The organism is Pantoea sp. PA1 (assembly GCF_056856975.1).
Genome location: NZ_JBXGEE010000001.1, coordinates 276082 through 332767 on the forward strand (window position 1 = coordinate 276082; position 56686 = coordinate 332767).

A 56686-nucleotide genomic window follows, 5' to 3' on the forward strand; every position below is an offset into this window, starting at 1 on the left:
CGGCGACCGGCAGCGCGTCGGTTTTCCAGATTAACGATCCCCAGCCCAGACAGGCAATTTTCATTCTCTTCTCCCGTGTTTGCGTCGCCACCTTCGCGACACGTCAGAGTTAAAGCGTAGTCCGTTACGCTTAATCGTTACAGGGATCACCTTTTTTAGTGCGGTAAAGCGGCCTTAAAGATGGCATGATCTGCCCCGCAGTCACTCTGCACAACCTGACGGTTATTTCAGCAATCTGTGCGCGTTTATCGGTGCGGCTTGAACTTTTATCGTCAGGTAGTGTAAAAAGTGGCGCACGCAAACGATTACCTGTGCATGTGTGTTGGCAGCATCACGCGCGCAGGTTCCGCTGCGACCGGACCGGAAAGCAGGGGACGACACCTCTTTCAGCGGTCCAGGGTACTGGCGCTTTTAACACGGAATATCTGATGAAAACCACGCAAACTGGCACGCTGGGCGCGCTTGAAAGTGACGTCGATACGGGATGGCGTAAAACCGACACCATGTGGATGCTGGGTTTATACGGCACTGCGATTGGCGCGGGCGTCCTGTTCCTGCCGATTAATGCGGGCGTTGGCGGCCTCATCCCGCTGATCATTATGGCGATACTGGCGTTTCCGCTGACCTTTTATGCGCACCGCGCGCTGACCCGCTTTGTCCTCTCCGGCAAAAATCCGGCCGGTGATATCACCGAGGTTGTTGAGGAGCATTTCGGCGTCGGGGCGGGCAAGCTGATTACGCTGCTCTATTTCTTCGCCATCTACCCGATTCTGCTGATGTACAGCGTTGCGATTACCAATACGGTCGAGAGTCTGATGGTGAATCAGCTGGGGCTGGTGCCACCGCCGCGCGCGCTGCTGTCGCTGCTGCTGATTGTCGGGCTGATGACCATTGTGCGCTTTGGCGAGAAGATGATTGTCAAAGCGATGAGCGTGCTGGTCTACCCCTTTGTCGCGGTGCTGATGCTGATGGCCTGCTATCTGATCCCACACTGGCACGGCGCGGCGCTCTCCACGCTGACCGTTCAGCCCGCAGGCAGCAGCCTGTGGATGACGCTGTGGCTGGCGATCCCGGTGATGGTCTTCTCCTTTAACCACTCTCCCATTATCTCCTCCTTTGCGCTGGCGAAGCGCGAAGAGTATGGCGACGCCGCTGAGAAAAAGTGCTCGCGCATTCTGGCCTGCTCACACCTGATGATGGTGGTGACAGTGATGTTCTTTGTCTTCAGCTGCGTGCTGAGCCTGTCGCCTCAGGATCTGCATGCGGCCAAGGCGCAGAACATCACGATTCTCTCCTATCTGGCGAACCACTTTCAGGTGCCGATGATTGCCTGGCTGGGCCCGCTGATCGCGGTGGTGGCGATCACCAAATCGTTCCTGGGTCACTACCTTGGCGCGCGCGAAGGGTTCAACGGCATGGTTAATAAAGCGCTGCGCAGTCGCGGTAAAGCGATCGCGCCGGCCAGACTGAATCGCCTGACGTCACTCTTTATGCTGCTGACGACCTGGCTGGTGGCAACGCTGGACCCGAATATTCTCGGCATGATTGAGACGCTGGGCGGGCCGGTTATTGCCATGATCCTGTTCCTGATGCCGATGTATGCCATTCAGAAAGTCCCGGCAATGCGTCAGTACAGCGGAAAAATCAGCAACCTGTTTGTGGTGCTGATCGGAGTGATTGCCATCTCCGCTATTTTCTATTCGCTGGTGAAGTAATCCTGCCCACGGCAGGTGCCTCCTCCGGGAGGCACCTGCCGTTCCCCCTGTCATACACGCCTCCCGCGCTTCCGAATCTGGCTCATCCCCTCACTCCTGCCCGACTGAAGTATCTGGTTAGCAATGGTTACAGTTGTTACAGAGTGACATGGTAGAGTTAACGCGAATAATTATTATTCCTTTAAAGGACAGGATGAACATGAAGATCGGGATGGCTGCTGCCACCACACTTTTGCTGTCGACCGCCTGCGCGGCCACCACTTATCCGGTCACCGTGACCGATATGGATGGACAGAAAATTACGCTGCAGAAAGAGCCTCAGCATGTGATTCTGCAGGATGGCCGCGACGTCATGACGCTGGCACTGCTGGATCGACAGAATCCGTTTCAGCGGGTCGTGGCCTGGAACAATCTGCCGAAAAAGCAGGACACGCAGACCTGGGATCTGCTGAAGCAGCGCTGGCCTCAGGCGACCTCAATTGTGGATATGGGCTTTAACGATCAGGGCCAGGTCAACCTGGAGAGCGTGCTGGCGAAGCAGCCCGATCTGATGATTGCGCAGCTGCGCGCCAAACCCGCGCTGACACAATCAGGCGTGCTGGCCACCCTGAAAAATCTGCACATCCCGGTACTCTTTCTCGATGATGAGCTGCATCCGAAAGAGAATACCCTGAAAAGCGTGAGCGTGCTCGGCACGGTGCTGAACCGTGAAGCTGAAGCAAAAGACTACGCCGATTTTTATCAGCAGCGCTGGCAGGCGCTTCAGGAGAAAATCGCCCAGGTTCCGCACAAGCCGACGGTTTTTGTTGAGCCGATTGCCGGTAACAGCGACAACTGCTGCTTTACCCACGGACACAACGGCTGGGGCGCGCTGGTGGAGGCGGTCGGCGGCAAAAATATTGGCTCTGCACTGCTGCCCGGCAGTTCCGGCTTTGTTTCGCTGGAGAAGATCATTGCCATGAAGCCGGATGTCTACATCATGACCGGCTCAAAGCGGCCGAACAGCAATGTGCTGCCGTTTGGTTATGGCGCGAATCAGACCGAGGTGACCGCGACCTTTAAGCGCTTACAGAGCCGCACGGGGCTGGCGCAGATCGCCCCGGTCAGAGAGCAGCGCGTCTATGGCGTTTACCATCACTTCTACAATCATCCCTACAACATTATCGGGATGGAGATTCTGGCGAAAGATCTCTATCCGCAACAGTTCCGTGACCTCGACCCCACAGCGGATTACCACCACATCGTGACGCACTTTACGGGATTACCTGACGCGCCCGTGATCCTCAGTACGCCATAACCGGCCCCTGTCAGGGTGCGGTTTCGTACCCTGACACACGTTTTCGCTGGCAGCGGCGATCGGCGTTTTGTCTGATGCGCCGGTCAGCCAGCGGGCAGGGCGGTCTTTAGTGTTAAGAAAGTGATAATTACGCGTAATGGTCTGTAAATTGGCGGTTTTTAAGAATTATACAGATGTTGCCATACAGGATTATTGCCATGATGCCGATCAACGGTGCCTGACAGCCGTTATTTTCGGAGGCAGTACCATGAAAAAAACAACATTAACGCTTATCGCTTCACTTTTGACATGCAGCACGCTCTTTTCTCAGACCACGCTGGCAGACGATCGCGGCGCTCCGCACCGCCCGCCGGTGCCGCATCAGAATGATGGCCCTGGCCCGGATGCGTGGGGGCCCGGCCCGCATCCGGATCGTGACCGCGACGACCGCCATCGTCATGAGGAGCGGGAACGCCATGAGATTGAACATGCGCGTCATGATGACGAGCGCTTCCGTCACGACAGAGGGCGATATGAGCCGCGCGACGCATTCGCCTGGCAGGGACATGAGTTTCGCCGTGGCCATGCGATCCCGCGAGCCTATTGTGACGACCGTTACCGCGTTGACGACTGGGATGCGCGCGGACTGCCTGAACCGCCGCAGGGGGAACACTGGGCAGACATCAACGGCAACTATGTGCTGATTGCGGCGGCAACCGGCATTATCACCTCACTGCTGCTGAACAACGCACTGAATTGAACCCACGGGATGGCGGCGGCCATCCCGCTTTCTTTCCGTTTTGCGCCGCCAGCGTCTATCCTGAGACTCCACACTGACATTCTCCCTGTGTAAGGAGTCATGATGACGACGGTTAAGATGGTTGCGGTTGATATGGATGGCACTTTTCTGGACGACAATAAGCAGTACAATCGATCCCGGTTTCTCGCCTGCTACCAGCAACTCACCGCCCGCGACATCAAATTTGTCGTGGCCAGCGGTAATCAGTACTACCAGCTCAAATCCTTTTTTCCGGAGGTCGCCAGCGATATCGCCTTTGTGGCGGAAAACGGCGCATGGATTATCGACCGTGATGAGGAGCTGTTCTGCGGCGCCTTTGACCGCCGCGATGTCGAAGCGGTCATCAACACCCTGCAAAACGGCAACTATCCCGGCCTGCGTTATCTGCTGTGTGGACGCGAAAGTGCGTACTACTTTGACGGCATGGAAGAGAGCTGGCTGAAAAAGATGCGTCACTACTGTCATCGCCTGAAGCCGATTCAGCATCTGGATGAGGTGCAGCATGATCGGTTGTTCAAGTTCGCACTGAATCTCTCTGACGACGCTATCGAGCCGCTGATGGCGGATATCGAGCGGCTGCATCATGGTCGTGTGGCCGCAACCTCAAGCGGACACGGCTCCGTTGACCTGATTGTGCCGGGCAATCATAAAGCGCATGGCCTGGATCTGCTCGCCACGCGCTGGGGCATCACACACGACCAGGTGCTGGCGTTTGGTGATGGCGGCAACGATCTGGAGATGCTTAAGCAGTCTGGTTTCAGTTTTGCCATGGCCAACGCGCCGCAGCGGGTGAAGCAGGCAGCACGCTATGCTGCCCCTGCTAATAACGAAGAGGGCGTGCTGCAGGTGATTGAGCAGATGCTGGCCGGTGAGGGGCCATTCGCAAATCTGTCCGCGTAACGGGCAGACGCGGTTTTCGGAAGGGCAGAGGCGGGTCATCTGGCCCGCCTCTCTTCACGCCGTGATGCGCCAGGCCTGGGCGATCATCGTCTCCATCTGTTCGCGGCTGTAATTCACCAGCGAATTTTTGCTGTTGGCGCGCGCCAGAATCCACTTCAACTCTTCGCCCGTCAGCGTGGGCCCCCCCTGCCAGAACGGCAGAATCGCCTGCTGCTGCAGCCACGTTTTGAGGAACTGCGCGGGTGAGTCGGTGGCTTCACTGAAAAGCTGCCCATGTAACGCTGACATCAGTGTCTGCTGCAGCGGATGATCGCTGTCGGCCAGCAGATCCAGAAAGGGGAACAACAGCCGCCCGCACACTTCGCCGTGGTGAAACGGTTTTATCGCGCCCAGTTCGCCTGCAATACCGTGGATGACCCCCAGACCGGCGCTGCTCAGCGCAACTCCTCCCAGCCACGATGCCATCATCATCGACTCTCTTGCCGCATCGCCCGCACTCTCTTCACTGTTCAGCGCCGGCCAGGCCTGGATAAACTGACGCAGGCCGGTCACGGCCAGCTGTTGAGTGAAAAGATTCCCTTTCGCGGAGAGGTAGGCTTCAAACAGGTGGGTAAAGGCATCGATCCCGCAGGTCGCCAGCACGTGGTCAGGTGCCCCCTTCAGCAGATCGGGATCGAGAATAGCCACTTCCGGGACAAAAACCGGGTGGCGCAGTGAGGCTTTGATCTGAATATCGCGCTGGTCGGTCACCACCGCATTCTGCGTCACTTCACTGCCGGTCCCGGCCGTCGTCGGAATAGCAATCAGCGGTAACGTGACTGGCTGAACCGCGCTGTCGCCCACCTTTTCCAGATAGCGGGCCGTCGGCAATGGATGCTGCATCATCGCGCTGAACGCTTTAGCCGCATCCAGCACGCTGCCCCCGCCGATGGCCACCACCCGATCCACATGACCCCGCCAGCGTGCCACCCAGCCATCTATCTCAGCAGGAGAGGCTTCATGGCTGACAATTTCATAGCCGATAATCTGCGCGTTCAGGTCAGCTTTAATCCGTTCATACGCCGCGCCCTGCAGAAAGGATTGCCCGCAAAACAGCAGGGTAGGCTGTGACCGGGCGGCCAGCAGCGGCACCAGTTTATCGAGGCTGCCGCGGCCAAAGAGGGTTCGTTGATTACTGTACAGCTCACTCAGGTTCACACTCACCAGCGCATCCTTTTTACATTTCACTAAAATCTGAGTGTAACGAAAAGCGCGCCGCCGGCACTGGCAAACTTTCTGATAACGTCCCGGTAAAAAGTTGATCATCTTCGCAAAACAGAAATTCACCCCGGCGGGGTGGTGCTTTACTGCGGATGTTACCCTTAACATGTTATCGGTAACAGCGTTTGTCCGGATGTATAAAATTCTTACAGGCGCACTGTTTTGCAGCCCTCAGGGGACCATGATAACAACCGACACTGGATTCCATTCAGTGCGCAAGGTGGAGAAAACCTATGCCATTACTCTATGTGGCGATCGGCGTCGCGTTACTGCTGCTGCTGATGATTCGCTTTAAGCTTAATGGATTTATCGCGCTGATCCTGGTGGCGCTGGCTGTCGGCGTGATGCAGGGCATGCCGGTTAATAAAGTGATTACGTCTATCAAAGCGGGTGTCGGCGGCACGCTCGGCAGCCTGGCGCTGATCATGGGCTTTGGTGCCATGCTGGGTAAGCTGCTGGCCGACTGCGGCGGTGCGCAGCGTATCGCGACCACGCTGATCGAAAAATTTGGCACAAAGCACATTCAGTGGGCGCTGGTGCTGACCGGTTTTATCGTCGGATTTGCACTGTTCTATGAAGTTGGCTTTGTACTGATGCTGCCGCTGGTGTTCAGCGTGGCGGCGTCGGCGCGCGTGCCGCTGCTCTATGTCGGCGTGCCGATGGCGGCTGCACTGTCCGTTACGCATGGCTTTCTGCCACCGCATCCCGGCCCGACCGCCATCGCCACGCTGTTCAATGCTGACATGGGCAAAACGCTGCTGTTCGGCACCCTGCTGGGTATTCCTACGGTGATTCTGGCGGGTCCGGTTTACGCCCGCTTCCTGAAGGGCATCGACAAACCGATTCCGCAGGGACTCTATAACCCGAAAACGTTCACCGAAGCAGAAATGCCCAGCTTTGGGGTCAGCGTCTGGACGGCCCTGGTGCCGGTGGTGCTGATGGCCCTGCGTGCGGTGGCAGAGATGCTGTTGCCAAAAGGGCATGTGCTGCTGCCCTATGCCGAGTTCTTTGGCGACCCGGTCATGGCCACCCTGATTGCCGTACTGATTGCCATCTTCACGTTTGGCCTCAACCGCGGCCGCTCAATGGAACAGGTAATGGATACCCTGACCGACTCGATCAAAATCATCGCTATGATGTTGCTGATCATCGGTGGCGGCGGGGCCTTTAAGCAGGTACTGGTCGACAGCGGCGTGGATAAATATATCGCCAGCATGATGCACTCGACTCAGCTGTCACCCATCTTTATGGCCTGGTCTATTGCGGCGGTGCTGCGTATCGCGCTGGGTTCGGCAACGGTGGCGGCGATTACCGCAGGTGGCATTGTGGCCCCGCTGATTGTCACCAGTGGTGCTAGCCCGGAACTGATGGTGATCGCCGTAGGGTCCGGCAGCGTCATCTTCTCTCACGTTAACGACCCTGGCTTCTGGCTGTTCAAGGAGTATTTCAACCTGACGATAGGTGAGACCATTCGCTCCTGGTCGGCGCTGGAAACCATTATCTCCGTGTGCGGCCTGGTGGGCTGTCTGCTGCTCTCCTGGGTAATCTGATCCCCTGCCGCTGGCACCGCCTGCCAGCGGCCCTCTGCTGGCTCTCTGAAGATTATGGTGCTCATAAAGAGGGCCGCGCTATGCGGCCCATGGGTGATAACAGTTAACGCTGCCCGCTTAATGAGGCGCTTCAAAACCGGCTTTCACCATCTGTTCCCGAAGCGCACGCGCAATTTCGCGGTTGCCGCCAGTGACGGGATAGATGACATTATTCACCACATCATCAAGGTAGTGCTCTTCAAACTCCTGCATCGTGAGCTGAGTGCCACCCTCATCGTTGATGGCGAAAGAACCTTTGATGTGGTTACCGCTGTTTTTAGCCTTGAGGCTGTAGCGGCCCATACTGGTATTAATCGTGCTCATACGATCTCCTCACAACTCATGTCAATCTCCTCACTATTGAGATTGAGATCTGCCTTGCCGCCTGAATTTTAGCCAGGAGTCGTCTGTAAAACGAAGAAAGAGGGCGGGTAAAAGACGGGGTTGCGATCGCACTCTCAGAATGCAAATAAAAGCAAAAGTTGATGAACCTGTAACCGGTTAACGACTTAGTGAAGCGGCAGAGCCTGGTTTTCTGACTATACTGCTTACAGGAAACCTGTTTAACCAGCGAGGGAAAAGGAAATGAAAATTATTCTGTGGATTATCGCGATCATTTTTATCGTGGGCTTACTGACCCTGACAGGGGTGTTCAAACTGATTTTCTGATTTCTGTTAAAGATTCTGCGACAGCGGGCACCTAATCAGGTGCCCGAAACGTTTTCTGGCTGGCCAACAGACACTGTGTAATCGGGTCCATTGGCGTATTCGGCAGTAGATCCCGCGAGCCCAGCTGTTTTCGACAGCATGCGCAACAGGCACCATGAAAGGTGCGCTGGCCCTCTTTGTAATCAGCAAAAACGAACCGGGCGCTTCCACACTGACTACAACGTATTTTCATCACCATCCTGCGTATGACCTCCTTTGGACTGACACTGTGCTGCTCGCGTTCCCTGACCGGTTAAGCAGACTTAATCTATTGCTATGCAATATTATTCCGCACTGCGATGAGAAAAGTAGTGTCTTATGAGCATGAATGTTTGCTGCCAAATGCGAATCCGGCCTGTAAAAACCACTTCATTGATCATGATCAAAGATTGTCATCTATTGGCTAAAACGCCCGCAGATGGCCTGTCCTGGCGCGGATAAACGGCACGGCAGGCTCAATTTTGTCGGAAAGAAAGGCAAACTGGCGGTGAACTAATCGCAATTTTTTTGCATTAAGTGATTTTTTATCGTGTCATGGCTTTCAGCCGCCTGAAAATTGCACCAGCGTCAGACGCCTGGCTGACCCGGCAGAGAAAAAAAAGGGCGTTTTTACGCGCCATATCGTCAGAGAGAACAGGAACGGGTCTCAATAAGATTTTTCTTTTTCAGCCACAGCGCCTGTTAAGTTGAAATTCAAAAAAGGCATGACTTTCCAGCGTGTTAGCGCGAAGAAGAGGAAAGGCGTTCGCTAGCTGCTGAAACCGATTTCGCAAGTCGGAAAGCAGGAAAGTGTGATGGATGCACAGAAAGTCGATATTTATCACTTTTTCATCAAATCGTGCTGGACAAATCCCTCCGCAATTGCTGTACTAGATGCCGACACAGTTTAGTGTCCATTTTTCATGTAAAGGTAATATAGATGTCTAAGATCAAAGGTAACGTTAAGTGGTTTAATGAATCTAAAGGATTCGGTTTCATTACTCCTGAAGATGGCAGCAAAGATGTATTCGTACACTTCTCTGCAATCCAGAGCAACGGCTTCAAAACTCTGGCTGAAGGTCAGCGCGTTGAGTTTGAAATCACCGACGGTGCTAAAGGCCCATCTGCTGCTAACGTTATCAGCCTGTAAGTTAACAGTCAGAATTCTAAAAACCCGCCTGATGGCGGGTTTTTTTATGCCTGTCATCTGCGCGTCATCTTCTCCTGTCTATCCTGCGCTGCTGGCTCGTCTGCCGCACAAACTGCGCGACGCTTCACAATAAATCCTCGTAACATATTTATAACAAGCTGAAGTGCCGCTTTTTTGCGGGCAACGCGTTATAACAGAGTGACAGATCCCGGTGGGTGAGGAGGCAGGATGAATATACGGCAGGCAGAGTTAAAAGACAGTTTTGCGCTGAGTGCGTTGCTCAGCGAATTAGGCTATGGCGGCACCGAAGGTTTTATTGAGCAGCGTCTGGCGCAGTTATGCAGCGATCCCAGTGAAGCACTCTTAGTGGCGGAACAGGATAACCAGGTGCTGGGGTTCCTTTCCCTGCATTTCATTCCACAGCTGGCGCTGGCCGGTGACTTTGCCCGCATCAGCTATTTCTGCATTGCCGAAGGCGAGCGCAGCAAAGGGATGGGGCAGCAGCTGCTTCAGCATGCTGAGGCGCTGGCGGCGCGTCGTGGCTGCGATCGCATGGAGGTGCATTGCCACCAGTCGCGCCTGAAAGCGAATCTCTTCTACGGACGTGAAGGCTTTGCCGAATCACCCCGTTATCATATTAAATCCCTGGCGAGTTAATTTTCAGCTGGCAGGTGAGCCTCCCGCAGGAGAGCGGCCGGTGGTCAGTGCTTTCTGCTTTCTCTGCGCCAGACAGGCAGCAGAAACGGTTGCCCTGCGCACGTCCTTCAGGAGCCCGCCTGAGCTGACAGGCTCTCTCCGGCAGACTTTCCCGGTGTGTTCAGGTTACGATGCTTCCTCAGCCCGAGCGCAGTGCAGAATGCCGCGGCGTTGATCAATGAGGGCAGTGAACAGGGACAGCCTGAGCGAATCCCTCTGACAGGGGCGCCGGAAGGCTGTTGACGGCGACAGCAGGAGAAGAACAATGATGAGAGTGGCACTGGGGCAGTTTGCCGTTGGTCGTGAATGGCAGGAAAACGCCGCTGTCTGTCTGGATCTGATGCAGCGGGCGGCGGAAGGGGGAGCCGATCTGCTGGTCCTGCCGGAAGGCGTGCTGGCGCGGGACATTACCGATCCCGATATCGTGCTGAAAGCGGCGCAGCCGCTGGATGGCCCTTTCCTGAGCCAGCTGCTGGCAGCCAGCAAAGAGCGTGCCCTGACGACGATCCTCTGTCTGCATGTTCCCGACGGCGCGCAGAAAGCGCTTAACGTGCTGGTTGCCTTCCGACAGGGTGAGATCATCGCCGTCTATGAAAAACTGCATCTCTATGATGCTTTCACGATGCAGGAGTCGCAGCGGGTCAATCCCGGCCAGGTCATTCCTCCGCTGATTGAGGTGGCCGGTATGAAGGTGGGCTTAATGACCTGCTATGACGTGCGGTTTCCGGAGATGGCACGGCGGCTGGCGCTGGACGGTGCCGACGTCCTGGTGCTGCCTGCCGCCTGGGTGAAAGGCCCGCTAAAAGAGATGCACTGGGAACTGCTGACCCGCGCCCGAGCGCTGGAGAACACCTGCTATATGGTGGCGGCGGGCGAGTGTGGTCCGCGCAATATCGGCAACAGTCTGGTGGTGGACCCGATGGGGGTCGCGGTAGCAAACGCGGCGGAAGCGCCCGCACTGCTGTTTGCCGACCTCGATCCCGAACGTCTTGTCTATGCCCGTCAGGTACTGCCGGTGCTGGAGAACCGGCGTTTTGCCCGGCCTGAACTCGACGGAGAGTGAAACATACAGAGCCTGAGCCGGATACGCTGACGGCAGGGGTGTCAGATCTTACTCTGTTACAGATTCTGCTTGTGGTGACAGGCAATCTGCGCGTAAATAACAGTCACCGTTATTCGATAAAGTTGAAAGGTTAAATATGGAAGGTATCAGTATTGCCAAGCTGCTGATTATCGGTGCGCTTATCGTACTGCTTTTTGGTACCAACAAGTTGCGCTCGCTGGGTGGCGATCTGGGCTCCGCAATCAAGGGCTTCAAGAAAGCCATGAAAGATGAAGATACCAGTGCAACCCGAAATACGGCTGAAGACGTGCCTGCAGAACGCGTCGTTCATAAAGATTAATCGGTTATTTGCAGCAAATAACTGTTACTTTTTATTTCAGGCACACATAAAAAAACCAGACTGTCAGCAGTCTGGTTTTTGTTTTTATGCAGCAGCAAAACGGGAATTACTTCACTTCCATCCCTTTCGCCTGCATATCGGCATGATAGGAAGAGCGGACAAACGGACCACATGCCGCATGCGTGAAGCCCATTGCCATCGCTTCTTCTTTCATCTCATCAAATTCGGCCGGGCTGACGTAACGCTGAACCGGCAGATGGTGACGGCTCGGCTGCAGATACTGACCCAGCGTCAGCATGGTGACGCCGTGGCGACGCAGATCGCGCATCACTTCAATGATTTCGGCATTCGTTTCGCCCAGACCCACCATCAGACCTGATTTGGTCGGGACATCCGGGTGCGCTTCTTTGAAACGCTCCAGCAGCTTCAGCGACCACTCGTAGTTAGCGCCGGGACGAACCTGACGATAGACGCGCGGTACGTTTTCCAGGTTGTGGTTGAACACATCCGGTGGCGTCGCGGTGAGGATCTCCAGCGCGCGATCCATACGGCCGCGGAAGTCCGGCACCAGCGTCTCAATTTTGATCGTCGGATTTTTTTCGCGAATCGCGCTGATGCAGTCGGCAAAATGCTGAGCGCCACCGTCACGCAAATCGTCACGGTCAACCGAGGTGATCACGACGTAACGCAGTCCCATGTCGGCGATGGTCTGCGCCAGCTTTGCGGGCTCACCGGCATCAGGCGCGTTGGGACGCCCATGGGCCACATCGCAGAACGGACAGCGGCGGGTACAGATTGCGCCTAGGATCATAAAGGTGGCGGTGCCGTGGTTAAAGCATTCGGCGAGGTTAGGGCAGGAGGCCTCTTCACAGACCGAGTGCAGCCCGTTTTTACGCATCGCCGCTTTGATGCCCTGAATACGACTGGAGTCAGCTGGCAGCTTGATTTTCATCCATTCCGGCTTACGCAACATCTCCTGCCGTTCAACAGCCACGGTTTTCACCGGGATCAGCGCCATTTTGTCTGCGTCACGATATTTGACGCCGCGTTCCATCTGAATTGGTTTACTCATAAATCAGCAGGTTCCGGTCGGATTGCGATTTGAAAGCGTTCCCATTCAAACCGGGAAGGGTGCTTTCAACTTTATTTGAAAAAAGTGCAAAAATTATATCATCTCAGGGCCCGGGAAGCAGCCACCGTCAGCGCGGAAAAGTTACATATTTGTAAATTCGCATTCAGCGCTAAGGCTGAACCGGCAGATCATCCGTGGTCCACTCAACATGGTCGTAACCGGCCAGCCGCGCAAACGCGCTGACCAGCGGTGAACGAACCTGTTCTGTCGTAACGCCCGGCCGGAAATGACTTAACTGGGTCATGCTCATGCCGGCGTAGCCGCAGGGGTTAATCCGCAGAAAGGGGGAGAGATCCATCGCTACATTCAGCGCCAGACCGTGAAACGAGCAGCCTTTGCGGATGCGTAATCCCAGTGAGCAGATCTTTTCTTCACCCACGTAGACGCCAGGGGCATCGGCACGCGCGCGGGCGCTGACGCCAGATTCCGCCAGGGTGGCAATCACCGTCTCTTCCAGAATCGTAACCAGCTGGCGGACGCCAAGCTTACGGCGTTTGACATCGATCAGGACATACATCACCTGCTGTCCCGGACCGTGATAGGTCACCTGGCCACCGCGGTCGCTCTGCACCACCGGAATCTCTCCCGGCATCAGCAGATGTTCTGCTTTTCCTGCCTGGCCCTGGGTAAAGACCGGCGGATGTTCGACCAGCCAGATTTCGTCGCGACTCTGTTCATCGCGCTGGTCGGTGTAGTGGTGCATGGCATCGGAGACAGATTGCCAGTCGCGCAGACCGGACTGACGGACGAGAAGGGTTTCAACTGACAAAACGAGAATCCGCTAAAGAAGAATCGCTGGATAATGTCGGCAAACCGTCAGGCACAGGCGCCTTGCCGACCCGTAAATTACAGCACCATCCGGACAATTTCGATCTTGCCCAGCTCTTCGTACAGGCGCTCGACCTGTTCGATGTGGGTTGCGTTGATGGTGATGTTAACCGAGTGATAGTTGCCTTTGCTGCTCGGCTTAACTTCAGGACTGTAGTCGCCGGGCGCATGACGTTGCACCACTTCAACCACTTGATCAACCAGCTCCGGTTGCGCCAGACCCATTACTTTGTAGGTAAACGGGGTAGGAAATTCGAGCAGCTCATTCAGTTTGGTTTTCATATTGACTCCGGTGCATAAAAAACAGGCTCCCGCCTGAGCGGGAGCATCATAATATCGTGTAATGGGGGCGGAAGGGTGATTTTTCAATCACCCGTCACGCTTAACCGAACCAGTGATGGAACATCAGCTTGATGTAATCAACGATACGGCCAAAGAAACCGCCTTCGGAAATTTCATTCAGTACCACCAGCGGACGCTGTTCGATGGTTTTGCCATCCAGCTGGAAGTTGATGCTGCCGACGACCTGGTTTTTCTTCAGCGGGGCATGCAGTTCTGTGTTGTTCAGCACATAGCTTGCCTTCAGATCTTTCATGCGGCCACGTGGAATGGTCAGGTAGGCATCTTTTTCCACACCCAGCTGCACGCGGTCATTATCGCCGAACCAGACCGGCTCAGAGGCGAACTCTTTACCTGCTTTCAGCGGTGCGACGGTTTCAAAGAAACGGAAGCCCCAGGTCAGCAGTTTCTTGCTCTCCGTTTCACGGCCTTTAAAGGTGTGTCCGCCCATGACGGCAGAAATCAGGCGCATCTGGCCTTCTGTCGCTGATGCCACCAGGTTAAAACCTGCCGAGTTAGTGTGACCGGTTTTGATCCCATCCACATTCAGGTTGGTATCCCACAGCAGACCGTTACGGTTCATCTGACGGATATTGTTGAAGGTGAACTCTTTCTCTTTATAGATGGCGTACTCTTCCGGCACATCGCGGATCAGCGCCTGACCGATCAGCGCCATGTCGCGCGCGGAGCTGTACTGACCCTCAGCGTCCAGACCATGCACCGTGCCGAAGTGGGTATTCTGCAGGCCAAGCGCTTTGACGTAGTTGTTCATCAGATTAACGAACGCGTCCTGGCTGCCGGCAACATAGTCAGCCATCGCTACACAGGCGTCGTTACCGGACTGCAGCACAATCCCACGGGGCAGCTGAGAAACCGGTACGCGGTCGCCTGGCTTCAGGAACATCAGCGAGGAGCCTTTAAACACCGGGTTACCGGTGGCCCAGGCATCCTGACCGATGGTGACCATATCGTCCTGATGAATTTTACCGGCTTTCACGGCCTGACCGATGACGTAGCTGGTCATCATCTTGGTCAGACTGGCAGGATCGCGGCGTGCATCGGCATTTTTCTCCGCCAGCACTTTGCCCGAGTTGTAGTCGATAAGGACATACGCTTCGGCATCAATGTCCGGTACGCCCGGAATCATGGTCTTGAGATTGACGTCATCAGCGATAGCAGCATGGCTGAGGGAGAAAGCGATCAGTGATCCCACTGTCAGGCGTTTCAGCAAACGAGAGGATTTCAGCGTGTTCATGTGTAGGACTACAACATCCGTGAGTTTGAGGTTTAAAAAAGTCACTTATCATACCCAATGCCAGGGGCGCTGGCATGGGGTGAAATGATTGGGTTGTTAGCAGACGTAACGTGCAGCGGTCTGACAAACGGATCAGCGACGCGTATTAGTAATAAATGAAGCGGTCTGGCCTTCACTGCTCAGGCGCTGTTGCAGCGCGGCGGCTTCGGCGCGGGTAGCGTACCCGCCAAGCTGCACGCGATAAACATTGTTGCCTGCGTCTTCGACTTTCCCGGGCACACCATAACGCTGGCTCAGGCTTTTCATCATCTGCTGTGCACGCGCCGGATCGTTCAGCGCGCCGACCTGCACGACATAGCCCGCTGCGGTTCCCCGGCTGGCCGCAGGCGCGGCGCTGGCGGCGGCGGGAGCAGCAACCGCTGCCGGTGCGGCAACGGCGGCAGCGGGCGGTTCACTGCCTTCCAGCACGCCGCTCGCTAAAGGCTGGGGTGCGCCAAGAAAGCCGCTGCTCTGCACCGGTGCACCCATGCTGTCACTGCTCTGCAGCGTGCTGTTACTGATGGCGTCCACATTCTGCGCAGGCGGCTGAGCAGCCGCTGCGCTGCCACCATTCATGACTGCGCCACCACTCAGGTCCGGACGGGCGGGCAGGGCGTAACTCTGTTTCGCTACGACGGTGCCGATGGTGCCGGGACCGGAGAGTGATCCGTCAGGCGCGACCTTGATAAAGTCGACCCGCACCCGCGAATTGTTCGAGATATTCAGGCGGTCACCGGCGGCGCGGGAGAGATCGATAATACGACCCGGCGTATAAGGACCGCGATCGTTCACCCGCACCACAATCTGACGACCGTTGGCGATATTGGTGACGCGCACATAGCTCGGCAGCGGCAGGGTAGGGTGGGCCGCTGTCAGCGCATCGGGATCGTAGGTTTCACCGATGGCGGTGCGGTTGCCCTGCGCTTCTTCACCGTACCAGGTGGCCAGACCGACTTCACTGAAGTTGGAGGGATCTTTAACGATGCGATAATTTTTGCCGTTGACGCTGTAATCCTGGCTGGTGCCCGGATTAACCGGCTCATAACGTGGCTCAACGCCCGGAATCTCTACCACCGGTCCATTGTATGCCGGTTGCGGCGGCGCCGTATTTTGGGGTTCCGGCGTGGTACAGGCCGCCAGAACCAGTGATGCCAGTGCAACGCCAAGCCATTCCTTACGCATCTGCAGCCTCTTAGACACTTTTAGATAACATTTTTCGGTGAGTGTGGATCGACATCACGATGCCAAATCCCGCCATAAGCACGATTAGCGCGGAGCCGCCATAACTGACCAGCGGCAGCGGTACGCCAACCACCGGTAAGATACCACTAACCATGCCAATGTTAACGAAAACATAAACGAATAAAATCAGCATTAAACCGCCCGCCATGACCCGGCCAAAGGTGGTCTGCGCCCGCGCGGCCACCACCAGTCCGCGCATGATTAGCAGCAGATACAGGGTCAGCAGCAGCAGCACGCCCACCAGGCCTAACTCTTCAGCCAGAACCGCAAAGATAAAGTCGGTGTGACGTTCCGGCAAAAACTCCAGCTGAGACTGGGTGCCCTGCAGCCAGCCTTTGCCGCGCAGTCCCCCCGAGCCAATGGCGATTTTTGACTGAATGATGTGATAGCCGGCACCCAGCGGATCCGTTTCCGGGTCGAGCAGCATCATGACGCGATCGCGCTGATAGTCGTGCATCAGGAAAAACCACAGGATCGGGATAAAGGCGGCCACCAGCAGCACCGCCACGCCAATCAGTTTCCAGCTCATCCCTGACAGGAACAGCACAAACAAACCGGAGGCGGCAATCAGGATGGAGGTACCGAGGTCGGGCTGCGCGGCCACCAGCAGGGTAGGCACGAAGATCAGCACCAGCGCAATACCGGTATTTTTCAGCGTCGGCGGGCAGACGTCACGGTTAATAAAGCGCGCGACCATCAGCGGCACCGCGATCTTGGCAATCTCCGAGGGCTGAAAACGGACAAAGCCGAGATCGAGCCAGCGCTGTGCGCCTTTACTGATCTGACCGAAGGCATCTACCGCCACCAGCAGGATCACGCAGACAATATAGAGGTAAGGTGCCCAGCCTTCATAGACACGCGGTGGAACCTGCGCCAGCACAATCATGATCACCAGACCCATCGCGATCTGACCCAGTTTACGCTCCATCATGCCCGGGTCCTGACCACTGGCACTCCAGATCACCACGGCGCTGTAGGTCAGCAGGCCGAGGATGATCAGCATAAACAGCGGATCGATGTGGATGCGCATCCAGATTGATCGTTTCTGCGGACTATCTTGCATCGACATGTTTATTCACCTTCATAACCGGGCGGCACCGGGGCGGCGTCCGGCAGGACTGTATTGTTATCACCTAACATGATGTGATCGAGAATCTGGCGCATGACGGTGCCGACAGCCGGACCGGCGCCACCGTTTTCCAGAATAATGGTCACGGCAACCCGAGGTTTGTCATAGGGAGCAAACGCGGTCATTAACTTATGGTCGCGTAATCGTTCAGCAATTCTGTGGGCGTTATAGGTTTCATTTTCTTTCAGGCCAAAGACCTGTGCCGTACCGGACTTGGCGGCGATTTTGTAGGGCGCATCCGCAAAGCTCTTGTGCGCGGTGCCGTTAGGGCGGTTTGCCACGCCATACATGCCATCTTTGGCGATTTCCCAGTAGCCGGAATGGATATCGCCAATTGGCGCGGCAGGCGGCTGGCGATAGGGCACCAGCGTCCGGCCTTCACGGGTAGCGCGCAGGATATGCGGCACACGGATGATGCCATCGTTAATCAGAATCATCATCGCTTTGTTCATCTGCAGCGGCGTGGCCGTCCAGTAGCCCTGGCCGATGCCCACCGGAATGGTGTCACCCTGATACCACGGCTTTTTGAAGCGTCTCATCTTCCAGTCACGGGTCGGCATATTGCCGGCGCTCTCCTGCGGCAGGTCGATACCGGTCCGGCTGCCGTAGCCAAACTTGTTCATCCATTCAGAGAGGCGGTCAATACCCATGTCATAGGCGACCTGATAGAAGAAGGTATCGGCAGACTCTTCCAGCGCTTTGGTGACGTTGAGACGACCATGGCCCCATTTCTTCCAGTCACGGAAACGCTTTTCGGAACCGGGAAGCTGCCACCAGCCAGGATCGAAAACACTGGTGTTGCGGTTAATCACCCCGGCACTCATGGCGGAGACGGCGACATAGGGTTTGACCGTAGAGGCGGGAGGGTAGGCAGCCTGGATCGCGCGGTTATAGAGCGGGCGGTTTTCATCTTCCAGCAGGCCGCGGTAATCCTTACTGGAAATCCCGTCGACAAATAAGTTGGCGTCGTAGCTGGGGGTGGAAACCATGGCGAGGATTTCGCCGGTGCGCGGATCGCTGACGACCACCGCTGCACGACTGCCCGCCAGCAGGGTTTCAATATATTGCTGCAGCTTGAGATCGATCGTCAGATAGATATCACGGCCCGCCTGAGGCGACTCCTCATGCAGCTGACGAATGACCCGGCCACGGTTGTTGACCTCAACCTCCTCAAAGCCGGTTTTACCGTGCAGGAGATCTTCATAATAGGCTTCGATGCCCAGCTTGCCGATATCGTGGGTCGCAGCGTAATTTGGCCAGATCCCCTCTTTATCGAGGCGGGCCACATCACGATCGTTGATTTTGGAGACGTAACCGACCACATGCGTCAGCGTGGAGCCGTATGGGTAGTAGCGGCGCTGATAGCCTTTCACTTCCACGCCGGGGAAGCGGTACTGATTGACCGCAAAACGGGCGACCTGCACCTCATTCAGCGCGGTTTTCACCGGAATGGAGGTAAAACGACGCGAGCGTTTACGCTCTTTCTGGAAGTTTTCCAGATCTTCATCCGTCAGCTCCAGGATCGGGCGCAGATTCTCCAGCGTCTGTTGCAGGTTATCGACTTTTTCCGGCACCAGTTCAGCCTGATAGATGGTGCGGTTCAGCGCCAGCGGCGTGCCGGTACGATCGTAGATAATGCCGCGGCTGGGCGCGACAGGCACCAGTTTTATGCGGTTCTGGTTGGAGCGGGTACTGTAATCATCAAAGCGAAGGATCTGCAGATGGTAAAGGTTCACCACCAGGATTGAAGAGAGCAGCAAAATACCGACGAAGGCGAAAAACGCCCGACGGACAAAGAGTTTCTGTTCGGCGCTGTAATCGCGAAAGGCGTTGCTTTGTAATTTCATCCGCTACTTGTCATGTCTGCTGTGGGCTGATCGGTCATTCACGATGATAAGGATGATTTGCCGTGATGCTCCAGGCTCGATACAGACTTTCCGCAACCAGCACGCGCACCAGCGGATGGGGCAACGTCAATGCTGACAGGGACCAGCTCTGCTCTGCCGCCGCTTTGCAGGCGGGGGCCAGGCCTTCAGGCCCGCCAATCAGCAGGCTGACATCGCGGCCATCCAGTTTCCAGCGTTCAAGCTGCTGCGCCAGCTGCGGGGTTTCCCACGGATGACCGGGAATATCCAGCGTGACGATGCGATTTCCTTTGCCGACCGCCGCTAACATCGCTTCGCCCTCTTTTTCAAGAATGCGTTTGATATCAGCATTTTTGCCGCGTTTCCCCGCGGTAACTTCAGTCAGCTCAAGTGGCATATCTTTCGGGAAGCGGCGCAGATACTCCATGAAACCGGTCTGCACCCAGTCGGGCATTTTCGTGCCGACGGCAACAAGTTGCAGTTTCACCGATTAGCTCCAGAGTTTTTCCAGCTCATACAGCTGGCGACTCTCTTCCTGCATCACGTGCACGATGACATCACCGAGATCAACCACGATCCAGTCCGCCGCGCTTTTACCTTCAATGCCTAACGGCATCAGGCCAGCTAAACGGGACTCCTGCTCAACGTGCTCTGCGATCGAGGTCACATGACGCGTAGAGGTGCCGGTGCAGATGATCATGAAATCGGTAATGCTGGATTTGCCCTGAACGTCGATGGTCACGATGTCCTGACCTTTGAGATCATCAATCTTATCAATAACGAACTCTTGGAGTGCTTTACCTTGCAAAAGGTTCCCCTCTGAATCTGATGGTATCGGGCCGGCTGCGAGCCCGGAAAGTGCAGCCAGAAAATTAAGCGGCGCAGTATAGCATGCCCGGATCAGTCGCGATATAAGCCTTCGCGGTCGATATAGTCGATCACCGCCGGGGGCAACAGGTCGTCGCAGGGCAGGTTCTGATGGCGGCGGCGGCGGATTTCGGTTGCCGAAATGTTATACAGCGGCGTGTCTGCCAGCCAGATATGGCCCGCAGGCTGCTGGTGCAGCTGCCGGATATCGCCGGCGAGGTGTTCATTGAGCCACTGCTGCATCTCTGGCGCCTCAAAGCGCGTGGCATAGCCTGGCCGCTGGCACACCAGCAGATGACAGAGTGACAGCAGATCCTGCCAGCGATGCCAGCTGGCTAAGCTCAGTAAGGAGTCCTGACCAATGATAAATCCCAGCGGCTGGGCGGCACCGCGTTCGGCGCGCCAGGCCTCCAAAGTCGTCACGGTCCAGGAGGGCGTATCGCGCGCCAGCTCACGGGTATCAATATCAAACAGCGGCAAACCGGCGATGGCACAGCGCAGCATGTCGACCCGCTGGTTCGCACTGGCTTCCGGCTGCGGGCGATGGGGAGGGACATTATTGGGCAGCAGCGTCACGCGCTGCAGACCGGTCTGCTGCGCCAGCGCTTCGACCGGGCGCAGATGGCCGAAATGAATCGGATCGAACGTGCCGCCAAACAGCGCCTGCAACTCAGACATGCGCAAAACTCGTCGGAAAAGCCCGGCTGCTGAGCAGCAGCGTCAGGGTCTGCAACTGAGGCCACACCGGCTGTCCATAATCCTGCTTCAGCGTCACCTCAATCTGACTCAGCAGATGGATCGCGCGTTGCAGACGGGCAGCGTCGAGTCGCTGCAGCGCCTCGGTGAACAGCGCGCGGCGATTCTGCCAGATCCGCTGCTGATCCATCAGCGTGCGCAACGGCTGTTGTGCCTGATGACGTTGCAGATGCAGCAGCGTCAGCATATCGCGCTGCAGCGTACGCAGCAGAATCACCACCTCGCTCTCCTCTTTCTCCAGCTGATGGAGGATATGCAGGGCGCGGCGGCTTTTGCCTGCCAGTAACGCATCCACCCAGTGGAAAGGGGTGAAGTGCGCTGCATCGCTGACCGCCTCTTCCACCCGCGGCAGCGTCAGTTTGCCGTCAGGCCACTGCAGTGAGAGCCGCTCCAGCGCCTGAGCAAGCGCCAGCAGATTGCCTTCGTAGCAGTAACAGAGCAGCTGCACGGCGGCGTCATCCACCGAAAGCTTCAGCGCTCTGGCCCGATTCACCACCCAGCGGGGCAGTTGCGCCTGCTCTGGCGTCTGGCAGGGCACCATGACCGCAGAGGCGGACAGCGCTTTAAACCAGGCGCTGTTTTCCTGCGCGCGGGTCAGTTTTGCCATCCGGCAGACCAGCAGGATATCGGCGTGCAGCAGCTGTGACAGCTTAACCAGCTGCTCAGCCATTGCGGCGTTAGGGCCATTGTCGGGGAATTGCAGCGTGAGGGTCTGACGCTGGGCAAACAGACTCAGTGACTGGCAGCTGACAAACAGGCTTTCCCAGTCGGTCTGCGCATCCAGCGTAAAACTGAAATGTTCCTGGAATCCCTGCGCGGTTGCGGCGGCGCGAATGGCGTCGGCACTCTCCTGCAACAGCAGCGGTTCGTTTCCGGTTAATAAATAACAGGCGCGCAGCCCCTCACGGAGCTGCGCGCTGAGTTGCTCAGGATAAATCCTGATCATTGCAGACTGGTGGCAGAGGAAGTGGGCGCTTCCTTTGAAACCTGGCCCGGTACCGGAATCACGGACGCCGGTAAGGTCTCTTTGTTGTTGATCTGTGCGGCATGCACGGTCAGCAGCTTACGTATCAGCTGTTCGGCCGCACGCTGACGCATCTCCTGCGTAATCAGATCCTGCTCGGCATCTTTTGCCAGCGCCGCGTTCGGGTTATCGAAGAATGAACGATAGACCGTGGTGCTGATAGGATAGATGCCTTTGCCCGGCAACAGGACCTGCGCCGTTAGCGTCATGACCAGCTGATACTCCGCAGAGGTGCCGCTGATAAAGACCGAGGCGGTGTTACGCCCCGACACCTCAGGACCCAGACGCAGCGTCGGAATATCGGTGCGGTTCTGTTTAGTGTCTTCAACAATAGTGACATCGTTGATACGCAGCTGCTGACGCACAGTACGCGCAAGGGGTCCATAAGGATCGCCGGTTGAAACAATCAGGGTTTTCAGTTCGCTGGGCACCTGTGTGGTGCCACGCGGATGAAAACCACAGCCAGCGGTGATGACCACCGCCAGCATGACAAACAGCCTGATAATCGGATGTCGCACAGTTCCTCCTGAACTTAACCTACGACCAGGTTAAGCAGTTTGCCCGGTACATAAATGACTTTACGGATAGTCACACCGTCCAGGTATTTCGCCACCAGATGCTCCTGGGCAGCGCGTGCCTGAACCTGTTCCTGTGTTGCATCGGCGGGTACGGTGATTTTGCCACGCACTTTGCCGTTGACCTGCACCACAACCAGCAGTGAATCTTCAACCATAGCGGCTTCATCCGCAACCGGCCAGGTCGCTTCATCAATGGAGCCTTCGCCACCCAGCGTCTGCCACAGAACGTAGCTGGCGTGCGGGGTAAACGGATAGAGCAGACGAACGACCGCCAGCAGCGCTTCCTGCATCAGGGCGCGATCCTGCTCGCTTTCCTGCGGCGCGCGGGCCAGTTTATTCATCAGCTCCATAATCGCCGCGATAGCGGTGTTGAAGGTCTGACGACGGCCGATATCATCGGCTACTTTGGCGATGGTTTTGTGCAGGTCGCGACGCAGCGATTTCTGCTCATCGTTCAGGCTCTCCACATCCAGTGCCACGGTCGCACCCAACTGGGTGTGCTCGTAGACCAGTTTCCAGACACGCTTCAGGAAGCGGTTTGCGCCTTCAACGCCAGACTCCTGCCACTCCAGCGTCATATCCGCCGGTGAGGCAAACATCATAAACAGACGCACGGTATCCGCGCCGTAACGCTCAACCATCAGCTGTGGGTCGATGCCGTTGTTTTTCGACTTCGACATTTTGCTCATGCCCGCGTAGATCACCTCGCGACCCTGCTTATCAACCGCCTTCACGATGCGGCCTTTCTCGTCACGCTCAACCTCAACGTCAACCGGTGAAACCCAGTTGCGTTCGCCGTTTTCGCCGAGGTAGTAGAAGGCATCAGCCAGCACCATACCCTGGCACAGCAGGCGTTTGGCCGGCTCGCTGGAGTTCACCAGGCCCGCATCACGCAGCAGCTTGTGGAAGAAGCGGAAATACATCAGGTGCATGATGGCGTGCTCGATACCGCCGACATACTGATCGACCGGCAGCCAGTAGTTCGCTGCAGCCGGGTCCAGCATACCCTCTTTGTAGTCGGCACAGGTGTAACGTGCGTAGTACCAGGAGGACTCCATGAAGGTGTCAAAGGTATCGGTTTCGCGCAGCGCAGGCTGGCCGTTTACCGTGGTTTTTGCCCACTCCGGATCCGCTTTGATCGGGCTGGTAATGCCATCCATCACCACATCTTCCGGCAGGATCACCGGCAGCTGATCTTCTGGTGCAGGCATTACGGTGCCATCTTCCAGCGTGACCATCGGGATAGGCGCACCCCAGTAGCGCTGACGGGAAACGCCCCAGTCGCGCAGACGGTAGTTCACTTTACGCACGCCCACGCCTTTGGCCGCCAGGGTATCTGCGATGGCGTTAAAACCGGCCGCATGATCCAGGCTGTTAAATTCGCCAGAGTTGAACAGGGCGCCTTTGTCGGTCATCGCCGCCGCGCTGACGTCAGGAATGCTGCCATCCAGGTTAAGGACAACCGGCTTAATGGGCAGGTCATATTTGGTGGCAAACTCCCAGTCGCGCTGGTCGTGTGCCGGAACCGCCATAACGGCACCCGTGCCATATTCCATCAGGACGAAGTTAGCGACCCAGACAGGCAGGTGTTCGCCGGTCAGCGGGTGGACAACCGAGAGGCCGGTCGCCATGCCTTTCTTCTCCATGGTCGCCATATCGGCTTCAGCCACTTTGGTGTTGCGGCATTCAGCGATAAAGTCGGCCAGCGCCGGATTGTTCACCGACGCCTGGGTCGCCAGCGGATGGCCTGCAGCCACGGCCACATAGGTGGCGCCGATAAAGGTATCCGGGCGGGTGGTATAGACAGTGACTTTCTCTTCGCTGTCAGCCACGTCGAAGGTGATTTCAACGCCTTCTGAGCGACCAATCCAGTTACGCTGCATGGTTTTGACCTGCTCAGGCCACTCGTCCAGCGTATCCAGGTCGTTCAGCAGCTCTTCCGCATAATCGGTGATTTTAATGAACCACTGCGGGATCTCTTTGCGCTCAACTTTGGTGTCGCAGCGCCAGCAGCAGCCGTCGATCACCTGCTCGTTAGCCAGTACGGTCTGATCGTTCGGGCACCAGTTCACCGCCGAGGTTTTTTTGTAGACCAGGCCTTTTTCATAAAGTTTGGTGAAGAACCACTGTTCCCAGCGGTAATACTCAGGCTGGCAGGTCGCCAGTTCACGGCTCCAGTCATAGCCAAAGCCCAGCAGTTTAAGCTGGTTCTTCATGTAGGCGATGTTGTCGTAGGTCCACGGGGCTGGCGCGGTGTTGTTCTTCACCGCTGCGCCTTCTGCAGGCAGGCCGAAAGCATCCCAGCCAATTGGCTGGAGTACGTTTTTGCCGAGCATACGCTGATAACGCGCGATTACGTCGCCGATGGTGTAGTTACGAACGTGGCCCATGTGCAGGCGCCCAGAAGGATAGGGCAACATTGAAAGGCAGTAATATTTCTCTTTACCTTCCTGCTCAGTCACTTTAAACGTTTCGTTTTCATCCCAGTGTTGCTGCACACGGGATTCAATCTCTTCCGGGCGGTATTGCTCTTGCATGGCTGCCTGTGGTCCTTTGTGAATAACATTTTTCTGGCTTTAAGATCCGCATAGCATACCCATAAGGCCGCATATCAACAACACTTCCCACTTTTGCTGGCACGATTTCTGCTGAAAGCGTCAGAACCTTCACCCTTTTGTAATTCCCTGTACAGACGACACGGCAAAAGCAACATTGCGACTAAACTTAATTCAGCGAGAGTCTGCATAAAAGGAGAACAAAATGAATAAAGTGGCTCAGGAATATCGCGAGTCGTTGGCCGTACTGACCGACCGTCTGCGTCAGGGCGATCGTAACCCGGATGCGCTGATTGACGGACGGCGAAGCCAGCTGCTGGCGCGCAACGATATGACGGAAGAGGAGATTGATCAGGTACTGCGCGCGGTCCGACGCGATCTGGAAGAGTTTGCGCGCAGCTATAGCGACGTCGAAGAACCGGTCGCGGACTCGCTCTTTATGCGCATTATCCGTGAGAGCGTCTGGAAAGAGCTGGCAGATATTACCGATAAGAGTCAGCTGGAGTGGCGAGAGGTCTTCCAGGATCTGCATCATCATGGGGTCTATCAGAGCGGGGAAGTGGTGGGGCTGGGGAATCTGGTGTGTGAAAAGTGCCAGTTTACCCGGGCAATCTACACGCCTGAAACGCTGTCACGCTGTCCGGAGTGCGGCCACGATCAGTTTCAGCGTCAGCCTTTTGAACCCTGATAGCGTCATCGCATGTGTGAGGCGGGCCACCGGTGGTGACCCGCATAATGGCCGGGATTAGTGCAGGATTTTGGCGAGGAAATCTTTGGCGCGGTCAGACTGCGGATTATTAAAGAAGTCATCTTTATTAGTGTCTTCGATAATTTTCCCTTCATCCATAAAGATGACGCGATTGGCTACCTTGCGGGCGAAGCCCATCTCATGGGTTACCACCATCATTGTCATCCCCTCCTGGGCCAGTTCGACCATGACATCCAGCACTTCATTGATCATTTCCGGGTCCAGTGCGGAGGTCGGCTCATCAAACAGCATCGCGATGGGGTCCATGCAGAGTGCCCGCGCAATCGCCACGCGCTGCTGCTGGCCCCCGGAAAGCTGACCGGGAAACTTCTCAGCATGCGCGGCCAGACCCACTCGCTTCAGCAGTTTCAGCCCCTTCTCCCGTGCTGCCGCTTTGTCTCGCTTCAGCACTTTCACCTGCGCCAGCACCAGATTGTTGATAATGCTCAGGTGAGGGAAGAGTTCGAAGTGCTGAAACACCATGCCAACCTGACTGCGAAGCTGCGCCAGGTTGGTTTTTTTGTTGTTCACCTCGGTGCCATTCACCGCAATCACACCCTGCTGGATCGGCTCAAGTCCGTTAACCGTTTTGATCAGCGTCGATTTACCGGAGCCGGACGGCCCGCACACCACCACCACTTCACCGGTTTTGACCTCGGTTGAGCAGTCGGTCAGCACCTGAAAGTGACCATACCACTTAGAAACATTTTTCAGGCTAATCATTTAAACCGTCCTTTTTCTTTTCAGATAGCTGACCAACAGCGATGCACTCAGGCTGATCACGAAGTAGACCAGACCGGCAAACAGAACCATCTCCACCTGGGTCCCGTCGCGCTCACCAATGGTGGACGCGGTGCGGAAGAAGTCCGCCAGGCTTAAGACATAGACCAGTGAGGTATCCTGGAACAGCACGATACCCTGGGTCAGTAACAGCGGAACCATGGCGCGAAACGCCTGCGGCAGGATGATCAGTCTCATCGACTGCCACGGCGTCATGCCGAGTGCCAGCGCGGCGTTACCCTGGCCGCGTGAGATACTGATGATGCCGGCGCGAATAATTTCAGAGTAGTAAGCCGCTTCAAACAGCGAGAAAGCGACCATGGCTGAAATCAGCCGGATATCGGTTTTGGGCGATAGTCCCAGCACCTGCTGCAGAAAACTCGGCACCACCAGATAGAACCAGAGCAGCACCATCACCAGCGGCACGGAGCGGAACAGGTTGACATAAATTTTGGCGAACCAGCTGATCGGCATAAAGCTCGACAAACGCATTACCGCCAGCAGGGTGCCCCACAGAATGCCGAAGACCACGGCGGTCAGGGTGATTTTAAACGTAATCACCAGGCCATTGAGCAGATAGGGCAGGCTGGGAGCAATGGAACTCCAGTCAAACTCGTACATTACTTGCCTCCCGCATTGCCTGGCAGCCGGACCTTGCGCTCGACCAGACTCATCAACAACATAATCACCAGGTTAATCGCGACGTAGGCGAGCGTAATGGCGGTAAAGGACTCATAGGCGTGGGCCGAATAGTCGAGCAGTTTGCCCGCCTGCGCGGCCATATCGACCAGACCAATGGTGGAGGCGATAGCCGAGTTCTTGACCAGGTTGAGCATTTCCGACGTCATCGGCGGGACAATCACTCGATACGCATTCGGCAGGAGCACATAGCGGTAGGTCTGCGGCAGGGTTAATCCCATCGCCAGACCCGCATTCTTCTGCCCGGTCGGCAGTGACTGAATGGCAGCACGGACCTGCTCGCAGACGCGGGCCGCGGTAAAGAGGCCAAGACAGATCATGGAGGAGAGGAAAAACTGAATGTTGGGATCCAGCTCCGACTTAAACCACATGCCGAGCTTCTCGCCCACCAGTTCAGGTGCGACCAGATACCAGAAGAAGAACTGGACGATCAGCGGGATGTTACGAAACAGTTCGACATAGCAGGTGCCAATGGTGGCCAGCAGGCGGTTAGGCACGGTGCGCAGAATGCCGAAAAATGAACCCACGAAGAAGGCAATAATCCAGGCGCAGCAGGAGACGGCAATCGTCACCTGAAAACCGGACCACAGCCAGCCAAGGTAGGTCGTGTTACCGAACGGGGCCTGTTCGAGAAAGATGCCCCAGTTCCAATCGATACCCATAACGAGCTCCGGAAAAAAAGGGTAGCGAAGCTACCCTGAAGATTGATGAACGGCGTTTTATCTTCTGACGCAGGGGAACGACCCGTGTCAGTCTGTCTGTCCATGCCGCGGTTTCAGCAATCGAGAGGGCAGCCGGGCCGCCCTTGTTATACCCGCCGTCTTTCAGGCTGCAATGTTGCTGGCTGCGTTGATTCACGCGAATCACTTACCTGCGTAAGCGCATCGGGATTCACTCTCTGGCCACCGTAATGCAACCTGAAATACATTGGGTATTTTGTTGTTAATTCAGTGCTTTATCGTTCGGCGTCTTGAACAGTGCTTTCATGTCTTCAGACAGTTCAAAGTTCATGTTCAGGTTCTTAGGCGGAATCGGCTGTTTAAACCAGGTGTCGAACCATTTTTCAGCCTGACCGGAGGTCTGGGCTTTAGCGATGGTTTCATCCACCAGGGCTTTGAACTGTGGATCATCTTTACGCAGCATGCAGCCATAGGCCTCTTTGGACTGCGGCGTGCCTATGATTTCCCAGTTGTCCGGTTTTTTCGCTTTTGCGCGTTCGCCAGCCAGCAGCGCGTCATCCATCATAAAGGCCACGGCACGACCGGTTTCCAGGGTGCGGAAAGAGTCGCCGTGATCTTTTGCGCTGATGATGCGCATATCCATTTTCTGCTCGTCATTAAGTTTATGCAGCAGCACTTCGGAGGTGGTGCCGGAGGTCACAACGACGGTTTTGCCTTTCAGGTCAGCGAAATCTTTGATTGGGCCACCTTTCTTCACCAGCAATCGGGTGCCGATGACAAAAATGGTGTCAGAGAAGGCTGCCTGTTTCTGGCGCTCAAGGTTATTGGTGGTCGAGCCACACTCATAATCGTAGGTGCCGTTCTGCAACAGCGGAATACGGTTCTGAGAGGTGATAGGGATCATCTTGACCTGCAGATCCGGCTTATTCAGTTTTGCTTTGATGGCGTCCACGATGGCGTTGGAATAGGCCTGTGAATAGCCCACCACTTTTTGCTGGTTGTCATAATAAGAAAAGGGAACTGATGATTCGCGATGCCCGACCACAATAACGCCATTGTCATTGATCTTTTTCAGGGTGCCGCTGAGATCTTCCGCCTGGGCCGCTCCCGCCGCTGCGCTGATCAGCAGAAGAGATAATGCCACTTTGCGTAGTTGCATGTTCCAACTCCTTCGTATGAAAAAGGCACAGGCTATAACCTGCGCTGATTATGATGTTGTGTCTGTTTTTTGCTGCGTCCGGGCTCTTTCTGCGCTGAAAACGGGCGCAGAAGAGTCACTAACATAGCGGATTGTTAACGCAATGAAACAAAAAAGTTTCTGTTTTGCGAGGTGATACGCACCAAAAAAAGGCAAATATCCCGCACTGCGCGGTAACGGTGCAGCGGTGCGGATGGTTTTGGTGCAACCGGCTCGCTGTCAGCGCCTGCAATCAGCCTGTTTGTGAAAAACACTGAAATATTTAGCAATCATCGTGCCAGAAAGCGGTTAAGAGCGAGAAAGGCAGCAGAGTATGCGGTCAGGAGAGTGAGTTATATCGGGGAGAAAGAAATAAAAAACGAAGCCTCAGAAGGCTGACACACCTGAAGCGGATGAATCTGGCAGTAAAGCGTCAGATGAAAGCGCAGGGAACAGGGGCTGAAGTGGAAAGCGACCCGCGCCATGGACGACGCGGGTCGGGTGTGTCAGAGAGGGCGGTTTTTGCCTGACCGTGTTTCCTGCGCTGGCTGGGGCTCACCGCTGGCCTTGCGGCATCCAGGCGGTTATCGACGGCGACGCAGCAGGGCAATTACCGCAGCCAGCAGCGTCAGAGACCACACCGGCCAGACGCCCGCTTTCGCGTAGGGCGTTTCCCCCTGGGTCGGGGTGATTTTGCTGGTCAGGACATCGCGGGTGAACTGCGGCAGAATTGACGCCACATCGCCTTTCGCATCTACCACGGCCGTGACGCCATTGTTAGTGCTGCGCAACAGCGGACGACCCAGTTCCAGCGCCCGCATCCGCGCCATCTGGAAATGCTGCCACGGGCCGATCGAGTGACCAAACCAGGCATCATTAGAAACGGTCAGCAGGAAGTTCGTATCGGGATGGAAGTTGGCCCGCACCTGTTCACCCAGCACGATCTCATAACAGATCGCCGTGGTAAGGTGATATCCCGCCACGCTGAGCTGCGGCTGGAGATAGTTGCCCCGGCTGAACGCGGACATCGGTAAATCGAAGAACGGAGCCAGCGGACGCAGCAGATCGGCCAGCGGCACAAATTCACCAAACGGCACCAGATGATTTTTCTGGTAGCGGTTGCCACTGAAGTAGTTGTACGGCGCTTTGCCGCCCAGCACGATGACCGTGTTGTAGTCGTGATAGCGGTTCTGCTCCAGCCGGGAGTCAACAATGCCGGTGACCAGCGAACTGCCGCGCTGACGCAGCTCATCATCCAGCGAACGCAGGAAGGGTTGCTGATTGCTTTCCAGATCGGTTATCGCTGACTCCGGCCAGATAATGATCGGCGCTTTGCCCATCAGCGGCTGACTGAGGCCAGTGTAAATGCGCAGCGTGTTGAGCAGCTGCTGCGGGTCCCACTTCATGGATTGCGGAATGTTGCCCTGAACCAGCGCCACCTCGACGGTGCGTTCGGGCATCGGCTCAACCCACTGGAGGTAGCGCAACGGCCACGGCAGCGCCAGCAGCAGCAGCGCGGCGATCAGACTTCTGACATTGCGCTGCTGCAGGGCATAAGCCAGCAGCCCGGCGATAACCATCAGCAGGAAGGTCAGGGTTTCAACGCCCGCCAGCGGTGCCAGACCCTTCAGCGGTCCGTCGATCTGGCTGTAACCAAACTGCAGCCACGGAAAGCCGGTCAGCACCCAGCCGCGCAGGAACTCGGTGATCTGCCACAGCGCCGGGGCGGCCAGCGCCAGTCGCCACAGCGAAGTGCGAGGCCACAGGCGGTTCAGCACACCGGCAAACAGGGCCGGATAGAGCGCCAGATAGGCGGCGAGCAGCGCCACAATAAACACGTTCACCGGGCCGGGCATACCGCCAAAGGTGGCGATGCTGACGTAAACCCAGTTGACGCCGCTGCCAAACAGGCCCAGCCCCCAGACAAAGCCGATGGCGCTGGCCTGCGGAGTGGAACGGTTAAGGGTCAGCAGCTGTAAACCGCACAGTGACAGCAGTGCGGCGGGCCAGAAATCGTAGGGGGAGAAGGCGAGGGTGCCAGACGCACCCGTTATTAAAGCCAGCAGCAGGCGAACCCGCTGACGCGGGTAAAGTGAGGCGAAAGCCATAGACTTATTCGTCTTCCAGTTGAGGTTGTGGCGCGTTTTCCGGAATAGTCACATGAACCTGGATGATGCGTCGGCTGTCCGCCATCGCCACCTTGAACTGGTAACCTTCAATCTCGATGCTTTCACCGCGCGCAGGCAGATGGCCAAAGCCCTGCATCACCAGGCCCCCGATGGTGTCGACTTCATCATCACTGAACTGCGTGCCAAACACCTCGTTGAAATCTTCAATGGCGGTCAGCGCGCGCACCGTGAAGGTATGGCGGTTGAGCTGACGGATATCACGATCTTCTTCGTCGTCATATTCATCTTCAATCTCACCGACGATCAGTTCCAGGATATCTTCAATGGTCACCAGGCCGGAGACGCCGCCAAACTCATCAATCACGATCGCCATGTGGTAACGCTGGGAGCGAAACTCTTTCAGCATCCGATCCACACGCTTACTTTCCGGCACCACCACCGCAGGACGCAGCACTTTTTCAATGCTGAAAGGTTCAGATTCGCTGCTCATAAACGGCAGTAAATCTTTCGCCATCAGGATACCTTCCACATGATCTTTATCTTCGCTGATCACCGGGAAGCGGGAGTGCGCGGAGTCGATGATGACATCCAGACACTCTTCAAGGCTCTGATTCCGTTTCAGGGTGATCATCTGCGAGCGCGGGATCATGATGTCACGCACGCGCTGCTCCGCAATATCCAGTACCCCTTCGAGCATGTCGCGGGTGTCCTGGTCAATCAGCTCTTTGTTGTTCGAGTCGCGGATCAGCTCCAGTAGCTCATCACGGTTTTTGGGTTCGCCGTGAAAAAGCTGGTTGATTAACAGGGAGAAAAATCCCTTTTTACTACTGGGTGCATCGCTGTTTTGAGAATGGTCGTCGCTCATGGCGGTTTTTAAAGATCTCTCTGGTGAGGAATGGGGGCTGTCAGCCACATGCACTGACAGCCGGATAGCCTGAATGCGGGATTCAGGCGTCTTCTTTCTCCGAAATGTACGGATCAGGGTACCCAAGAGCAAGCATTATCTCGGTCTCCAGCCCTTCCATTTCATCGGCTTCGTCGTCATCAATATGGTCATATCCCAGCAGATGCAGCGTGCCGTGCACGACCATGTGGGCCCAGTGCGCCTCCACGCTTTTACCCTGTTCAGCCGCTTCCTGCTCAACCACCTGACGGCAGATGATGAGATCGCCCAGCAGCGGCAGCTCAATACCCGGCGGGGCTTCAAACGGGAAGGAGAGCACGTTAGTCGGCTTGTCTTTACCGCGATAGGTCAGATTAAGCTCATGACTTTCGGCTTCATCAACCAGACGGACGGTGACTTCGCTGTCGGGCTGAAAAGGGGCAACCGCCGCCGTGAGCCAGCGATGAAACTGGCTTTCATCCGGCAACCCTGCGCTGTTTTCACAGGCGACCTGCAGGTCGAGAATCACTTCGCTCATTTGCTCTCCTGGGTTGCGCTCTGCGCCGCCAGCGCTTCACGTTTGCGCTCTTCAGCCTGCTGGTCACGTCGGGTCTGATCGGCCGCTTCCCAGGCTTCATAGGCGGTGACAATGCGGGCCACGACAGGATGGCGAACCACATCCTCGCTGTGGAAGAAGTTGAAGCTAATCTCCTCCACATCAGAGAGCACCTCAATGGCGTGACGCAGGCCGGACTTAACGTGGCGCGGAAGGTCAATCTGGGTCACGTCGCCGGTAATGACCGCTTTGGAGTTAAAGCCGATACGCGTCAGGAACATCTTCATCTGTTCGATGGTGGTGTTCTGGCTCTCATCAAGAATGATAAACGCATCGTTCAGGGTACGACCACGCATGTAGGCCAGCGGGGCCACTTCAATGACGTTGCGCTCCATCAGCTTTTCAACCCGCTCGAAACCGAGCATTTCAAACAGCGCATCGTAGAGCGGACGCAGATAGGGGTCGACTTTCTGGCTCAGATCGCCGGGCAGGAAGCCCAGTTTTTCACCCGCTTCTACCGCCGGGCGGGTCAGCATGATGCGACGGATCTCCTGACGCTCCAGCGCGTCCACCGCGGCGGCCACGGCCAGATAGGTTTTACCGGTACCGGCCGGGCCGATACCAAAGGTGATATCGTGGTCGAGGACATTTGCGATGTACTGCGCCTGGTTCGGCGTGCGCGGTTTGATAACGCCACGTTTGGTCTTGATGTTGACCGCTTTACCGTACTCCGGCACGCTGTCCGCGGTTTGTTCCAGCACCCGGCTCTCTTTGATGGCGAGATGAATCTGGTCCGGCTCGATATCCGGAATGTCGCCGCGCACGGGCGCCGTATCCACATAGAGCGTTTTCAGGATATCGGCGGCGGCATTGACGCACAGAGGGCGTCCAACCAGTTTAAAGACGTTGTCGCGACGATTGATCTCAATACCCAGTCGGCGCTCAAGCTGTTTCACATTGTCATCGAACGGCCCGCACAGGCTCATCAGACGACGGTTATCAGCCGGTTCAAGGGCGATTTCACGAGTTTCGATATTCAAACGAATCCTTTGGGTCACTCAGGGCCAGTTATGGGGTGTGTCTGACGCACCGTTGAGCTTAACCGGATGCACCATAACGAAATTATTTATGCCGTAACGCCTGGGCGCAAGCTTAAGGAGAGATATTTGGGCAACAGCTTCAGAAAGCAAGTGTCGCAATGTGAAACGGGCGGCAGCGCGAAGCGCGCTGCCGCACAATAAAGCCGGTATCACGGCTGGAAGAGACCCACGCCGATGTCATTCTCTTTGCGGGTGCGGGCAATCACAGACGCCGGGCTCTGGGCCATGCGCAGGCCCATCTCATCTTCGGTGCGCACCAGCCTGCCGCGCAGGGAGTTGGTGTAGACGTCGACAATTTCAACATCCACAAACCGGCCGATCATCTCAGGTGAGCCTTCAAAGTTGACCACGCGGTTATTTTCGGTGCGGCCAGAGACTTCCATGACGTTCTTGCGGGAGATGCCTTCAACCAGAATACGCTGCACGGTGCCCAGCATGCGGCGACTGATCGCCTGCGCCTGCTGGTTGATGCGATCCTGCAGGATCCACAGACGCTGCTTCTTCTCCTCCTCGCTGACATCATCCGGCAGGTCAGCGGCGGGCGTGCCGGGACGGGCTGAGTAGACAAAGCTGAAGCTGACATCGAAATTCACGTCGGCGATGAGCTTCATGGTCTGCTCGAAATCCTGCTGGGTTTCACCCGGGAAACCGATGATGAAGTCAGAGCTGATTTCAATATCGGGACGCGCCGCGCGCAGTTTGCGGATAATCGCTTTATATTCCAATGCCGTGTGAGCGCGTTTCATCAGCGTGAGAATGCGGTCTGCGCCGCTCTGCACCGGCAGATGGAGGAAGCTCACCAGCTCCGGCGTATCACGGTAGACATCGATGATGTCATCCGTGAACTCAATCGGGTGGCTGGTGGTGAAGCGGATGCGGTCAATACCGTCGATGGCGGCGACCAGGCGCAGCAGCTCAGCGAAGGTACAGGTGTCGCCATCAAAGGAAGCACCGCGCCAGGCGTTGACGTTCTGACCCAGCAGGTTCACTTCGCGCACGCCCTGCGCCGCCAGCTGAGCAATCTCCAGCAGAATGTCGTCACACGGACGGCTTACTTCCTCACCACGGGTGTAAGGCACCACGCAGAACGTACAATATTTGTTGCAGCCTTCCATGATGGAGACAAAGGCTGTCGGACCTTCTGCGCGGGGTTCCGGCAGGCGGTCAAACTTTTCGATTTCCGGGAAGCTGATGTCTACCACCGGGCTTTTACTGCCGCGCACGGTGTTGATCATCTCCGGCAGGCGGTGCAGGGTCTGCGGGCCAAATACGATGTCCACACAGGGCGCTCGCTGACGAATATGATCTCCTTCCTGTGACGCCACACAGCCGCCCACGCCAATGATCACATCCGGGTTACGCTCTTTCAGCTTTCTCCAGCGCCCCAGCTGGTGGAAAACCTTCTCCTGCGCTTTTTCGCGGATAGAGCAGGTGTTAAGCAGCAGAACATCCGCTTCTTCAGCGACCTCGGTCAGCGTATAGCCGTGCGTACTGTTCAGCAGATCAGACATCTTCGATGAATCATACTCATTCATCTGACATCCCCAGGTTTTGATATGCAGTTTTTTTGTCATCGCGCTAGCCATTGATTCAGTGCAGTGAAGTGCGGGGCGCGTATTGTAATGCTTTGATGCGGTTGTGACCAGCCTGCGGGCTTTTCTGTCAGCCCTCCGGTTTTCCGGTACACTTTGCTGTATTCAGACCCGTGTTGCGCAGGCGGACGGGATTAAGAGAAGGATAGAAGCAATGCAGGATAATCAGTTTGATGTGGTGATTGTCGGGGGAGGCATGGTGGGTGCTGCGCTGGCCTGCGGACTGACGCAGCAGCGTTTTCGCGTGGCGGTCATTGAACGCGCCGAGCCCGCCCCCTTTGATGCCGACAGCGATCCCGATCTGCGCATTTCAGCGATCGGTTCCTCCTCGGTGGCGTTACTGAAGCAGCTCAGCGTCTGGCCGCGGGTGGAAGCGATGCGAAGCGCCCCTTATCGCAGGCTGGAAACCTGGGAGTGGCAGACGGCGCAGGTGAGTTTCGATGCCGCCTCGCTGGGATTGCCGGAGCTGGGTTTCATGGTCGAGAACAGCGTTCTTCAGCGCGCGTTGTGGGAAGAGATGCAGTCGCGGAATGTGACCTGCTACTGCCCGGCCACGCTGGAAAATCTGCAGCCGGAAAACGGCGGCTGGCGCGTCGACCTGAGCGATGGCGTGACGCTGCATACCCGGCTGGTGATCGGCGCCGATGGGGCCAATTCGCAGGTGCGGCAGATGGCCGGCATCGGGATTCATGGCTGGAGCTATGCGCAGTCCTGTTTACTGATCAGCGTGACCTGTGAACATCCGGCAGGCGATGCCACCTGGCAGCACTTCACGCCTCAGGGGCCACGCGCCTTTTTGCCGCTGTATGACAACCGGGCCTCGCTGGTCTGGTATGACGCACCGGCAAGAGTCCGTCAGCTTCAGGCGATGCCGATGGCTCAGCTGGAAAAAGAGATTGCCAGTCACTTCCCGGCGCGGCTGGGACGTTTTAAAGCCCACGCGGCGGGCAGTTTCCCGCTGGTGCGCCGTCACGCGTCGCAGTATGTGCTGCCGGGGCTGGCGCTGGTTGGCGATGCGGCGCACACCATCAATCCGCTGGCCGGGCAGGGCGTCAATCTGGGCTATCGCGATATTGATGCGTTGATTGATGTGCTGGTCAGCGCGCGCGATGCGGCGGAAGAGTGGGCCTCTGAGCGGGTGCTGCAGCGTTATCACCGCAAGCGCCGCCGCGACAACATGCTGATGCAGGGGGGGATGGATCTCTTCTACTTCGCCTTCAGCAATCAGCTGGCTCCGCTGCGGTTTGCACGAAATCTCGGTTTGATCGCCGCCGAACATTCCGGGGTACTGAAGCGGCAGGTGCTGCGCTACGCGCTGGGATTGTAACAGAGAGGCGGTCTGGCTCACCGCAGGGTGGGTCAGCCGTCAGAAAGGCAGAGGACAAAAACAACAAAGCCCGCAAAAGCGGGCCTGTTGTGCAATTTGGCTGGGGTGCAGGGATTCGAACCCCGGAATGCTGGTATCAGAAACCAGTGCCTTACCGCTTGGCGACACCCCAATAATGGTGTTTTTCAAATTGTCTTTGTATGGCTGGGGTGCAGGGATTCGAACCCCGGAATGCTGGTATCAGAAACCAGTGCCTTACCGCTTGGCGACACCCCAATTATATGGTGGCTACGACGGGAATCGAACCTGTGACCCCAGCATTATGAGTGCTGTGCTCTAACCAGCTGAGCTACGTAGCCAAATTGTACTGCATTTTAATGATGGCTGGGATACCTGGATTCGAACCAGGGAATGCCGGTATCAAAAACCGGTGCCTTACCGCTTGGCGATATCCCATTCGTCCGTTCTCAGCATCGAGAATCATCAAAATTGGCTGGGATACCTGGATTCGAACCAGGGAATGCCGGTATCAAAAACCGGTGCCTTACCGCTTGGCGATATCCCATCCACGCTGCCGAATAATGAAATGGTGCGGGAGGCGAGACTTGAACTCGCACACCTTGCGGCGCCAGAACCTAAATCTGGTGCGTCTACCAATTTCGCCACTCCCGCAAAAAAAGATGGTGGCTACGACGGGAATCGAACCTGTGACCCCAGCATTATGAGTGCTGTGCTCTAACCAGCTGAGCTACGTAGCCATCTTTTTTTCGCGTTACCTTCATCGGCGTTGCGGGGCGCATTATGCGGAGTTGACCTGACAGCGTCAACAATTTTTTTACCGATTTTTGCCTGGTTATGGCTGTTTGCGTGGCTTATAACCAGCATGGCGGTTTATTCGGCAATTTTTCAGTGAATACAACGCTAATCGTCAAAAAAATGGGCCGCAGCGGGCCCATTCTGACCGTGCTCAGTCGGCTTATTGATAGGCTGACTGATGCACACCAACGGCACGACCTGATGGATCGTTCATGTTTTTAAACGCCTCGTCCCACTCGATCGCTTTGGCTGACGAACAGGCTACTGATGGACCGCCTGGCACACACTCCGCGGCGCTGGCCAGCGGGAACAGCTCTTCAAAGATCTCACGGTAGAGATAGGCTTCCTTCGACCCCGGCGTGTTGTGCGGGAAGCGGAAGTGAGCGGTTGCCAGCTGCTGGTCGCTGATTTGCTTCGCAGCCACCTCTTTCAGCGAGTCAATCCAGCTGTAACCGACGCCATCTGAGAACTGCTCTTTCTGACGCCACGCCACGCTTTCCGGCAGGTAGGAGGAGAAACATTCACGCAGAATGTGCTTCTCCATTTTGCCGTTGCTGCCACACATTTTATCTTCCGGGTTGATACGCATCGCCACATCCAGGAATTTTTTATCCAGGAACGGCACGCGGGCCTCAACGCCCCAGGCGGACATCGCTTTGTTGGCGCGGGCACAGTCGAACATATGCAGGGCCTGCAGTTTACGCACGTTTTCTTCGTGGAACTCTTTAGCGTTGGGGGCTTTATGGAAGTAAAGGTAGCCGCCGAACACTTCATCTGCGCCTTCGCCTGACAGCACCATCTTGATGCCCATTGCCTTGATTTTACGCGACATTAAGTACATCGGCGTGGAGGCACGGATGGTGGTGACGTCATAGGTTTCAATGTGATAAATCACATCGCGAATCGCATCCAGACCTTCCTGCACGGTGAAATGAATCTCATGGTGCACGGTGCCCAGATGTTCCGCCACGGCTTTCGCCGCTTTCAGATCGGGTGAGCCTTCCAGCCCGACAGCAAAGGAGTGAAGCTGTGGCCACCACGCATCACTTTTATCCTGGTCTTCAACACGCTTTGCCGCAAAACGTTTGGTCACGGCGGAAATGATGGAGGAGTCCAGACCGCCCGACAGCAGCACACCGTAAGGCACATCTGACATCAGGTGACTTTTCACAGACTCTTCCAGCGCATGCTTCAGGCCGGCCGCATCGGTGGTGTTGTGCTCAACGTTTTTGTATTCCATCCAGTCGCGCTGCCAGTAACGACGGATTTCGCCATCGGTGCTGGAGAGGTAGCTTCCCGGCGGAAACTCTTTAATCGAACGGCAGACCGGTACCAGCGCTTTCATTTCTGACGCGACATAGAGGTTGCCATGCTCATCGTTACCCATATAGAGCGGGATGATACCGATATGGTCACGGCCAATCAGATACGTGTTTTTGACGCTGTCGTAGAGGATAAAGGCGAACATGCCTTCCAGGTCATCAAGGAAGTCGACCCCTTTCTCCTGATAGAGCGCCAGAATCACTTCACAGTCAGAACCGGTCTGAAACGCATAGCGATCGCTGAGTTCCGCGCGCAGCGCCTGATGGTTATAAATTTCGCCGTTGACTGCCAGGACATGGGTGTGGTCGGCGTTGTACAGCGGCTGTGCGCCGTTGTTAACGTCAACAATTGAGAGACGTTCATGCGCCAGGATGGCATGGTCATCAGCGTAGACGCCTGACCAGTCCGGGCCGCGATGACGCATTAAGCGTGAACATTCCAGCGCCTTTTTGCGCAGCTCAACAGGATCGCTTTTCAGATCCAGCACACCAAAAATTGAACACATAACTGACTCCTGAGCTCACCTTACGGCGATGTTATCTTTTAGGTTTGTCCGGCAGCCTGACGCTGCGTGATAGATAAGAAAATGCGCTATTTGGTGCCGTCAATGCAAGAGGAATCGTGATTTACTGATAAAAATATTGATCACATAACGATAAAATTGAATAAACGATAATTTAAGAGCTTATTTGTTGTTGGATCTGCAATGAAATGCATTTTTTGAGCAAAAATCAGGCGGCAAACAGAGGGTAAAAGCGGAGAAAAAGGGGAGACGCATCACAATTCAGCCCGATGCGTCATAAGCAAACTGAATCAGAACAGGTCAATATCGGCAACAGAGGGATAGATCCAGTCCGGGCGGAAGGGCATCGCGTCAATATCGCTCAGGGTGGAAACGCCAGAGAGCACCAGCACCGTCTCCAGACCCGCCTGAAAACCGGCCAGAATATCGGTGCGCAGGTTATCGCCGACGATGACCGTCTCTTCGGAGTGAGCCTGCATTTTGTTCAGCGCGGCACGCATGATGTAAGGGCTTGGTTTGCCCACAACAAAGGGGCTGCGGCCGGATATCTTCTCAATCCCCGCACAGAGTGCGCCACAGGCGGGAATAAACCCACGCGCATGGGTATCGGGATTGGTGGCAATAAAGCGAGCGCCGTTGGCAACAAAGAAGGCCGCTTTATGCATCATGTCCCAGTTAAAGGAGCGTGTCTCTCCGACAATCACAAAGTCGGGATTCACATCGGTAATGGTAAAGCCCGCTTTGTAGAGTTCATGAATCAGCGCGCCCTCACCAATCACATACGCCTTTTTGCCCTCCTGACGGCGCAGGAAGTCCGCGGTGGCCATTGCCGAGGTGTAGAAGACGGAATCAGGCACCTCAACGCCTGCTGAGGCAAAACGGTTAGCCAGATCCTGCTCAGTCTGCGAAGGGTAGTTGGTCAGCACCACCAGCGGCATCTCTTTGGCCAGAATGCGCTGCAGAAATTCCTGTGCGCCGGGAACGGCCGTGTTGTCGTGCATCAGCACGCCATCAATATCACAAATTACGCTTTTTATGGTCATAGTCAGATCCGGTGTGGCCCGCCACAGCAGCGGGTGAGCTTAATCTTCCAGAAGGTGTTGCAGCAGAATGCCGTTAAGCATGGCACGTTTAGCCAGCGCAAAGGCACCAATCGCAGAACGATGATCCAGTGTCGAACGAACAACCGGCAGATGCTTACGGAAGGCCTCTAATGCCTGGGTATTGATGCAGCCCTCAATCGCGGGCAGCAGCACTTTTTCTGCTTCGGTAATCTCTCCCGCCAGCACCACTTTTTGTGGATTAAACAGGTTGATGGCGATGGCAATCGCCTTGCCGAGATAGCGCCCCACGTACTCGATCACTTCACAGGCCAGGGCATCACCCTGATTCGCCGCTTTGCAGATGTGGGGCATCTGGCACGCCTCCAGCGTCAGCACACTGGGGTAGCCCTGATTCAGCAGGTGACGCACACGGTTTTCAATGGCGCCATTGGCGGCAATGGTTTCCAGGCAGCCAAAGTTACCGCAGTGGCAGCGTTCGCCTAACGGATCGACCTGAATGTGGCCGATCTCGCCGACGTTACCGTTGCTGCCGAGAAAAATATGGCCGTTGGCGATAATGCCGGCACCGGTCCCCCGGTGTAACCGCACCAGAATTGAGTCAGCACAGTCGCGGCTTGCACCGAAGTAGTGCTCGGCCAGCGCCAGACTGCGGATATCGTGACCCACAAAACTGGTAACGTTAAAGCGTTTCTTCAGGCTGGCGACCAGCGGCCAGTGGCTGACAGCGATGTGCGGCATATAGCGAATCACCCCGTTAATCGGGTCGACCAGGCCGGGCAGGATCACGGAAATGGCGATCAGCTCGCGGATTTTACGCTGGTGCTGCTCGATGAAGCCGCTGATGGCATTAAACAGCGCATGCTCCAGCGTCTCCTGGGTGCGTTCCGGCAGCGCATAATCCTCCTGCGCCAGCGATTTGCCGCTGAGGTCAAACAGCGTAAGGGTGGCATCGTGACGGCCGAGCCGGACGCCGATGGTCTGGAAGTGGCGGGTTTCAGTGATAATCGAGATAGCGCGGCGACCACCGGTAGACGCCTGCTGGTCTACCTCTTTGATCAGGCCGCGCTCAATCAACTGGCGGGTAATTTTCGTGACGCTGGCGGGGGCGAGCTGGCTGAGTTCGGCAATCTGAATGCGCGATATCGGCCCCTGTTGATCAATCAGCCGGTAAACCGCTGCGCTATTAAGTTGCTTAACAAGATCGACATTTCCTATTTGTGACTGGCCGCCAGTGGTCATTCAGTGCTTACTCGCTCAGGACGTCGTCTCCGTTGACAAACGTCTTAATGATTTTAAAGTCGCGCGTAAACACAGTCAGGTTCGCGATTTTTCCTGCTTCGATCGAGCCTAACTGTTTTTCCACGCCCATCGCCCGTGCCGGGTAGAGTGATGCCATGCGCAATGCTTCGTCCAGTGCGATACCCACATGCTCGACGCTGTTCCGTACCGCTTCAATCATCGTCAGGGCTGAACCACTGAGTGTGCCGTTTTCGTCAACACAGAGCCCGTCACGATAATAGATTGTTTTGCCAGCAAAAATAAACTCACTGATTGCCGCGCCCGCCGGTGCGGTGGCATCCGTTACCAGCACCAGCTTGTCGCCTTTTATGCGTTTAGCATTGCGCACGTTAGCGTAATGTACATGTAAACCATCCGCAATAATGCCGCAGTATACATCAGGCGAATCAAACAGCGCACCGATAAGCCCCGGTTCACGACCGGCAAAGGCGGGCATCGCGTTGTAGAGGTGTGTCGCAAAACTCACGCCAGCCGAGAAGCCCGCTTTCGCCTCTTCATACGTTGCACTGGAGTGACCGGCAGACACAATGATCCCGGCGTCAGTCAGCTGTCGAATCACCTCGCGACCGGCATTTTCCGGCGCCAGCGTCACTTTGGTGATGACATCGGCGTTGTCACACAGATATTGCACCATCGCCGCATCCGGCAGGCGAATCAGCGCCGGATCGTGGGTGCCTTTCTTCGCCTTGCTGAGCCACGGGCCTTCCAGATGCAGACCCAGCGCCTGATGCTGATGTTTTTGCAGATAGGCGCGCATGGTTTCGATGGCCCGCTTCATCAGGGCATCGCTGCTGGTGATCAGCGTCGGTAAAAAGCTGGTGCAGCCCGATTTCTCATTGGCGCGCTGCATGATCTCCAGCGTTTCAACGCTGAGCGCATCAATGTCGTCATTAAACTGCACGCCACCACAGCCGTTAAGCTGGAGATCGATAAAGCCTGGCGCAATGATGGCACCCGCCACATCCCGCAATTCAACATCCGCCGCAACCGCTTCACGCGGGCAGACGTGCGCAATCTGCGTCCCGTCAACCACGACCGCGTAGTTATCCAGAATCTCATGACCGCTGTAGATGCGACCGTTGACTAATGCGTACATCTCTCTTCTCCCGTCCTGGCCTGCTGTCACGCAGCGTAACAGCAGGGCATGACAATGTTCTGTTACACGCCTTTCATATTTTCCGCTTCCATTTCGCGGAAATATTTCACGGTTTTCACTTTCAGTTCCATGGTGGCCGGCTCATCACACACCACCACCGATTTTGCGTGCAGCTGCAGGCAGCTGATGGTCCACATATGGTTGACGTTGCCTTCAACCGCCGCCTGCAGGGCCTGCGCTTTAACATGGCCGGTAACCAGAATCATCACTTCCTCTGCATCCAGCAGCGTGCCGACGCCGACCGTCAGCGCGTATTTAGGCACCTGGTCAACGTCGCCGTTGAAGAAGCGAGAGTTCGCTACGCGGGTATCATGGGTCAGGGTTTTAATGCGGGTTCGCGAAGCCAGCGATGAAGCCGGTTCGTTAAAGGCGATATGGCCGTCGTTACCGACACCCCCCATAAACAGGTGAATTTTACCCAGCGCGCGAATTTTCTCTTCGTACTGACGACATTCTGCGTCAATATCGGGTGCATTACCATTCAGCAGGTTGATATTTTCCGGTTGAATATCAACGTGATCGAAGAAATTACGATACATGAAGCTGTGATAACTCTCCGGATGCTCTTTTGGCAGGCCCACATATTCATCCATATTGAACGTCACAACATGCTTAAAACTGACCTGGCCCGCTTTGTGCATATCAATCAGGTGTTTGTATGCCTCCAGTGGCGTGCCGCCGGTAGGCAGACCCAGGACGAAAGGTTTTTCCGCCGTCGGGTTAAACGCGTTGATGCGGTTAACAATATGTCGGGCGGCCCATTTGCCGACCTGGGTTGGCGTCGCTAAAGGAATCAGTCTCATGTTTCACCTCATTTGAAATGGAAAGGGGATCGCTGAACCGTTGCGTAAATCATCAGCCTGAACAGATTTTCTATTCTCGCCACGGCCGGAGCGCAATTCAATATTTCGGATCATAAAATAAGTTTGCATTCATAGCCAGATGTTGCAGTGTGACCCGATGTTTTTTAGTGATAAAAGTCACATATGTCGGGGTTTTAATTTGCGAGGCGAATTAATTTGTCATTACACTTCGCTGCGTGACATGCAGTGTATTCACAATCTTTGCAGCTGACATAACAACATTAAGCGGCGCAAAGCGACAAGTCAGGCTCATAGGGGGAAGGTCCATGTTAAGTTATTTACAGAAGGTAGGGCGGGCACTGATGGTGCCGGTTGCCACCCTGCCAGCGGCAGCGATACTTATGGGGGTAGGGTACTACCTCGATCCCGTCAGCTGGGGTGCAGATAACGCGCTGGCAGCGTTGCTGATTAAGTCCGGTGCGGCGATTATTGAGCACATGTCAGTCCTGTTTGCGATCGGTATCGCCTACGGCATGTCGAAAGATAAAGATGGCGCGGCGGCCCTCACCGGCTTTGTCGGCTTCCTGGTGGTCACCACGCTCTGCTCACCAGCCGCTGTCTCAATGATTCAGAAAATTCCTTTGGCTCAGGTGCCTGCTGCCTTTGGCAAAATCGAAAACCAGTTTGTCGGCATTCTGGTCGGTATTCTCTCGGCAGAAGTCTATAACCGCTTCAGCCACGTCGAACTGCCTAAGGCGCTCTCTTTCTTCAGCGGACGCCGGCTGGTGCCGATTCTCGTTTCGTTCCTGATGATCTTCGTCGCCTTTATCCTGATGTATATCTGGCCGGTGGTGTTCAATGGTCTGGTAGGCTTTGGCGAGCATATCCAGAAGCTTGGCTCGGTCGGGGCCGGTATTTACGCCTTCTTTAACCGTCTGCTGATTCCGGTCGGTCTGCATCACGCGCTGAACTCCGTGTTCTGGTTCGATGTGGCCGGCATTAATGACATTCCTAAATTCCTCGGCGGTGCGCAGTCACTGGCGGATGGGTCGGCCACCGTGGGCATCACCGGTCGCTATCAGGCGGGCTTCTTCCCGATCATGATGTTTGGTCTGCCTGGCGCTGCGCTGGCTATCTATCACTGCGCGCGTCCTGAAAATCGCGTCAAAGTGGGCAGTATCATGCTGGCTGCTGCGTTTGCCGCCTTCTTTACCGGTATCACTGAACCGCTGGAGTTCTCCTTCATGTTCGTGGCACCGGTGCTCTATCTGATCCACGCCGTACTGACCGGTATTTCTGTCTTCATCGCCGCCAGCATGCACTGGATCGCCGGATTTGGTTTCAGCGCCGGGCTGGTGGATATGGTGCTGTCGACCCGTAACCCGCTGGCGACCCACTGGTACATGCTGATCCCGCAGGGGCTGGTGTTCTTTGCTATCTATTACGTGGTCTTCCGCTTCACCATCAAAAAATTCAATCTGATGACCCCTGGCCGCGAGCTGGCGGTGGCCGGTGATGAAAGCGATGGTTATGACGTCAACGTGGACAACAGCGATAACGGCGAAAGCGCCACGGAATCCCTGGCACGTCGCTACATCGGTGCGGTCGGTGGCTCCGCTAACCTGACCAGCATTGACGCCTGCATCACCCGTCTGCGTCTGAACGTTAATGATTCCGCTCAGGTTAATGAGAGCGTGGCGAAGCGTCTGGGCGCGTCCGGCGTTATCCGTCTGAATAAACAGAGCGTGCAGATCATTGTCGGCACCCAGGCCGAAGGCATCGCCTCCGCCATGAAAAAAGTGCTGGCTAAAGGCCCGGTCGCGGCTGCTGCTTCCGGCACGACGCCAGCGGCAGAGCCGGAGGTTAAACCGCAGGCCGTGCTGAACAGTGAGAAGCGCGTTATTGCGACGCTGCTGGCACCGGTAACGGGAGAGGTCGTGGCACTGGATGCGGTTCCGGATGAAGCCTTTGCCAGCAAAGCGGTAGGCGACGGGCTGGCCATCAAACCCAGCGACAAATGGGTTGTGGCACCGATTGCCGGAACGCTGGTGAAAATCTTCAATACCAATCATGCGTTCTGTCTGGAAACCGATAATGGTGTCGAGATCGTGGTTCACATGGGACTCGATACCGTGGCGCTGGACGGAAAAGGCTTCACCCGGCTGGCGGAAGAGGGTGCCAGCGTGGTAGCCGGTCAGCCGGTGCTGGAGATGGATCTTGAATTCCTGAACGCGAATGCCCGCTCAATGGTGAGTCCGGTGGTGGTCAGTAACAGTGAAGATTTCGCGGGTCTGACACGCCTGGCCCACGGTCCGGTCGTCGCAGGTGAAACCCCGCTGTATGAAGTGAAAGGCTAATCCCCGCAACAGAACCCCACAGGCAGGAAGCGATTCCTGCCTTTTTTGTTTTAAAGGCTTAACAAACGGTTGTTTCCCTCAGACGCTTTGTGGATCATACTCCGTTACTTCGTGGTACAAATCACCCGTTATTCGTATTGAGGATTTTTGAGATGAGTGAGGCTGAAGCCCGCCCAACTAACTTTATTCGTCAGATCATTGACGAAGATTTGGCGAGCGGTAAGCACAGCAGCGTGCATACCCGTTTTCCGCCGGAGCCCAATGGCTATCTGCACATTGGTCATGCGAAATCGATCTGTCTGAATTTTGGCATCGCCCAGGATTATCAGGGGCAATGCAACCTGCGTTTCGACGATACCAATCCGGTTAAAGAGGATATGGAATTCGTTGAATCCATCAAGCGTGACGTCCAGTGGCTGGGTTTTGAGTGGAGCGGTGAAGTCTGCTACTCATCAGACTATTTCGATCAGCTCTACAACTATGCCGTTGAGCTGATTACCAAAGGGCTGGCTTACGTTGATGAGCTGAGCCCGGATCAGATTCGCGAATATCGTGGCACCCTGAAAGAGCCGGGCAAAAACAGCCCGTATCGCGATCGCAGCGTGGAAGAGAACCTGGCGCTGTTTGAAAAAATGCGAAACGGTGGCTTTGCGGAAGGCACAGCCTGTCTGCGCGCCAAAATCGATATGGCTTCGAACTTCATCGTTATGCGCGATCCGGTGCTTTACCGCATCAAGTTTGCAGAACATCACCAGACCGGCAACAAGTGGTGCATCTACCCGATGTATGACTTTACCCACTGCATTTCCGATGCGCTGGAAGGCATTACGCACTCGCTCTGTACGCTGGAGTTCCAGGACAACCGCCGTCTTTATGACTGGGTGCTGGACAACATCACGATTCCGGTTCATCCGCGCCAGTATGAGTTCTCGCGCCTGAATCTGGAGTATGCGGTGATGTCAAAACGCAAACTCACTCAGCTGGTGACCGAGAAGCACGTAGAAGGGTGGGACGATCCGCGCATGCTGACCGTTTCAGGTCTGCGCCGTCGTGGTTACACCGCAGCTTCTATCCGTGAGTTCTGCCGTCGTATTGGCGTGACCAAGCAGGATAACATCGTCGAGATGGCGTCACTGGAATCCTGCATCCGTGATGATCTGAACGAAAATGCGCCACGCGCGATGGCAGTACTCGATCCCCTGAAAGTGGTGATCGAAAACCTGCCCGCCGGTCATAACGAGGTCATCACCATGCCTAACCATCCGGGTAAACCGGAAATGGGCACGCGTGAAGTGCCGTTCAGCCGTGAGATCTGGATTGACCGTGCAGATTTCCGCGAAGAGGCGAACAAACAATATAAACGTCTGGTTCTGGGCAAAGAAGTCCGTCTGCGCAATGCCTATGTGATCCGTGCAGAGCGGGTAGCCAAAGATGAAGCGGGCAACATTACCTGCATCTACTGCACCAGCGATGTGGATACCCTGAGCAAAGATCCGGCCGATGGCCGCAAGGTGAAGGGGGTGATTCACTGGGTGTCTGCGGATCATGCGCAGCCTGCCGAGTTCCGCCTCTATGACCGACTGTTCAGCGTGCCGAATCCGGCGGCGGCTGAAGATTTCCTGGCGGTGATCAACCCTGATTCACTGAGCATCAAAAATGGTTTCGTCGAACCGAGCCTGCGCGATGTGGAAGCAGCCACCCCGTTCCAGTTTGAGCGAGAGGGCTATTTCTGCGCCGACAGCGTTTACTCTAAACCGACGCAGCTGGTGTTTAACCGCACCGTGGGGCTTCGCGATACCTGGGCTAAAACGGGCGAATAATCGTTTAGGGCTGACCTCATAAAATGACAAAAGGGCGATTAATCGCCCTTTTTTATTGCCCCTGTGTTGAGAATTGCCGACGTTTATTCTGGCTTAACGCAAATCCTGCTCAGACTGCCTTGTGAGAGAAATCTGAGTTTAAAAAAATTAATCAATTTCAGGATGTGAATTGTCCGCTTTCAGGTAGGCTATGCGCTCTAAGAGGTAGCAAAGCGGGTTATATAAGGAAAAAAAATGCCAGTCCTCGCTCAGGAAGCCAAACACAGTGTCGTCGTTTTACATCAGCTCATTGAACGTATTTTTAATCAGCCTGCCGGATCGGATGACAGCTTTGAGCTGATGATGTCCTTTTTCCATCCTGATTTCCGCATGGTGACGCCAAAAGGTAAAGAGTACGATCTTAACGCGGTCGAAGAGCTGTTCCGACAGCTGCAGGGGCAGCGGGAAGGGATGCGAATTGCGACCTGTGAGCACGTCATACTCTCTCATCACGAAAATGAGATCACCGTGCAGTATCGTGAGATGCAGATGCTGAATGGCAATAACCAGAGCCGTATTTCGCTGGCGATTCTGGATTGCAGCAGCTCGAATCCACGCTGGCGTTATCTGCAGGAGACGCTGGTGGCCTGAGGGTTCAGCTGAGCACAGACGAAAAAAAACCGGTCACGTAACCGGTTTTTTTATTTCCGCACGCCAGATTACTGGTCGTGCAGGGTCTCATCTTCACGGCAGTCGCCCAGCGTACAGTGTCCGTACAGATAGAGGCTGTGGTTGGTCAGCTTGATGCCGTGGCGGGTCGCGATTTCACGCTGACGCGTTTCGATGGATTCATCGCTGAACTCAATAACCTTGCCACAGTCCAGGCAGATCAGGTGATCGTGGTGATGCTGCTGCGTCAGTTCGAAAACGGATTTGCCGCCTTCAAAGTTGTGACGGGTCACAATACCGGCGTCGTCGAACTGGTTCAGCACGCGGTAAACGGTGGCCAGGCCAATCTCTTCGCCGATGTCGATCAGGCGTTTATACAAATCTTCCGCGCTGACGTGATGGCACTCAGGTTCCTGAAGCACTTCCAGAATTTTCAGTCTGGGCAGTGTCACTTTCAGGCCAGCCTTCTTTAATGCGGTGTTGTTGTCAGTCATGCGGATTTTGTCCTGTTACTAATATTCACTTTTGTGGCTTGTCGCCTTGAATGTCGATCTGTGCTCATTCGCATTTGCGTCTCATTATAGAGCTCAGGGGATGAAATGAAAACCTGAGGGCCGTGAATCATCATGGGCGATGGGGGAAGCTTCACCGGGCCGGGGAGGATTCTGGCAGAGGTCTTTCAGTACATCACTGCGTCATACCGCCTGAGCTAATACGCGGAAGATCGATGCGGGTATTCTACAGATTAAACGAAGAAAGTTAAAAAAATGTGGCTATTATTTCTATAGGAAATTCCATTGCCTCAATGTGAGCTGGCGCTCACATTGAGGCGGGGTGCATCAGGCTTCGATGATCTCTTTCAGCTGCAGTTCATCAAAAATCTGCTTAACCCACTGATCAACGCGCTGGCTGGTCAGCTCAGGCTGACGATCTTCGTCAATGGCCAGGCCCAGGAAGTGCGTCTCATCAGCCAGACCTTTTGAGGCTTCGAAATGGTAGCCTTCTGTTGGCCAGTGACCCACGATAACGGCGCCGTGCGGCTCGATAATGTCGCGGATTGTGCCCATCGCATCACAGAAATATTCAGCGTAATCTTCCTGGTCGCCACAGCCAAACAGGGCAACCAGCTTGCCGTTGAAATCGATCTCTTCCAGCGTCGGGAAGAAGTCATCCCAGTCGCACTGCGCTTCACCGTAGTACCAGGTCGGGATGCCCAGCAGCAGGATATCAAACGCTTCCAGGTCTTCTTTTGTACTTTTCGCGATGTCATGCACTTCTGCAACATCTTTACCCAGCTGTTTCTGGATCATTTTTGCAATGTTTTCGGTGTTGCCGGTATCGCTGCCAAAGAAGATGCCTACGAGTGCCATGAGTAAAATAACCTCTTAAATCCTGATAATGAGATGTGTGCCGCAGCACATTTCTGCGAATAATAGCAGACGAGACAAACCCGCGGAACGGTTAAAGCCTCGACATTTGCTCCTGCGTGCGATTTGCCCGCATCAATCCAGTTTGAGCTGCGCCAGCAGCATCTGTTCAATCAGTTCGCTGCGGCTGAGATTACGCTGCGCGGCCAGCGAATTGAGTGCATCGACGGCCTCACTGTTCATTTTCAGTTCGACACGACGCAGTCCGCGCCCTTTGTCACGTTTCAGTTGATTGCGCTTATTGATGCGCAGCTGTTCATCACGCGAAAGCGGACTGGTTTTGGGGCGACCCGGGCGGCGCTCATCAGCAAACAGATCGAGCGTCGTGCGGTCAGTGTGTTCTTTTGCCATGGCTTAGTAAAACTGAATGGGTGCGGGCGCCAGACGCTCACCGCGCAGATTATAAATTATTGGCCGTTGCCGCAGAAAAATCGACCTGCGGCAAAATTTTAGCGCGCCATCATACTGCACGCTTACTCCGGACGCCAATCCTAAACCTTTACTGCCATCTATTTGCTTTTAAAGCGCAAAAAAGCGCCGCACACTGCGCAAAACGGCATCGGGCTTCTCAGCATGCACCCAGTGGCCTGCACCGCCGATCACGTGGGCCTGCGCCGCCGGGAACTGCTGAAGTAACGCATCGCGATAGCGGTTATCCAGGTAACTGGAGTCGCCGCCGCGGATAAAGAGAGCCGGATGAGGCCAGGCGGGAACAGGCTGCCAGCCAGAAAGGGTAGGGTAGTTATCCCACAGCACCGGCACGTTAAAGCGCCATTGGCCGTCATGAAATGACTTCAGCAGGAACTGAATGACCCCTTCTTCTTCAATCACCGGCCGCATAATGCGGGCCGCCTCGCTGCGTAGCGTCACGCCTGCCTCTGAGACGGCGCGAATTCCGGCAAAGATCAGGTCGTGACGCCGGGTCTGATAATCGACCGGCGCGATATCGATCATCACCAGCCGCTCAATGCGATCCGGCACCAGCGCGCTCATGGTCATGGCGATTTTACCGCCCATCGAATGACCGATGACCGCGACGCGATCGATGCCGTGCGCATCCAGCGTATCGACCATATCCTGCGCCATTACAGCGTAGTTCATCTCCTCCGATCGCGGCGAGAGTCCATGGTTACGGACATCCACCTGCAGCAGTGGCCCGGCATCTTTCAGGCCACGGGCCAGCACGCCGAGGTTGTCAAGACTGCCAAACAGACCGTGAATAAGCAGGATGGGCAGAGAATCAGCAGGGGATTGTTCAGTTTGCAGACGGGCGTTCAAAATCATAGCAAAGTTCTTAAGTTTGAGACCTGAGCTTAGGTTATCATGGTTTCACCTTTTCAGGCGCGCCGGTTCCGGCGGCATTAGGACATATTCTGACTTTTGCCCGTAAACCGTTTGATTGCTAACAACCCGCCTGAATTTAACTTTATAATCCTCATGTTAGAACCCGCACATCCGTTGAATTGTCTGACTATACTCAGGGCTTTTCAGGAAAGAGGTGGTTCTGTCATGAGAAAGAACCGTACGGAATAAGATGAAAACGATCGAAGTTGACGAAGAGCTCTACCGTTATATTGCCAGCCACACGCAGCACATTGGTGAAAGCGCATCTGACATTCTGCGTCGTATGCTGAAGTTTACGGCCGGTCAGACGGCACCCGCTTCGCCGGCTCAGCCTGCCTCAAAAGATGCAGCGAAAGAGGCGCCGTCTGCGCCTGCGGGTTCGCGCCCGCAGGATCGTGTGCGCGCGATGCGTGAGCTGCTGCTCTCCGATGAATATGCGGAGCAGAAGCGGGCGGTCAATCGCTTTATGCTCGTTTTGTCAACGCTCTATCGTCTTGATACCGCAGCCTTTGCTGAGGCCACTGCATCGCTGCAGGGCCGCACCCGCGTCTACTTTGCAGGTGATGAGCATACGCTGTTGCAGAATGGCACCCATACTAAGCCGAAGCATGTGCCCGGCACGCCGTACTGGGTGATCACCAACACCAATACCGGCCGTAAATGCAGCATGATCGAACACATCATGCTGTCGATGCAGTTCCCTGCGGAACTCACCGAAAAAGTTTGCGGCACCATCTAAAACTTAAGCGTCAGGGAGCAGCGCCGATGGCCAATCACCCACGTGCCGGGCAACCCGCCCAGCAGAGCGATTTGATTAACGTTGCACAATTAACGTCACAATATTATGTCCTGCAGCCCGATGTGGCGAATCCGGAACATGCGGTGAAATTTGGCACCTCTGGCCATCGCGGCAGTGCAGGGCGTCAAAGCTTCAACGAGATGCACATTCTGGCGATTGCACAGGCGATTGCTGAAGAGCGTAAAAAGAACGGCATCACCGGGCCTTGCTACGTCGGCAAAGATACGCATGCGCTTTCTGAGCCGGCAATCCTGTCGGTGCTGGAAGTGCTGGCAGCGAATGGCGTTGACGTGATTGTGCAGCAGGACAATGGCTATACGCCGACCCCTGCCATCTCAAATGCGATCCTTGAGCACAACAAATCGGGTGGCCCGCTGGCTGACGGCATCGTGATTACGCCGTCCCATAACCCACCGGAAGATGGCGGCATCAAGTACAACCCACCTAATGGCGGACCAGCTGATACCAACGTCACCAAAGTGGTGGAAGATCGCGCTAATCAGCTGATCAAAGATGGCCTGAAAGAGGTTAAGCGTCTGCCACTGGAGCAGGCACTGGCCAGCGGTCATGTGGTCGAGAAAGATTTGATTCAGCCTTACGTTGAAGGCCTGGCCGAAATTATCGATTTCCCGGCTATCCAGAAAGCAGGCCTGAAGCTGGGCGTTGACCCGCTTGGTGGTTCAGGTATCGCCTACTGGCAGCGCATTGCGGAACACTACAAGCTGGATCTGACGCTGGTCAATGACGCGGTCGATCAGACTTTCCGCTTTATGCATCTGGATAAAGATGGCGTGGTGCGCATGGACTGCTCGTCTGAAAGCGCCATGGCAGGCCTGCTGGCTTACCGCGACAAGTTTGATCTGGCATTCGGTAACGATCCTGATTATGACCGTCACGGCATTGTGACCCCGGCGGGTCTGATGAATCCAAACCACTATCTGGCTGTGGCGATTAACTACCTGTTCCAGCATCGTCCGCAGTGGGGCCAGGACGTTGCCGTCGGCAAAACGCTGGTTTCCAGCGCCATGATTGACCGTGTGGTTAATGACATTGGTCGCAAGCTGGTGGAAGTGCCGGTCGGCTTCAAGTGGTTTGTTGATGGTCTGTATGACGGCAGCTTCGGCTTCGGTGGCGAAGAGAGCGCGGGTGCCTCATTCCTGCGTTTCGATGGTACGCCGTGGTCAACGGACAAAGATGGCATCATCATGTGTCTGCTGGCGGCTGAGATTACTGCCGTGACCGGTAAAAACCCTCAGCAGCATTACGATGAGCTGGCTGCACGCTTTGGTGCTCCTAGCTACAACCGTCTGCAGGCATCAGCGACTTCCGCGCAGAAAGCGGCGCTGTCGAAGCTCTCTCCTGAGATGGTCAGCGCGGATACGCTGGCAGGTGACCCGATCACCGCTCGCCTGACGGCAGCACCGGGCAATGGCGCATCCATTGGCGGTCTGAAAGTGATGACGGAGAATGGCTGGTTTGCGGCCCGTCCGTCAGGCACTGAAGACGCCTACAAGATTTACTGTGAAAGCTTCCTGGGCGCAGAACACCGCGCGCAGATCGAGAAAGAAGCCGTAGAGATTGTCAGCGAAGTGCTGAAAAACGCCTGATCCGTCGGGCAATGAAAAGGCGCCGCGGGCGCCTCAGAGTAAGTGACAAGGCGCGGTTCTCATTGCTGTGAGGCCGTGCAGCTCAGGGAACACGGACAGATCGGAAAGACGCAAAAGCCGTCATCCATGACAGGCTCGTCCCGCGCCATCCCTGGCGCGGGACGCTTTCCTCTTCTGTCCGTGTTCCCTGCGCCTTGAGCCTGAGTATTGCGGTCAGATTGATCCGACCTGGGCTTTGTCAGCTTTCTGCAGGCGCCTCTGGCGCCTTTTTTCATGGCATAAAACGGTAGCCGATGCCGGTTTCTGTCAGCAGATGGGCAGGCTGTGTCGGGTTGGCTTCCAGCTTCTGACGCAGATGTCCCATATAGATACGCAGATAGTGGCTGTGCTCCACCGCATTCGGTCCCCAGACCTGGCTCAGCAGTTGCCGCTGTGTCAGCACCTTCCCGGCATTGTTCAGCAGAATACTCAGCAGGCGAAATTCAATAGGAGTGAGGTGAACCTCACTGTCGCCGCGCTGCACCCGTCGTGCGGCAAAATCGACACTGACATCGGCAAAATGAACCCGGGCGTCGGGCTGCTGGCTGCTATGACGGCGCAGCGCAACCCGCACGCGCGCCATCAGTTCGCCGATGCCAAAGGGTTTGGTCAGATAGTCATCCGCACCGGCATCCAGTGCCGCGATCTTATCCTGCTCATCACTGCGCGCGGATAACACAATCACCGGCATGGCGCTCCACTGGCGCAGATCGCGGATAAAATCGGTGCCATCCCCATCCGGCAGGCCCAGATCCAGGATAACCAGATCGGGTTTACGGGTCGCCGCCTCAATCAGTCCGCGCTGCAGCGTATCTGCATCAAAAACTTTAAGGGCTTCACTCTCCAGTGCGAGCCGGACAAAGCGACGGATCTCTTTTTCATCTTCAACGATCAAAACCGTGGTCACGCAATACCTGCCTTAACGGGGTGCCGAAGCGCTACTTTATCAATATTTCTGGCTGCCGTCCGGCGGCTTCATCGTTCGGCCACTTTCAACTCTTCAATAACCTTGCGATAACCTTTGTGTAACTTAATTACAGGCTGATTCTTAAACAGCAAAAATAGCGGTAATTAAGTGGTCAGACGAGTAGTAAAATTACACAATCTGGCGTAAAGTCAGACACAGATCACATTCGCACCGTTTCGCTCGCCGGGAGGAAAAACCATGTATCAGGCTTATCCACGCTACAAAATTATTGCACGCCGCACGCTGGTGGTTCTTCTCGGCGTTATCGCGCTTCCTGTCATGCTTTTTCGCCAGGATCGCGCCCGTTTCTACAGCTATCTGCACCGCATCTGGTGTAAAACCAGCGCTAAACCGGTCTGGCTGGCCCAGTCAGAAGCAGCAGGCGGCGTCTTCTGGTAAAGCCTCCTGTCAGCAAGCAGGCCCGGTCAGCAGACCGGGCTTTTTTTTACTTTTTTTCTACAATAATGAGAGCAACCTGTTGCTTTAACGCTGTCTTCCTGACTATTTTACGCTACACTTAAACCTCTACAAGATTTCAGAGGTTGTACAAGTATGAGCAATAAAATCCCCGTTGGAATCAGTGCATGCCTGCTCGGCGATAGCGTCAGGTTTGATGGTGGCCATAAGCGTCTTACTTTTGCGACCCAGGATCTTATGCCCTTTGTCCGTTTTGAGCCGATCTGTCCTGAAATGGCGATTGGCCTGCCTACACCGCGTCCGGCATTACGGCTGGTGAAACAGGGCGATGATGATGAGCTGCATCTCTGCTTCAGCAAAGATGGCGGGGAAGAAGTCACCCGCCAGATGCGTGACTGGTCGGCAGAGCGGGTAAAATCGCTGCATCATCTTTCGGGCTACATCCTGTGTGCCAAATCCCCCAGCTGTGGCATGGAGCGTGTGCGGGTCTATGAACCTGACACCAACAACAACCGCAAAGTCGGCACCGGCATCTTCGCTGAATTTCTGCAGCGCGAAATGCCCTGGCTGCCGCTGGAAGAAGATGGTCGCCTGCACGATCCGGCGCTGCGTGAAAACTTCATCGGCCGCATCTGTGCGCTGCATGAGTTTAATCAGATGTGGCAACAGGGACTGACCCGCCACGGGCTGATCGCCTTCCATAGCCGCTACAAGCTGATGATGCTGGCGCACTCGCAGGAAAAATATCGCGAGCTGGGACCTTTTGTCGCTTCCATGAGTCAGTGGGATTCGCTGGACGCCTTTGCGTTTGAATACCGCAACCGCATGATGGCGCTGATGTCTCGTCCCGCGTCACGCCGCAATCACACCAATGTCCTGATGCACGTGCAGGGCTATTTCCGCCGTCAGCTCAGCTCGCCACAGCGTCAGGAGCTGGCCACGCTGATTGATCGCTATCGCCAGGGGACGCAGCCGCTGCTAGTGCCGATCACCATCCTTAAGCACTACATGGCGGAGTTCCCGCATCCGTGGCTGGCTCAGCAACGTTATTTTGACCCTTATCCCGAAGCCTTGTGCTTACGCTACGGACAGTAATTCAGGAGGCGTATGACCACCCATCTGGTCTGGCTGCGTAACGACTTACGCATCAACGATAATCTGGCGCTGCACGCCGCCTGTCGCGACAGCAAGGCGAACGTCATTGCGCTCTTCCTGGCGACGCCGGAACAGTGGCAACAGCATGAGATGTCACCTAAACAGGCTGCCTTTATCCACGCCAGCCTGCTGGAAGTGCAGGATGCGCTGGCAGAGCGGGGCATCAGACTGCACTACCAGGCGTGTAACACCTTCAGCGACAGCATTGATGCTCTGGAAGCGTTTTGTGAAAAGCAGAAGGTCGACCAGCTTTTCTATAACTATCAGTATGAGGTCAATGAGCGTCAGCGTGATGCAGAAGCTGAAAAGCGTCTCGACAAAGCGGGGGTTATCTGTCAGGGATTTGATGACAGTCTGCTGCTGGCAC

General features: G+C 55.7%; 55 protein-coding genes and 7 tRNA genes (2 of these 62 running past the window's edge). 20 read left to right on the top strand and 42 right to left on the bottom strand.

The annotated features are described in order from the left end of the window. On the bottom strand, positions 1–64 hold the 5' portion of the coding sequence (locus AC1V0D_RS01515; protein ID WP_482906893.1) for a hypothetical protein. Its footprint begins 527 nt before the window's first position; 64 of the gene's 591 nt are visible here — the first part of the coding sequence; it begins with the start codon at positions 62–64; its stop codon lies off the left edge, out of view. 364 nt (positions 65–428) lie between these two features. Between AC1V0D_RS01515 and AC1V0D_RS01520 the strand changes: the two genes are divergently transcribed. The 4 genes from AC1V0D_RS01520 (at position 429) to AC1V0D_RS01535 (ending at position 4690) form a co-directional block, all read left to right on the top strand. Next, positions 429–1715, top strand: a complete 1287-nt coding sequence (locus AC1V0D_RS01520; protein ID WP_312829471.1) for an HAAAP family serine/threonine permease — start codon at positions 429–431, stop codon at positions 1713–1715. Between the two features lie 199 nt (positions 1716–1914). Next, the gene (locus tag AC1V0D_RS01525) at positions 1915–3012 is read left to right on the top strand and encodes an ABC transporter substrate-binding protein (RefSeq protein ID WP_111207367.1); all 1098 of its coding nucleotides are present in this window, start codon (positions 1915–1917) and stop codon (positions 3010–3012) included. Between the two features lie 247 nt (positions 3013–3259). Continuing rightward, the gene (locus AC1V0D_RS01530) at positions 3260–3751 is read left to right on the top strand and encodes an RcnB family protein (protein ID WP_140924590.1); all 492 of its coding nucleotides are present in this window, start codon (positions 3260–3262) and stop codon (positions 3749–3751) included. Positions 3752–3853: 102 nt separating this feature from the next. Next, entirely contained in the window at positions 3854–4690 is an 837-nt protein-coding gene (locus AC1V0D_RS01535) for a Cof-type HAD-IIB family hydrolase (protein WP_312829482.1), read from the top strand. A 54-nt stretch (positions 4691–4744) separates the two neighbouring features. On the opposite strand, the gene AC1V0D_RS01540 is transcribed toward AC1V0D_RS01535, so the two are convergent. After that, the gene (locus AC1V0D_RS01540; RefSeq protein WP_482906894.1) at positions 4745–5893 is read right to left on the bottom strand and encodes an iron-containing alcohol dehydrogenase; all 1149 of its coding nucleotides are present in this window, start codon (positions 5891–5893) and stop codon (positions 4745–4747) included. Between the two features lie 290 nt (positions 5894–6183). Between AC1V0D_RS01540 and gntT the strand changes: the two genes are divergently transcribed. Next, positions 6184–7500, top strand: coding sequence for a gluconate transporter (gntT, locus tag AC1V0D_RS01545; protein ID WP_009091528.1), 1317 nt, complete (start codon positions 6184–6186; stop codon positions 7498–7500). A 117-nt stretch (positions 7501–7617) separates the two neighbouring features. Here the strand turns inward: gntT and AC1V0D_RS01550 are convergent, their stop codons facing one another. Continuing rightward, entirely contained in the window at positions 7618–7863 is a 246-nt protein-coding gene (locus AC1V0D_RS01550) for a hypothetical protein (protein ID WP_009091526.1), read from the bottom strand. 261 nt (positions 7864–8124) lie between these two features. Here AC1V0D_RS01550 and AC1V0D_RS01555 point away from each other — a divergent pair, with 261 nt between their 5' ends. The 5 genes from AC1V0D_RS01555 (at position 8125) to tatE (ending at position 11475) form a co-directional block, all read left to right on the top strand. After that, a complete protein-coding gene (locus AC1V0D_RS01555; RefSeq protein WP_019105993.1) occupies positions 8125–8208 on the top strand; it encodes a small membrane protein YohP in 84 nt (27 codons plus the stop codon). Between the two features lie 958 nt (positions 8209–9166). Then, positions 9167–9376 (top strand): transcription antiterminator/RNA stability regulator CspE, encoded by a 210-nt coding sequence (gene cspE, locus AC1V0D_RS01560; protein WP_006118399.1) that lies wholly within the window; start codon positions 9167–9169, stop codon positions 9374–9376. Between the two features lie 228 nt (positions 9377–9604). Then, the gene (locus AC1V0D_RS01565) at positions 9605–10033 is read left to right on the top strand and encodes a GNAT family N-acetyltransferase (RefSeq protein ID WP_009091522.1); all 429 of its coding nucleotides are present in this window, start codon (positions 9605–9607) and stop codon (positions 10031–10033) included. A 307-nt stretch (positions 10034–10340) separates the two neighbouring features. Then, positions 10341–11135, top strand: a complete 795-nt coding sequence (locus tag AC1V0D_RS01570; RefSeq protein ID WP_046102024.1) for a deaminated glutathione amidase — start codon at positions 10341–10343, stop codon at positions 11133–11135. 136 nt (positions 11136–11271) lie between these two features. Next, complete coding sequence (gene tatE, locus AC1V0D_RS01575; RefSeq protein ID WP_009091518.1) at positions 11272–11475, top strand: twin-arginine translocase subunit TatE; 204 nt, start codon at positions 11272–11274, stop codon at positions 11473–11475. A 106-nt stretch (positions 11476–11581) separates the two neighbouring features. On the opposite strand, the gene lipA is transcribed toward tatE, so the two are convergent. The 13 genes from lipA to leuS form a co-directional block, all read right to left on the bottom strand. Beyond that, positions 11582–12547 carry a lipoyl synthase gene (gene lipA / locus AC1V0D_RS01580; protein WP_009091517.1) on the bottom strand — a complete coding sequence of 322 codons (966 nt, stop codon included), beginning with the start codon at positions 12545–12547 and terminating at the stop codon, positions 11582–11584. Positions 12548–12716: 169 nt separating this feature from the next. After that, positions 12717–13376, bottom strand: coding sequence for a lipoyl(octanoyl) transferase LipB (gene lipB / locus AC1V0D_RS01585; protein WP_046101407.1), 660 nt, complete (start codon positions 13374–13376; stop codon positions 12717–12719). Between the two features lie 77 nt (positions 13377–13453). Then, entirely contained in the window at positions 13454–13717 is a 264-nt protein-coding gene (ybeD, locus tag AC1V0D_RS01590; protein ID WP_009091513.1) for a DUF493 family protein YbeD, read from the bottom strand. Between the two features lie 100 nt (positions 13718–13817). Beyond that, positions 13818–15029: a D-alanyl-D-alanine carboxypeptidase DacA gene (gene dacA / locus AC1V0D_RS01595; protein WP_482906895.1), complete on the bottom strand. Its 1212-nt coding sequence runs from the start codon at positions 15027–15029 to the stop codon at positions 13818–13820. 132 nt (positions 15030–15161) lie between these two features. After that, positions 15162–16250 (bottom strand): endolytic peptidoglycan transglycosylase RlpA, encoded by a 1089-nt coding sequence (gene rlpA / locus AC1V0D_RS01600; RefSeq protein WP_046101408.1) that lies wholly within the window; start codon positions 16248–16250, stop codon positions 15162–15164. A gap of 10 nt (positions 16251–16260) precedes the next feature. Continuing rightward, entirely contained in the window at positions 16261–17373 is a 1113-nt protein-coding gene (mrdB, locus tag AC1V0D_RS01605) for a peptidoglycan glycosyltransferase MrdB (RefSeq protein ID WP_033736585.1), read from the bottom strand. An 8-nt stretch (positions 17374–17381) separates the two neighbouring features. Beyond that, positions 17382–19286, bottom strand: coding sequence for a peptidoglycan DD-transpeptidase MrdA (gene mrdA / locus AC1V0D_RS01610; protein ID WP_009091503.1), 1905 nt, complete (start codon positions 19284–19286; stop codon positions 17382–17384). A gap of 34 nt (positions 19287–19320) precedes the next feature. Further along, the gene (rlmH, locus tag AC1V0D_RS01615; protein ID WP_009091501.1) at positions 19321–19791 is read right to left on the bottom strand and encodes a 23S rRNA (pseudouridine(1915)-N(3))-methyltransferase RlmH; all 471 of its coding nucleotides are present in this window, start codon (positions 19789–19791) and stop codon (positions 19321–19323) included. A 3-nt stretch (positions 19792–19794) separates the two neighbouring features. Further along, positions 19795–20112 carry a ribosome silencing factor gene (gene rsfS, locus AC1V0D_RS01620; protein WP_312830330.1) on the bottom strand — a complete coding sequence of 106 codons (318 nt, stop codon included), beginning with the start codon at positions 20110–20112 and terminating at the stop codon, positions 19795–19797. Positions 20113–20204: 92 nt separating this feature from the next. Beyond that, on the bottom strand, positions 20205–20849 hold the full coding sequence (gene nadD, locus AC1V0D_RS01625; protein ID WP_140028217.1) for a nicotinate-nucleotide adenylyltransferase: 645 nt from the start codon (positions 20847–20849) through the stop codon (positions 20205–20207). After that, positions 20842–21873: a DNA polymerase III subunit delta gene (holA, locus tag AC1V0D_RS01630; protein WP_009091495.1), complete on the bottom strand. Its 1032-nt coding sequence runs from the start codon at positions 21871–21873 to the stop codon at positions 20842–20844. The genes nadD and holA overlap by 8 nt, the downstream gene beginning before the upstream one ends. After that, on the bottom strand, positions 21870–22469 hold the full coding sequence (lptE, locus tag AC1V0D_RS01635) for an LPS assembly lipoprotein LptE (RefSeq protein ID WP_009091493.1): 600 nt from the start codon (positions 22467–22469) through the stop codon (positions 21870–21872). Before lptE ends, holA begins: the two co-directional genes overlap by 4 nt. A 14-nt stretch (positions 22470–22483) precedes the next feature. Beyond that, positions 22484–25066, bottom strand: coding sequence for a leucine--tRNA ligase (gene leuS, locus AC1V0D_RS01640; protein ID WP_482906896.1), 2583 nt, complete (start codon positions 25064–25066; stop codon positions 22484–22486). 223 nt (positions 25067–25289) lie between these two features. On the opposite strand from leuS, the gene AC1V0D_RS01645 reads away from it, so the two are divergent. Further along, positions 25290–25772, top strand: coding sequence for a zinc ribbon-containing protein (locus tag AC1V0D_RS01645; RefSeq protein WP_046101412.1), 483 nt, complete (start codon positions 25290–25292; stop codon positions 25770–25772). 57 nt (positions 25773–25829) lie between these two features. On the opposite strand, the gene AC1V0D_RS01650 is transcribed toward AC1V0D_RS01645, so the two are convergent. The 9 genes from AC1V0D_RS01650 to miaB form a co-directional block, all read right to left on the bottom strand. Continuing rightward, entirely contained in the window at positions 25830–26555 is a 726-nt protein-coding gene (locus AC1V0D_RS01650) for an amino acid ABC transporter ATP-binding protein (protein WP_009091487.1), read from the bottom strand. Next, a complete protein-coding gene (gltK, locus tag AC1V0D_RS01655; RefSeq protein ID WP_312830172.1) occupies positions 26556–27233 on the bottom strand; it encodes a glutamate/aspartate ABC transporter permease GltK in 678 nt (225 codons plus the stop codon). It lies immediately after the preceding gene. After that, positions 27233–27973, bottom strand: coding sequence for an amino acid ABC transporter permease (locus AC1V0D_RS01660; RefSeq protein WP_009091484.1), 741 nt, complete (start codon positions 27971–27973; stop codon positions 27233–27235). The genes gltK and AC1V0D_RS01660 overlap by 1 nt, the downstream gene beginning before the upstream one ends. A gap of 280 nt (positions 27974–28253) precedes the next feature. Continuing rightward, on the bottom strand, positions 28254–29150 hold the full coding sequence (locus AC1V0D_RS01665; protein ID WP_058956318.1) for an amino acid ABC transporter substrate-binding protein: 897 nt from the start codon (positions 29148–29150) through the stop codon (positions 28254–28256). Between the two features lie 602 nt (positions 29151–29752). Then, the gene (gene lnt / locus AC1V0D_RS01670; protein ID WP_482906897.1) at positions 29753–31276 is read right to left on the bottom strand and encodes an apolipoprotein N-acyltransferase; all 1524 of its coding nucleotides are present in this window, start codon (positions 31274–31276) and stop codon (positions 29753–29755) included. A 4-nt stretch (positions 31277–31280) separates the two neighbouring features. Beyond that, entirely contained in the window at positions 31281–32162 is an 882-nt protein-coding gene (corC, locus tag AC1V0D_RS01675; protein ID WP_009091478.1) for a CNNM family magnesium/cobalt transport protein CorC, read from the bottom strand. An 82-nt stretch (positions 32163–32244) separates the two neighbouring features. Then, positions 32245–32718 (bottom strand): rRNA maturation RNase YbeY, encoded by a 474-nt coding sequence (ybeY, locus tag AC1V0D_RS01680; protein WP_046101414.1) that lies wholly within the window; start codon positions 32716–32718, stop codon positions 32245–32247. Beyond that, entirely contained in the window at positions 32715–33776 is a 1062-nt protein-coding gene (locus AC1V0D_RS01685) for a PhoH family protein (protein WP_009091474.1), read from the bottom strand. The genes ybeY and AC1V0D_RS01685 overlap by 4 nt, the downstream gene beginning before the upstream one ends. Positions 33777–33985: 209 nt before the next feature. Further along, on the bottom strand, positions 33986–35410 hold the full coding sequence (miaB, locus tag AC1V0D_RS01690) for a tRNA (N6-isopentenyl adenosine(37)-C2)-methylthiotransferase MiaB (protein WP_009091472.1): 1425 nt from the start codon (positions 35408–35410) through the stop codon (positions 33986–33988). 172 nt (positions 35411–35582) lie between these two features. Here miaB and ubiF point away from each other — a divergent pair, with 172 nt between their 5' ends. Continuing rightward, on the top strand, positions 35583–36755 hold the full coding sequence (ubiF, locus tag AC1V0D_RS01695; protein ID WP_009091470.1) for a 3-demethoxyubiquinol 3-hydroxylase: 1173 nt from the start codon (positions 35583–35585) through the stop codon (positions 36753–36755). A gap of 97 nt (positions 36756–36852) precedes the next feature. Here the strand turns inward: ubiF and AC1V0D_RS01700 are convergent. The 12 genes from AC1V0D_RS01700 to nagB all read right to left on the bottom strand — a co-directional run bounded on the left by AC1V0D_RS01700 (position 36853) and on the right by nagB (position 43739). Beyond that, positions 36853–36927 (bottom strand) — tRNA-Gln (locus AC1V0D_RS01700). Between the two features lie 29 nt (positions 36928–36956). Further along, positions 36957–37031: transfer RNA gene (locus AC1V0D_RS01705), tRNA-Gln, on the bottom strand. Positions 37032–37037: 6 nt separating this feature from the next. Next, a tRNA-Met gene (locus tag AC1V0D_RS01710) sits at positions 37038–37114 on the bottom strand. 22 nt (positions 37115–37136) lie between these two features. After that, positions 37137–37211 (bottom strand) — tRNA-Gln (locus AC1V0D_RS01715). A gap of 34 nt (positions 37212–37245) precedes the next feature. Beyond that, positions 37246–37320, bottom strand: a tRNA-Gln gene (locus AC1V0D_RS01720). Positions 37321–37342: 22 nt separating this feature from the next. Further along, positions 37343–37427: transfer RNA gene (locus AC1V0D_RS01725), tRNA-Leu, on the bottom strand. Positions 37428–37436: 9 nt separating this feature from the next. Continuing rightward, positions 37437–37513: transfer RNA gene (locus AC1V0D_RS01730), tRNA-Met, on the bottom strand. A 218-nt stretch (positions 37514–37731) separates the two neighbouring features. Next, positions 37732–39399 carry an asparagine synthase B gene (asnB, locus tag AC1V0D_RS01735; protein WP_009091468.1) on the bottom strand — a complete coding sequence of 556 codons (1668 nt, stop codon included), beginning with the start codon at positions 39397–39399 and terminating at the stop codon, positions 37732–37734. Between the two features lie 308 nt (positions 39400–39707). Then, positions 39708–40460 (bottom strand): HAD-IIA family hydrolase, encoded by a 753-nt coding sequence (locus AC1V0D_RS01740; RefSeq protein WP_009091467.1) that lies wholly within the window; start codon positions 40458–40460, stop codon positions 39708–39710. Between the two features lie 39 nt (positions 40461–40499). Continuing rightward, on the bottom strand, positions 40500–41720 hold the full coding sequence (gene nagC, locus AC1V0D_RS01745) for a DNA-binding transcriptional regulator NagC (RefSeq protein WP_426608402.1): 1221 nt from the start codon (positions 41718–41720) through the stop codon (positions 40500–40502). A gap of 7 nt (positions 41721–41727) precedes the next feature. Further along, on the bottom strand, positions 41728–42876 hold the full coding sequence (gene nagA, locus AC1V0D_RS01750) for an N-acetylglucosamine-6-phosphate deacetylase (RefSeq protein ID WP_058956312.1): 1149 nt from the start codon (positions 42874–42876) through the stop codon (positions 41728–41730). Between the two features lie 62 nt (positions 42877–42938). Further along, entirely contained in the window at positions 42939–43739 is an 801-nt protein-coding gene (gene nagB / locus AC1V0D_RS01755; protein ID WP_009091462.1) for a glucosamine-6-phosphate deaminase, read from the bottom strand. Between the two features lie 326 nt (positions 43740–44065). Here nagB and nagE point away from each other — a divergent pair, with 326 nt between their 5' ends. The 3 genes from nagE (at position 44066) to AC1V0D_RS01770 (ending at position 48546) form a co-directional block, all read left to right on the top strand. Next, positions 44066–46096 carry an N-acetylglucosamine-specific PTS transporter subunit IIBC gene (gene nagE / locus AC1V0D_RS01760; RefSeq protein WP_482906898.1) on the top strand — a complete coding sequence of 677 codons (2031 nt, stop codon included), beginning with the start codon at positions 44066–44068 and terminating at the stop codon, positions 46094–46096. Between the two features lie 152 nt (positions 46097–46248). Beyond that, complete coding sequence (gene glnS / locus AC1V0D_RS01765; RefSeq protein WP_009091458.1) at positions 46249–47916, top strand: glutamine--tRNA ligase; 1668 nt, start codon at positions 46249–46251, stop codon at positions 47914–47916. 234 nt (positions 47917–48150) lie between these two features. Continuing rightward, the gene (locus tag AC1V0D_RS01770) at positions 48151–48546 is read left to right on the top strand and encodes a hypothetical protein (protein ID WP_009091456.1); all 396 of its coding nucleotides are present in this window, start codon (positions 48151–48153) and stop codon (positions 48544–48546) included. 68 nt (positions 48547–48614) lie between these two features. Here AC1V0D_RS01770 and fur read toward each other — a convergent pair whose 3' ends face one another. From fur to ybfF, 4 genes are all read right to left on the bottom strand, one after another. Then, positions 48615–49058 carry a ferric iron uptake transcriptional regulator gene (fur, locus tag AC1V0D_RS01775; RefSeq protein ID WP_009091454.1) on the bottom strand — a complete coding sequence of 148 codons (444 nt, stop codon included), beginning with the start codon at positions 49056–49058 and terminating at the stop codon, positions 48615–48617. Between the two features lie 345 nt (positions 49059–49403). Beyond that, positions 49404–49934: a flavodoxin FldA gene (gene fldA, locus AC1V0D_RS01780; RefSeq protein WP_009091452.1), complete on the bottom strand. Its 531-nt coding sequence runs from the start codon at positions 49932–49934 to the stop codon at positions 49404–49406. Between the two features lie 132 nt (positions 49935–50066). Next, positions 50067–50342, bottom strand: a complete 276-nt coding sequence (gene ybfE / locus AC1V0D_RS01785) for a LexA regulated protein (protein ID WP_009091450.1) — start codon at positions 50340–50342, stop codon at positions 50067–50069. 168 nt (positions 50343–50510) lie between these two features. Further along, positions 50511–51275, bottom strand: a complete 765-nt coding sequence (ybfF, locus tag AC1V0D_RS01790; protein WP_009091448.1) for an esterase — start codon at positions 51273–51275, stop codon at positions 50511–50513. 250 nt (positions 51276–51525) lie between these two features. On the opposite strand from ybfF, the gene seqA reads away from it, so the two are divergent. Together seqA and pgm are read left to right on the top strand one after the other, a co-directional pair. Continuing rightward, a complete protein-coding gene (seqA, locus tag AC1V0D_RS01795) occupies positions 51526–52074 on the top strand; it encodes a replication initiation negative regulator SeqA (RefSeq protein WP_312829637.1) in 549 nt (182 codons plus the stop codon). A 26-nt stretch (positions 52075–52100) separates the two neighbouring features. Continuing rightward, positions 52101–53741: a phosphoglucomutase (alpha-D-glucose-1,6-bisphosphate-dependent) gene (gene pgm, locus AC1V0D_RS01800; protein ID WP_009091443.1), complete on the top strand. Its 1641-nt coding sequence runs from the start codon at positions 52101–52103 to the stop codon at positions 53739–53741. A 271-nt stretch (positions 53742–54012) separates the two neighbouring features. Here pgm and kdpE read toward each other — a convergent pair whose 3' ends face one another. Beyond that, on the bottom strand, positions 54013–54687 hold the full coding sequence (gene kdpE / locus AC1V0D_RS01805) for a two-component system response regulator KdpE (protein ID WP_009091441.1): 675 nt from the start codon (positions 54685–54687) through the stop codon (positions 54013–54015). A 258-nt stretch (positions 54688–54945) separates the two neighbouring features. Between kdpE and AC1V0D_RS01810 the strand changes: the two genes are divergently transcribed. The 3 genes from AC1V0D_RS01810 to phrB form a co-directional block, all read left to right on the top strand. Further along, on the top strand, positions 54946–55146 hold the full coding sequence (locus AC1V0D_RS01810; RefSeq protein WP_307744584.1) for a YbfA family protein: 201 nt from the start codon (positions 54946–54948) through the stop codon (positions 55144–55146). Between the two features lie 153 nt (positions 55147–55299). Next, positions 55300–56259, top strand: coding sequence for a YbgA family protein (locus AC1V0D_RS01815; protein WP_482906899.1), 960 nt, complete (start codon positions 55300–55302; stop codon positions 56257–56259). A 12-nt stretch (positions 56260–56271) separates the two neighbouring features. Then, on the top strand, positions 56272–56686 hold the beginning of the coding sequence (gene phrB, locus AC1V0D_RS01820; protein WP_482906900.1) for a deoxyribodipyrimidine photo-lyase. 1010 nt of this gene lie beyond the right edge of the window; the window shows 415 of its 1425 coding nt (coding positions 1–415); the start codon lies at positions 56272–56274; the stop codon falls past the right edge of the window.

What these genes read in the sequence shown, in the direction of transcription:
- AC1V0D_RS01550 (WP_009091526.1), bottom strand. Translation starts at nt 7,863, where the DNA reads ATGAGCACGATTAATACCAGTATGGGCCGCTACAGCCTCAAGGCTAAA.
- ybeD (WP_009091513.1), bottom strand. Translation starts at nt 13,717, where the DNA reads ATGAAAACCAAACTGAATGAGCTGCTCGAATTTCCTACCCCGTTTACC.
- pgm (WP_009091443.1), top strand. Translation starts at nt 52,101, where the DNA reads ATGGCCAATCACCCACGTGCCGGGCAACCCGCCCAGCAGAGCGATTTG.
- AC1V0D_RS01740 (WP_009091467.1), bottom strand. Translation starts at nt 40,460, where the DNA reads ATGACCATAAAAAGCGTAATTTGTGATATTGATGGCGTGCTGATGCAC.
- fur (WP_009091454.1), bottom strand. Translation starts at nt 49,058, where the DNA reads ATGACTGACAACAACACCGCATTAAAGAAGGCTGGCCTGAAAGTGACA.
- AC1V0D_RS01645 (WP_046101412.1), top strand. Translation starts at nt 25,290, where the DNA reads ATGAATAAAGTGGCTCAGGAATATCGCGAGTCGTTGGCCGTACTGACC.
- gltK (WP_312830172.1), bottom strand. Translation starts at nt 27,233, where the DNA reads ATGTACGAGTTTGACTGGAGTTCCATTGCTCCCAGCCTGCCCTATCTG.
- AC1V0D_RS01535 (WP_312829482.1), top strand. Translation starts at nt 3,854, where the DNA reads ATGACGACGGTTAAGATGGTTGCGGTTGATATGGATGGCACTTTTCTG.
- mrdB (WP_033736585.1), bottom strand. Translation starts at nt 17,373, where the DNA reads ATGCAAGATAGTCCGCAGAAACGATCAATCTGGATGCGCATCCACATC.
- leuS (WP_482906896.1), bottom strand. Translation starts at nt 25,066, where the DNA reads ATGCAAGAGCAATACCGCCCGGAAGAGATTGAATCCCGTGTGCAGCAA.
- miaB (WP_009091472.1), bottom strand. Translation starts at nt 35,410, where the DNA reads ATGACAAAAAAACTGCATATCAAAACCTGGGGATGTCAGATGAATGAG.
- nagC (WP_426608402.1), bottom strand. Translation starts at nt 41,720, where the DNA reads ATGACCACTGGCGGCCAGTCACAAATAGGAAATGTCGATCTTGTTAAG.
- AC1V0D_RS01525 (WP_111207367.1), top strand. Translation starts at nt 1,915, where the DNA reads ATGAAGATCGGGATGGCTGCTGCCACCACACTTTTGCTGTCGACCGCC.
- mrdA (WP_009091503.1), bottom strand. Translation starts at nt 19,286, where the DNA reads ATGAAATTACAAAGCAACGCCTTTCGCGATTACAGCGCCGAACAGAAA.
- rlpA (WP_046101408.1), bottom strand. Translation starts at nt 16,250, where the DNA reads ATGCGTAAGGAATGGCTTGGCGTTGCACTGGCATCACTGGTTCTGGCG.
- ubiF (WP_009091470.1), top strand. Translation starts at nt 35,583, where the DNA reads ATGCAGGATAATCAGTTTGATGTGGTGATTGTCGGGGGAGGCATGGTG.
- fldA (WP_009091452.1), bottom strand. Translation starts at nt 49,934, where the DNA reads ATGGCACTCGTAGGCATCTTCTTTGGCAGCGATACCGGCAACACCGAA.
- AC1V0D_RS01650 (WP_009091487.1), bottom strand. Translation starts at nt 26,555, where the DNA reads ATGATTAGCCTGAAAAATGTTTCTAAGTGGTATGGTCACTTTCAGGTG.
- lipA (WP_009091517.1), bottom strand. Translation starts at nt 12,547, where the DNA reads ATGAGTAAACCAATTCAGATGGAACGCGGCGTCAAATATCGTGACGCA.
- lnt (WP_482906897.1), bottom strand. Translation starts at nt 31,276, where the DNA reads ATGGCTTTCGCCTCACTTTACCCGCGTCAGCGGGTTCGCCTGCTGCTG.
- cspE (WP_006118399.1), top strand. Translation starts at nt 9,167, where the DNA reads ATGTCTAAGATCAAAGGTAACGTTAAGTGGTTTAATGAATCTAAAGGA.
- nagB (WP_009091462.1), bottom strand. Translation starts at nt 43,739, where the DNA reads ATGAGACTGATTCCTTTAGCGACGCCAACCCAGGTCGGCAAATGGGCC.
- AC1V0D_RS01815 (WP_482906899.1), top strand. Translation starts at nt 55,300, where the DNA reads ATGAGCAATAAAATCCCCGTTGGAATCAGTGCATGCCTGCTCGGCGAT.
- AC1V0D_RS01555 (WP_019105993.1), top strand. Translation starts at nt 8,125, where the DNA reads ATGAAAATTATTCTGTGGATTATCGCGATCATTTTTATCGTGGGCTTA.
- AC1V0D_RS01810 (WP_307744584.1), top strand. Translation starts at nt 54,946, where the DNA reads ATGTATCAGGCTTATCCACGCTACAAAATTATTGCACGCCGCACGCTG.
- AC1V0D_RS01530 (WP_140924590.1), top strand. Translation starts at nt 3,260, where the DNA reads ATGAAAAAAACAACATTAACGCTTATCGCTTCACTTTTGACATGCAGC.
- seqA (WP_312829637.1), top strand. Translation starts at nt 51,526, where the DNA reads ATGAAAACGATCGAAGTTGACGAAGAGCTCTACCGTTATATTGCCAGC.
- ybfF (WP_009091448.1), bottom strand. Translation starts at nt 51,275, where the DNA reads ATGATTTTGAACGCCCGTCTGCAAACTGAACAATCCCCTGCTGATTCT.
- ybfE (WP_009091450.1), bottom strand. Translation starts at nt 50,342, where the DNA reads ATGGCAAAAGAACACACTGACCGCACGACGCTCGATCTGTTTGCTGAT.
- AC1V0D_RS01660 (WP_009091484.1), bottom strand. Translation starts at nt 27,973, where the DNA reads ATGGGTATCGATTGGAACTGGGGCATCTTTCTCGAACAGGCCCCGTTC.
- AC1V0D_RS01565 (WP_009091522.1), top strand. Translation starts at nt 9,605, where the DNA reads ATGAATATACGGCAGGCAGAGTTAAAAGACAGTTTTGCGCTGAGTGCG.
- holA (WP_009091495.1), bottom strand. Translation starts at nt 21,873, where the DNA reads ATGATCAGGATTTATCCTGAGCAACTCAGCGCGCAGCTCCGTGAGGGG.
- nagE (WP_482906898.1), top strand. Translation starts at nt 44,066, where the DNA reads ATGTTAAGTTATTTACAGAAGGTAGGGCGGGCACTGATGGTGCCGGTT.
- gntT (WP_009091528.1), top strand. Translation starts at nt 6,184, where the DNA reads ATGCCATTACTCTATGTGGCGATCGGCGTCGCGTTACTGCTGCTGCTG.
- AC1V0D_RS01665 (WP_058956318.1), bottom strand. Translation starts at nt 29,150, where the DNA reads ATGCAACTACGCAAAGTGGCATTATCTCTTCTGCTGATCAGCGCAGCG.
- asnB (WP_009091468.1), bottom strand. Translation starts at nt 39,399, where the DNA reads ATGTGTTCAATTTTTGGTGTGCTGGATCTGAAAAGCGATCCTGTTGAG.
- nadD (WP_140028217.1), bottom strand. Translation starts at nt 20,849, where the DNA reads ATGTCTGAGTTGCAGGCGCTGTTTGGCGGCACGTTCGATCCGATTCAT.
- dacA (WP_482906895.1), bottom strand. Translation starts at nt 15,029, where the DNA reads ATGAACACGCTGAAATCCTCTCGTTTGCTGAAACGCCTGACAGTGGGA.
- ybeY (WP_046101414.1), bottom strand. Translation starts at nt 32,718, where the DNA reads ATGAGCGAAGTGATTCTCGACCTGCAGGTCGCCTGTGAAAACAGCGCA.
- tatE (WP_009091518.1), top strand. Translation starts at nt 11,272, where the DNA reads ATGGAAGGTATCAGTATTGCCAAGCTGCTGATTATCGGTGCGCTTATC.
- AC1V0D_RS01570 (WP_046102024.1), top strand. Translation starts at nt 10,341, where the DNA reads ATGAGAGTGGCACTGGGGCAGTTTGCCGTTGGTCGTGAATGGCAGGAA.
- AC1V0D_RS01770 (WP_009091456.1), top strand. Translation starts at nt 48,151, where the DNA reads ATGCCAGTCCTCGCTCAGGAAGCCAAACACAGTGTCGTCGTTTTACAT.
- nagA (WP_058956312.1), bottom strand. Translation starts at nt 42,876, where the DNA reads ATGTACGCATTAGTCAACGGTCGCATCTACAGCGGTCATGAGATTCTG.
- AC1V0D_RS01520 (WP_312829471.1), top strand. Translation starts at nt 429, where the DNA reads ATGAAAACCACGCAAACTGGCACGCTGGGCGCGCTTGAAAGTGACGTC.
- glnS (WP_009091458.1), top strand. Translation starts at nt 46,249, where the DNA reads ATGAGTGAGGCTGAAGCCCGCCCAACTAACTTTATTCGTCAGATCATT.
- corC (WP_009091478.1), bottom strand. Translation starts at nt 32,162, where the DNA reads ATGAGCGACGACCATTCTCAAAACAGCGATGCACCCAGTAGTAAAAAG.